Origin of the sequence: Gordonia sp. NPDC003585 (assembly GCF_040610755.1) — a bacterium.
Taxonomy (GTDB): Bacteria; Actinomycetota; Actinomycetes; order Mycobacteriales; family Mycobacteriaceae; genus Gordonia.
In genome coordinates this window covers 1-47,958 of the sequence record NZ_JBEXMX010000041.1, presented here as the reverse complement: position 1 = coordinate 47,958, position 47,958 = coordinate 1, and the positions used below count along the sequence as shown (strand labels likewise).

Sequence of the window (47,958 nt, the reverse complement as noted above, 5' to 3'; positions counted from 1 at the left end):
CATCCAAAAACACTTGGACACACAATGCCAAACAAAATTGGCATCAGACAATTCATCATCACACTATCGAGTTCTCAAAGAACACACACCCACCGGCACTACCCACATCGGGCGCTCACCTGCGAGCTTTGTTCGTTTTGGAGTAGTTGCCCCGTCTCCGGCGCAACTCTTCCAGCCTACCAGACCCTCTTGCCGGTCCGCAACTCTCGGTCTTGGTTCCGATCGGGAGTGTCTGGCAGTCCCGAGATGGTCGATCGAGGCGCGCGAAGCTACCCTGTTCGATTTCTCGGGGGCGGTCAGTGCAGAACCCGGTTTCCTCTCCCCGTCCGCTCCCTCTCGGGAGTCTGTCCGGGGCGGCGCCGTGGCGCGCTGACTTGAAGAAAGTTACTGGGCCGCGTTGTCAGGGTCAAATCGCCTGGTCACGGCGTGCGCCGGTTTCCATTCTCGCTGGTCACGGGGATTTCAACCACCGACCGAACGCAAACATTCCCGCTCGCACGCCGAATTCCATCGATGTGATCTACGCCGCAAACCGTCCTTTTGGACAGTACGCGCGCCTGGACGGCCAGTTATGCGCAGGTCAGCGCGCTTTTAGCGTCTATAGGGTGACCATTGCCCAGCATCTCGAATCGGTTCGTACGGTTTCTGTGCGTCATTGCCGGTCTGTGCCGGCAGGTTTTCGGCGGTGCGGCGATCTCGGCTGGCGGATCGGCCCGGTGTCGGTCGACATCGTTCATCCCTTCGATGGCGGGTCGATCTCGGATTCGGCCATGGTCGGCAGTCTCGTCGGCCTCGTCGACGCGGGTGTCATCGCAGGTCAAAGGCAGTTCGAGGACGCCGCCGTGCAGATGATCCGTTCGGCGGCGAGCACCGAGGCTGGGTCCTGGGCAGCGTTCTACGACAATTCGATCACCGAGCTCCGCGACGGTGGGTCACCGTTCGGTCCGGTTCATGCGCGCGCGCGGTCGCTGGTCGTCGGCGACAGTCTGCTCGAGGTCGGTTCCTGTTTTGGCTTCCTCGCACTCCAGTGCGCGGAGGACGGCTTCGAGGTCAGTGCCTGCGACATCTCCCCTGGCGCCGTCGAGCACTTGCGTGCGGCGGCTCGGCGCAGGCAAACGCCGCTTCGCGCGGTGGTCGGTGACGCCACCGACCTACCGTTCGACACCGATGCGGTCGACACCGTCACCCTCATCCACCTGCTCGAACACCTTGACGAGCAAGCAACGGTCCGGGCTCTGACGGAGGCTCTACGGGTAGCCCGACGCCGCGTCGTCGTCGCGGTGCCCTTCGAGGAACATCCCAGCGAACATTTCGGCCACCTGATCCAACTCACGCTCGACGACCTCGCAGCTTGGGCCGGCCAGGTTGAGCACGACGGGGTCGAGTTGTTCACCCACCTCGGTGGATGGATGGTCCTCACTCCCGTCGCAAGACGATCCGTGTGAAGTTGAGTCCGGAATCCGGGCCCAACTTCACACGGATGAGTGGACATTCCTCGGGCCACCCGACTGCGTTCAGATCAATCCACGCTTGCTCGCGATGTACACGGCGTCGGTGCGCTTGGAGACGCCGAGTTTGCGGATGATGTTGCGGATGTGGAACTTGACGGTCGACTCCGAGATGAAGAGTGTCTGCCCGATCTTCTTGTTGGACAACCCATCTGCCAGCAACCGCAGCACTTCGCGTTCGCGCTCGGTCAGTGCCTCCGGTCCCGCACCATCACCGGAGACGCTACGCAGCACGATGGCCGCGCTCCGCGGATCGAAGGCGCTGCCACCTCCGGAGACGGCCTGAATCGCCCGCACCAGCTCGGTGGTGTCGACGTCCTTCACGACGTACCCGCGCGCGCCCGCACGAACCGCGCGGACGACGAGATCGTCGTCGAGGAAGGTGGTCAGCACCAGTGTCGCGACGTCGGGATGTCGACCGGCGATCTCGGTGATCAGGCGCAACCCCTCGTATTCGGTTCCCGCGGTGAGCTTGAGATCCACCACCACCACATCGGGGCGGCACCGTTGCACCTCGGCAAGTGCCCCGTCGTAGGAGCCGGCCTCCCCGACCACCGAGATCGCCGACTCGCGGTCGAGCAGCGACCGAATCCCCTCTCGTAGCAGTGCGTGATCGTCCACGAGCATCGTTCGGATCGCCGTGGTGTCTGCCGGACTGTTCATCGGATGACCTCCTGCTCGGATGGCGTGGCCCTGCCACGACGTGACTCGACCGCCGGAATCGTGACGACGATGCGCACACCACCCAGTCGCGAACGACGAATCCGCAGTTCACCGCCCAACTCGTCCGCACGCGCGGCCATGTTCGCCAACCCGCGGTGGCGCCCGGCCAGGTCTCCCAGCGTCGCGGCGCGCAGAACCCGTCGTAGGTGACCGGGATCGCCGACCCCGTCGTCGTCGACGGCCAGCTGCACGGCGTCGTCGAGATAGGTCAGGTCGACGCGGGCCGTGTTCGCCTCGGAATGGACCGCGGTGTTGAACAGCGCCTCGCCCGCGATCCTGAGCACGGCGTGCTGGATGTCATCGGGCAGGTCACGAATCCGACCGGTCACCCGAACCTGTGTTTCGAGTTCCTTCGGAAGATGCATCGAACACAGTTCGTCGAGTACCTCGCCAAGACTCAGTCCCTCCACCGACGGGGCCTGGTTCAGCGCATAGATCACCGAACGCAGTTGTTCCACGGCATTTCGGGTGAGACGTCCGGCGACCTCCAGTCGGTCTGCGGTTTTCGGATCGGATTCCATCCGGCAGACCTCGATGTGCACCCCGGCCGAGAGCACCGACTGTGTCACCGAGTCGTGCAGTTCGCGAGCGATCCGCTCGCGCTCCTCGGTCACCAGCCGCTGACGCATCACGGCGGAGAGTTCGCGCTGCGTGCGCTGCAGCTCGGTGTTGCGTACCGCGAGGTCGGCGGCCTGCGCCGTCGCCTGGGCGAACGCCTGCTCGGCGCGCGCCAGCTGATGCCGGCTCTCCTCGAGCAGCGCCGCATTGAGCAGCGCGACGGCCGCCTGCCGCGCGAGAATGCGGAGCACCACCGGATCGGCGGAATCGACGACCTTGTGCTCGGGCGTCCACGCCGACAACCCGCCGACCACCCGGCCGTCGAGATGCAGCGGGACGTGCACGTGATGGTCGTCGACCATCGGCCGCTTCAGTCGAGTCATCTGGTTGCGCAAGATGTCGTTGAGCCGGTTGAGCACCTCGTCGGGCAGATGACTCGGCGTGCGTGCGACATGCACGCCCTCGAATGCGTAGATCGTGCCGTCGCGACCCATCATCAGGTGGCGCGGCCCGGTGCGGTCGAGTTCGCCGTCACACAGCGCGAACACCACCCACTCGGCGTCCAGATGCTCTTGTACTGCGCGCACCACCGACAACACGAGTGTCTCCGGCCCCTCACCGGTCTGGACGAGCGCGCGGGAGATGCGGTCGAGCGCCTCGACCACCCTGGTGAGTCGTTGCTCCACACCGCGGTACTGCGCGTAGTGCGATCCTTTGACCGAGTGCAGGCCCAGCAGGGATTCCAGGCGCGAGGCCTCCTCGTCGGGAGCTCCGTCGTCGGCGAGTCGACCCTGCACTGCCATCTCAGAGGGCCTCGCGATACATGCCCAATATCTCGTCGGGTGTGGGTTGACGCGGGTTGGTGGTCATACAGGCGTCGACCATCGCATTGGCGGTCAGCACCGGCAAGTGCTCGCCGAGCACGCCGACCGCCCGCAGGGTACGCGGAAGTCCCACCGAATATGACAGTCGCGCAACTGCATCCGCGAATCGCTCGGCGACCGCATGAGGCGACCCAGAATCGTCGACGCCGACAGCTCGAGCGAGGTCCACATAGGGCCGCGGATCGGCTTCGGCATTGAAGCGGATGACGTGCGGCAACAACACCGAGTTGATCGCGCCGTGCGGGGCGTCGCACAGGCCGCCCACCGGATGACTCATCGCGTGCGTGGCACCGAGGATCGCATTGGTGAACGCCATCCCGGCCTCGAGAGAGGCGTAGGCCATGTTGGTGCCCGCGACGGTGTCGGACGGGTCGCCGACGAATCGTTCGATGCTCCGCCACGCGGTCGCGATCGACGACAACGCCGCGCCGTCGGTGAGTCGACTGTGGGCAACCGAGGCGTAGGCCTCGATACAGTGGGTGATGGCGTCCATCCCCGATTGGGCTGCGACCTCCGGGGGCAGCGTCGCCAGGGTGCGTGGGTCGATCACCGCCACGTCGGGCACCAGCCCGCGCCCGATGATGGTCACCTTGGTCATGCGGTCGACATCGTTGACGATGCAGAACTGCGAGACGTCGGAGCCGCTGCCCGCCGTGGTTGGGGCGGCGATCAGCGGTGGAAGCGGCGATGTCGCCTTGTCGATGCCCTCGTATTGGAGGATGTGCCCGCCATTGGCCGCGAGAATCGCGACGCCTTTCGCGGCATCGATCACCGACCCGCCTCCGAGCGCCACGATGCCGTCGCAGCGCCGGAAATCGTAATGCTCGAGGGCGGCGCTGATCTCGGGCGCGCGCGGGTTGGGCGACACCTCGCTGAACGACGACACCGACAGGCCCTCGGAGCGCAGTGACGCAGCCAGCTCCGGATACCAGGGGGTGGCCACGATGCCGCGGTCGGACACGATCATCAAGCGCTGCACACCCAGGCCGCGGGCCGCCCCGGCGATCTCGGCGAGCGCTCCGGAACCCACGATGATCTCGGGTGTATGGAACTTGGCGACACGCAGGTCTGACCGCGTCAACTCCTCACCATCGACCTTCGCCTGCACGCACTCTCACCCGTTCGCTCCCGGTCCCCGCCGTATCCGCGATCCTACGCGGCGTGATCGGCGTCACGCGCCGTATGCATCGACAGAGACCTGCTCGAGTTCGGCGAGGTCGTGCACCACGTGGACGCGGTCGCAATAGGTCGCATACGCGGGCAGATCACAGGAACCGAGCCCCCAGGAATAGGCGGCCTCCGGAGTGATCCAGATCGTCTCGCGGGCACGACGCGAAATCTCCTCGAACGCCTCGAAATTGGGGTCGCGACCATTGTTGCGTCCGTCGCCGAGAACGATCACCGTCGTGCGGCGGGTGACGGCGCCCCCGTACTCCTCCAGGAACTTCCCGAGGGCCAGCCCGTAATCGGAGTCGGCGTCGGTGTCGAGGACGCCCCCCGCCTGCAGTCCTGACACCACCAGGGACAGGGCCTCCTCGGGCTGGTGTTCGGCGAACAGGTCGGTGATCTCCACCAGGTCGGCGACAAAGGCGAACGACCGCACATGCGCGACCATCGACTGCAGACCGTGCACGAGCTGCAACGTGAACCGGGCGGCGGTTCGGACCGACAGCGAGACATCGGCCAGGATCAGCAGACTGGGCCGATCCTCCACCTTGGCCACCGTGATCGGCCGGAACGGCACACCGTCGTAGCGCAGGTTGGCCCGCATCGTGCGAGCGGCGTCCACGGTCCCGCGGGCGGCCAGTTTCCGACGCGCCCGGGGTGCCCCGTGCAGACTGCGGATCAGACGCCGGATCGAATCCTCCAGACTGGCCCGCTCGTGTTCGTGGATGAGGTCGCGGACCTCCGCCTTGACCTCACGCTCCTCGATCTGATGGTCGGTGGCCATGAGCTGTTCGAGGTGGTCGCGGAGCTTTTCGGGCAGCCCGTCGAGCAGTCCGGCCAGCGCGCTGCGCAGCGCCGCGAGTTCCTCGGCGTCGGGCTGCGGTCCCGACGCCGCGTCCGGATCGTCGAGCCACGTCAGCAACGCCATCTCCTGCGCCACCGAGAGTTCGACGTCGAGTTGGGTTCGGTTGTCGGTGACCAGATCTCCGGGCCGGCCCGGGTTGGCCAGACGCGACACGGTCAGCTGGACCCGAGCGGCGGCCTCGGCGTTGGGCACCTCGTCGGAGGACAGCACGATCTCGTCGGTGAGCGAGGCCATGTCGAGCCGGTTGGCCTCCTGGTGAAGGTTGTACTGCTCGGCCAGGTCCTCCGGGTCGAAGTACTCCTTCAGATTCGACGGCGGTCCGTGGCTGTGGCCCTGCTGCGGTGTCTCGCTGATCTCATCGGACAGGCTGTACTCGGTGAGTTCGCCGGAGTCCGACAGGTCATCGTGGGTGTGCGAGTGGCCGTGTGCATCAGCGTTCTCGAGTACCGGACGCAACGCGAAGAAGCGGTCGAAGACATCGTGAAAGGTGGCCTCGTCCCGGCGGTCCTTGACCAGACACACCTCGAGGGCCGATCGCAGGAGTTCGCGGTCGGCGAGGATCTCCGCTGTCGCGGTTGCCGACATCGCATCCATCGCCTCCGACACCCCGATGCGGATGCCGTGCAGGCGCAGCAGACGGACGAAGCGGTGAATGGCGGCTTCCATGCGCTGGACTCCCGTCCCGCTCAGAAGGGCCGCTTGCGCGCACCGCCGCCGCGCGACTTGAACGAGCGATCACCCTGGCCCGGGCTGATGGTCCGGGTACCTGCGTCGCTCTTGGCTCCGGGCGAGCCGTAGTAGTCCGAACCATGCCGTCCGGGAACATCCTTGGCGGCGCGCTTGGCCTGTCCGCTGTGGTCGCTCTGGTCCTTGCCGTGATCGTGATCTCCATGGTCGTGGTCGCCGTGGTCGTGACTGTGCTCGCCATGAGAGTGACTGTGCCCGTGCCCATGTGAATGACCGTGGGAATGCAGGTGTTCGGGCACCTCGGCGTTGGGATCGACGAGCTTCGGCAGGGCGTCGATGGCACGGGCGAGATCCCGGTCGTACTTGACGACCACGTTCGCGGTCTGCGCCAGCACGTCCGCGGTGAGTTCGTCGGCCCCGAGTACTGCGAGGGTGCGCGCCCAGTCGATCGCCTCGGAAATGCTGGGCGCCTTGCGAAGATCGAGGTCGCGCAGACCGCGCACGATCTCGACCAGCTTGGCCGACAACGTGTCCGAGAGTCCGGTGTTCTTGGACTTGATGATCTCCAGTTCGCGCGCGGAATCCGGGTAGTCCAGCGACAGGTGCAGGCAGCGTCGCTTCAGGGCGGCCGACAGATCGCGAGTGTTGTTGGAGGTCAACACGATCATCGGTTGGTGGGTGGCGACAAAGGTTCCGATCTCGGGTACCGACACCTGATACTCGGCGAGGAGTTCGAGGAGAACTGCCTCGAGCGCCTCGTCGGCGCGGTCCACCTCGTCGACGAGCAGGACCACGGGATGGTCGGCGCGTACCGCCTCCAGCAGCGGCCGGGGCGCGAGGAAGCGTTCGGAGAAGAAGACGCTCTCCTCGGCGCCGATGCGGTCGACCGCTTCCGACAGCGTCGACGCGTCCGCCACGACCTGACTGATCTTCTCGCGTAAGACCTGGGTGTAGAGCAGCTGCTTTCCGTAGTCCCACTCGTACAGGGCCGTGGTCTCGTCCTGCCCCTCGTAGCACTGCAGACGCAGCAGTTCCCGACCGGTGACCTCAGCCAGTGTCTTGGCCAGCTGCGTCTTGCCGACGCCCGCGGGTCCTTCGAGCAGGATCGGCTTGCCGAGCTTGTGCTGCAGGAACACCGTGGTGGCCAACCGTTGATCCGCGAGATAGCCTGCCGCAGCGAACTTCTCGACAACGTCGGCCACGTCGACAAACTCTGCCGTGCCATCGCCGACTGCCTCATCTGGCGCTGGGCCGGAACCGGCGGACGAGTCGGAAACGATCTGCACGGACATCGGTGTCTCCTTGCGGGGGTTGGTGTTACGAAAGAATGGTGTGGCCGGCGCCTCGGGGGCAGGACGCCGGCCACGCCCAACTGCTGACCTACGTCAGCAGGTCATCGAGGTCGCCGTTGAACGCGTGGTCGACGACCGGTCGGACCGTCTCGAAGGTGCACTCCTTCGGGTTGCCCGGGGTGCAGGCGTCGCCGAGGACGTGATTGGTGATCGCATCGATCGACTCCGGCGCACCCGAGATCTCCTTGCGGTTCTCGTAGAACTTGGTGGGGCCCTGGCCCAATCGGTTCTTGATGTGCGAATCCTGGTTGACGTCGGTGAACTTCTCCGGGATGCCCACATCGCGCAGCAGCCGGATGGCGGCGTTGAGTGCCTGATCCGCAGCCTGCACCTTGGTCATGCCGTGGGTGTCGACGCCCATCGCCTCGGCCATGTCGGCGAACCGCTCGTAGCACACGGGCATGTTGAACGCCCACACACGCGGCAGTGCGATGGCGTTGTTCAGACCGTGGTGGGTGTCGTAGAACGCCGACACCGCGTGGCTGATCGAGTGGATGATGCCCAGGCCACCCGAGTTGAAGGCCTGTGCCGCAATGTATTGCGCGTACATCATGCCCTCGCGGCCGGACAGCTCGGTCGGGTTCCAGGTCGCCTCGCGCAGGTGCTGGGCAGTCATCTTGACCGCGTGCAGCGCGTTGCCCATCGACGGCGGGAAGTTCAGTCGTGACACGTACGGCTCGGAGGCGTGTGCGAGAACGTCGAATCCGCACTGGGCGGTGAAGGCCACCGGGCAGTCGTAGTACAGAACCGGGTCGTCGATCGCCAGAGTGGTCACCGAGGCATCGTCGAAGGCCACGTACTTGTGCGGCTTGTCGGGGTCGGTGGTGGTGTCGGTGATGACATACGCCCACGAGGTCTCCGAACCCGTTCCGGCAGTGGTGGATACGGCGATGTGCGGCGGATTCTTGGGGTTCTCGCTCTTGTTGAATCCCTCGAATTCGTTGATGTTGCGCCCATCGTGGGCCACCGAGATACGAGCGCCCTTGCAGGCGTCGTGCGCCGAGCCGCCGCCGATGGAGATGAACGAATCACACTTCTCCGAGTTGTACAGCGACACCGCGTCCATCACGTTGTAGTCCTTGGGATTGGACTCGACCTGATCGAACAGGACGACCTCGAGACCGTGGTATTTGCACGACTCGACGATCTTGTGGACGGTGTCGCTTCCCCGCAGACCCGTGGTCATGACGAGGGTTTTCTTGAAGCCCAGTTTGAGTGCCTCGGGCCCGATCATCTCGTGAGCGCCGGGGCCCATCATCGCCCGCGGGAACGGGTGAAACTCCTTGATGGGAAACGGTTTGAGTAATTCGTCAACCTGCATGATGCTGTCCTCCCGCGAGCTGGGGCGCACGCGTGTCGTCGCTGATCTAGTGGGGCATCGGCGACGTTACGCGCGTCACATCCGGGTCCGACACCTCCCGAGAAGCAAACCGTCCTTTACGCCTGCGACGCTCCTCCTGGGAGCAGGTCCACACCTGACCGTTCGGAGAGGTGTCAGGCTGGCCGAACGGTCAGCCGCCGGCGCGGGCGGCGCGCGCCGCCGAGAGACTGTGTGCGTTGAATCCCCAGGGCAATTCGAGCCGGTGGGCCGCGAGGAGTCCCTCGTCGGCGAGAACGTCGTCGATGGCACCGTCGGCGACGATCCGGCCGGCATCCACGATGACGGCTCGGTCGCAGAGTTGAGCAGCATAGGGCAGATCGTGGGTCACCACGAGCATCGTCTGATGCAGTCCGAGAAGTGTTTCCGCGAGTTGTCGCCGGGCCACCGGATCAAGATTGGCGGAAGGCTCGTCGAGCACGAGAATATCTGGGCGACAGGCCAATACCGTGGCGAGCGCCCCGCGGCGCCGCTGTCCCCCGGACAGATGGTGCGGACTGCGGCGCGCGTGCTCTCTCATCGACACCGCGTCGAGCGCCTGGTCGACCACGTCGGCGAGCTCGTCACCCTTCACACCGAAGTTGGCCGGCCCGAAGGCGACGTCCTCGATGAGCGTCGGCATGAAGAGTTGGTCGTCGGGGTCCTGGAACACCAGTCCCACTTGGCACCGGATCTCGCGAATCGTCTTGGCACTCACGGTGACACCGTTGATCACGACCGAGCCCAGGGTCGGCGACAGTACTCCGTTGAGCTGCAGCATCAGCGTGGTCTTGCCTGCACCGTTGGGTCCGAGCAGCGCGACTCGCTCACCCGGCGCAATCGTGAGGTCGACGCCGGCAAGTGCCACGCGTCCATCCGGATACGTGAAATGCAGGTTCGAGACCTCGATCGCGGGCCCGGTCATCGCAGGCTCCACGCCGCTGCTGCGACCATGACCGCCGCGGCCGCGGGCATGACCACTACGAGCCACTGTGCACGGGTGGCTCTCGTCGCTGTCGCCACACCCGGCATCTCCGGGATGACCCCGGTGAAGCCGCGCGACATCATCGCGAGATGAACCCGCTCGCCGCGCTCGTAGGACCGCAGGAACATCGACCCCACGCCCTTGGCGATCGCACCCGCCTGGTGGATCATCCGCGGCGAATCGCCTCGGGCCAGGCGCGCCACCTGCATGCGTCGAACCTCCGCCGACAGCACATCGATGTAACGCAACATCATCACGATCACCGGAGTGATGGTGGCAGGCACTCCGAGCCGACTCAGCGCAAGCGGTAATTCTCGGGCAGGCGTGGTGGCGGCGAAGGTCAGCGAGGCCGCCACGCCCAGAGTGCCTTTGATGACGATGCCCCACGCGGCGTACAAGCCGGCGAGCGACATCGACAGCCCGGCGATCTCGACTCGCTGTCCGCCCTCGGCAAAGGGCAACAGAACGGCGAGCACCACGAACGGCGCCTCGATCAGCATCCGCGGCGCGATCCACCGCACCGGCACGTCGGCCAGTCGCCACACCACGAACACAATGATCGCGAAACCCGCGTACGGCCAGAACATCTCACGCGGCGTCGCCACCACGGCGAACACGAAGACGACCAGGCAGACCAGCTTCACCTCCACCGGCGCCCGATGAACACACGATCGGCCCTCCCGGTAGAGCGGATGAGCGTGGCCCGCACCCACGTCAGATGCCCGATTCAGTTCGGCGTGGCCCGGGCGAGCGAAGCGACGGGGAATTGCGACCGGGCGAGCGAAGACGAATCAGCCAGAACAGGCCGCCGGCCACCGCCAGCGTGACAAGCACGCCGATGATCCCGGCGAGACCGTTGGAGTCACCGATTCCCTTGACCGAGTAGTCGGCCAGCGGCGAGGACGCCATCGCGTGATCGGTGGCGTGCTGCGCTATGCAGTTGCCCTTCAACTGTTCTACGCCGTCGACCATCACCGTCTCGCAACCACGCTGCGTTGCGGAGTCCAGGCCGTCCGGCGACGAACTCGCGAAGTACGAGATGACGCCCGCGACGAGCAGGGCGACCGCACCGAAACCGATGAGGAAGTAGCGCAACCGGATCTTGGGCCCGGTCGCAGACGGGGTCTGCTGACTGTTCGTGACACTCATGCCGCGACTCCAACCGGGTTCGTGACGTCGACCGGCCTGTGTCGCAACAGATAGACCAGGTCCGGCCGTGCCCGAGCCACTGCCACCACTGTTACCGCGGTGATGAGTCCCTCGCCGACACCGATCAGCACGTGTGTGCCCCACATGTAGGTGGCGACGGTGCCGAGCGAGGTGGTCGCAGCGCCGCCGATCGCATACTCGATGACGAATCCCGTTGCAGCACAGACGGTTCCACACAGCGCCGCAATGAAGGAGATCACCCCGAGCGGGCCGAGTGACCGCCCACGCCGCCCGGACAGCCGCAGGAGTCCGATAGCGACGAGATAGCCCACAAAGGTGGAGATCAACGCCATGTTGGTGATGTTGGCGCCCAGCGCGCTCACCCCACCGTCGGCGAACAGCAATGCCTGCACGACGAGGACGATCGCGACGCAGAGGGCTCCGGTGAAGGGGCCGACAAGGATCGCGGCCAGCGCTCCGCCGAGGAGGTGCCCGCTCACCCCCGGCAGGATCGGGAAATTGATCATCTGGACCGCGAAGATGAAGGCTGCCACCAGCCCGGCCATCGGAACGGTCTTCTCGTCCAGGTCGGTGCGGGCCCGCCATGCGCAGAGCGCCAGGCCGGCGATCGCTATCGCCCCGAACATCGCGGAGACCGGCGCGTTGATGATGCCATCGCTCATGTGCATGGCGACGGTGGTGGTTGTCGAGGACATGGAAAAACGGTAGGACCACCCACAACATCTGTCCACTTATTCAGATGATTGAGCAGACAGACTATCCGTTCGGGCAGGGCCCGCCCTGTCCTGCGGTGCGCCGAGCGCCCACTCGAGCGGTCACTCGTGACGGCATCCTTCAACGGTCACTCGTGACGGCATCCTTCAACGGTCACTCGTGACGGCATCCTTCAACGGTCACTCGTGACCGGCGCCCATCCAGTGCAGCAATTCGTGCACGGTCTCGTCGTCCAGCCGATAACTCACCGAGCGTCCCACCCGGGTCGAGGTCACCCAGCCCTGGTGCCGCAGAACCCGAAGCGCTTGCGACACCGCCGTTTCGGTCCGACCGACGGCCGTGGCGATGTCACCCACGAAGATGCCCGGCTGCCGGTGCAGCACGATCAGGATCTCGAGTCGGTGCGGATCGGAGAGGAGGTCGAATCGTCGGGTCCACTCGGTGACGTCGACCTCGTGCGGACGGTCGGCGGCATCAGCGTGCGCGTAAGAGTGGTCGGCGCCGTCCACCCGATTCAGCTCCCTGCTCGGTCGGTGTCGGTGACGCGCTCGATCTGGGCACCGAGTCCACGCAGGATCTCCACGAAGTGCGGATACCCACGATCGATGTGTTCGACGTCGTGCACCTCGGTGACGCCGTCTGCCACCAGGCCGGCCAGAACGAGCCCCGCGCCGGCCCGGATGTCCGAACACCAGACGGGGGCACTCGACAGCTGCTCGATGCCGCGGATCACCGCGTGATGCCCGTCGGTGCGTGCGTCGGCGCCGAGTCGGACCATCTCTTCGACGAAACGGAAACGGGCCTCGAAGACGTTCTCGGTGATCACCGACATCCCTTCGGCGATCGTGGCCAGCCCGATCGCCATCGGCTGAAGGTCGGTCGGAAAGCCCGGGAACGGAAGCGTGGACACGTTGACGGCGGTGGGACGCGCGTCGTGTCGGACGCGGAAGCCGTCGCTGGAGGTGTCCACCTGCGCGCCGGCGTCGACCAGCTTGTTCAGGACCAGCTGCAGATGCTCGGGCCGCACACCGTGCACGGAGACGTCGCCGCGGGTCATGGCCGCGGCGATGCCCCAGGTTGCGCCCACGATCCGATCGCCGACGACGCGGTGGGTGGTCGGATGCAGGCGGTCGACGCCGCGCACCACGAGGGTCGAGGTGCCCGCACCCTCGATCTGTGCCCCCATCTGCTGCAGCATCTCGCACAGGTCGACGATCTCCGGTTCGCGTGCTGCGTTGTCGATCGTGGTCTCGCCCTCGGCGAGGACGGCGGCCATCAGGATGTTCTCGGTGGCACCCACCGACGGGAACTCGAGCGCGATCGGAGCTCCGATCAGGGCATCGGCCTCGGCAACCACACACCCGTGCTCGATCGAACTGTGCGCACCCAACGCACGCAGTCCCGACTGATGCATGTCGAGCGGTCGCGATCCGATCGCGTCGCCACCGGGCAGCGCGACGACGGCCCGGTGACAGCGAGCCATCAGCGGTCCCAGCACGCACACCGAGGCGCGGAACTGTCGGACCGCGTCGAAGTCGGCGTGATACTTCGGCTCCGCGGGCGCGGTGATCGATACGGTGTCCCCATCCTGGGAAACCACGGCACCCAATCCGCGGAGTACGTCGGCCATCAACGGCACGTCGGCGATCTCCGGCGAATTGGTCAGCACCGTGGTGCCTTCGGCCAGCAGGGCGGCCGCCATCAGTTTGAGGACGCTGTTCTTGGCGCCACCCACCGACACCTCGCCCGCCAACCGGACTCCGCCGGTGACCAGAAAACGATCACTCACGCCTGCCACCTTATCGGCCGCGCATCGGGCCGCTACATTCGAGTGATGGCGGTGCATCTGACGCGGATCTACACGCGGACCGGCGATGACGGCTCGACCGGCCTCAGCGACTTCTCCCGAGTTCCCAAGACCGACCCTCGGGTGGTCGCCTACGCCGACTGCGACGAGGCGAATGCCGTCATCGGCATGGCCCTCGCCGTCGGCGGACCGATCGCCGACGACGTCCGAACCGTTCTCACCACAGTGCAGAACGACCTCTTCGACGCCGGCGCCGATCTGTCGACGCCTGTCGTCGACGACCCGAAGTACCCGCCGCTACGTATCGAGCAGTCCTACATCGACGCACTGGAATCCTGGTGCGATCAGTTCGGCACGGACCTCCCCGCCCTCAACTCGTTCATCCTGCCCGGCGGCACCCCGTTGAGCGCGTTGCTGCATCAGGCGCGGACCGTCACGCGCCGCGCCGAACGATCTGCCTGGGCGGCCGTGGCCGCGAACCCGGACGACACGTCCGTGTTGCCCGCCAAATACCTGAATCGGCTGTCGGATCTGCTGTTCATCCTCGCTCGGGTGGCGAACCGGTCACCTGGACCCGACGGCGAGATCCCGGGCGATGTGTGCTGGGTGCCCGGCGGGGATCGTGACCGGCCTGAGTGACCAGTCCCGCCCCGACGGGTGCATAGGCAACACGAAAAGTAGGGGAGGAGACTTCTTCCCCTCCTTTCGGTGGGACCGCCGCCGCGAAGCCTGCGCATACCTCCAGTTCAGGAGGCCGAAGGCAGTACTCTTCGGATCCCGGGCTCAACCTCAAACGGATCAATGGGCGGCCGACCAGGTGGTTGCCATGAGTGCGCAGCGGCGGCATTCTCGTCGGCGGCGCGAACCGGCGCCGCAAAACTAGGGGAAGAAGTTCTTCCCCTACCCTTGGAGTCCTCCCCCAGAAAATTCTCGCGGACGACTATGAACCCCGGGGAAGAAGTTCTTCCCCTAGATTTTGCGGGCACGACGCGGGCTCATTTCCGCAGGTCAGCGGGTTTGATTACCGAATCTTCGGATCAGGGAGCGATTGGGAATACTTCACGCACTACGACGACGCTGCGAGCGGTCGGACTGTCGCGACTCGAGCCAGGACTGGAACGCGGTGACCGCACCCAGCGTCATCGCCATCTCGTAGGTGTCGGTGCGCGGTTCGACGGCATCGGAGTCATACGGCGTCTCGCGTACCTGGAGAACAACGAGCCCGTCCATGATGTCGCATTCGGTCCCCATCGGCTCACGCCGGCCGACGATGTCGATGCCCTGCCGACAGAACGTCACCGAGGGACCCGGCCGAAGCGAACTGAGCCGGTAATAGCGCAGTGTCTCGTCGGTGTAGTGAATGGTGCCGTGCCGCCACCCCTCGTCGACACCGGCGGGCATCTCTCGTAGAAGCACCGGGGTCCCGGCACTCCGTAGCTGTCCGAGCCGGAAGGCCAGCAGCGCACACAGCGCCACTGCGACCACGAGCAGAACGGTCAGCAGCACGGCGAGAAGCGTCACCCCCGACACCTCCTTGCGACAACTACGCGTGTTCCCCACCGATCGAACGATCTCGACCGGACTGTCGATCGGGCTGTCGACAGCGTCACGCGAACGGGCTGATGTGCACCAGCATGCCATCCGAACAAACGAATCGGCCAGCCACCCGGGGTGTCCCGGAGTGACTGGCCGATCACATCAGTTTCAGCGCGCGCTGGCGCTCACTCTCGCTACTTCGAAAGGTGTTGTGCCGCAGTCAAACGCGCATGTGCGTGGTTGTACTCCGGGGAACCGGGCTCGGCAGACTCCAACGCCTGCCGCTCGGATGCCTCGTCGACGTCGTCGGCCCAGTCGGCCGCCTCCGCGAGAATCGTGACGGATTCGCCGGTGATGGACAGGAAGCCACCCTCCACCGAAGCCGCCTTCCGAGTGCCCGACTCTTCGACGATCACCACGAAGCCACCCGGAACCAGCTGACCGAGCAGCGGCTCGTGTCCGGCGAGGACACCGAGCTCACCCACGGTCGTCTGAGCGATGACAAAAGTCGCCTCGCCCGAGTACAGCTCCTGATCGGCGGAGACCACCTCCACGTGGAAGGACTTGTCAGCCATGTCGGTTCGCTACTTTCCGGCGATCTTGGCGGCGGCGGCCTCCACGTCGTCGAGTCCACCGCAGCTGTTGAACGCCTGCTCGGGCAGGTGGTCGAACTCGCCCTTGCACACGCGGTCGAATGCCTCGATGGTGTCGTTGAGCGGCACCACCGAACCCTTCTGTCCGGTGAACTTCTCGGCGACGAGGAAGTTCTGGCCGAGGAACTTCTGGATGCGCCGTGCACGCTGCACGGTGACCTTGTCCTCTTCGGAGAGCTCGTCCATACCGAGGATGGCGATGATGTCCTGCAGTTCCTTGTACTTCTGCAAGATGCGCTTGACCTCGTTGGCGACGCGGAAGTGCTCGTCACCGACGATCGAAGCCTCCAGGATGCGCGAGGTCGACGTCAGCGGGTCCACGGCGGGGTAGATACCCAGCTGCGAGATCGGACGCGAGAGCTCGGTGGTGGCATCGAGGTGCGCGAAGGTGGTGGCCGGCGCCGGGTCGGTGTAGTCGTCGGCGGGCACGTAGATGGCCTGCAGCGAGGTGATCGAACGACCCTTGGTCGAGGTGATCCGCTCCTGGAGCTCGCCCATCTCGTCGGCCAGAGTCGGCTGGTAACCCACCGCCGACGGCATACGACCGAGGAGGGTGGAGACCTCCGAACCGGCCTGGGTGAACCGGAAGATGTTGTCGATGAACAGCAGCACGTCCTGGTGCTTCTCATCGCGGAAGTACTCCGCCATGGTCAGCGCCGACAGGGCCACGCGCATACGCGTGCCCGGCGGCTCGTCCATTTGGCCGAACACCAAGGCGGTGTCCTGGAGAACGCCCATCTCCTCCATCTCGAGGTGGAGGTCGGTGCCCTCACGGGTGCGCTCGCCGACGCCGGCGAACACCGACGTACCGGAGAACTCACGCGCGATACGGGTGATCATCTCCTGGATGAGAACGGTCTTGCCCACGCCGGCGCCGCCGAACAGCCCGATCTTGCCGCCCTTCACGTACGGGGTCAGCAGGTCGATGACCTTGATGCCGGTCTCGAGGATCTCGGTCTTGCCCTCGAGCTCGTCGAAGGGCGGCGGCTTGCGGTGGATGCTCCACTGCTCACCGTCTCGGCCGAGACCCGGCTCGTCGAGGCAGTCGCCGAGAGCGTTGAACACGTGGCCCTTGACCACGTCACCGACCGGAACGACGATCGACTTGCCGGTGTCGGACACCGCAGCGCCGCGGACCAGGCCGTCGGTCGGCTGCATCGAGATGGTGCGCACCAGGTTGTCGCCGAGGTGCTGTGCGACCTCGAGCGTGAGGGTCTTGGCCACAGCTTCGAGGGTGACCTCGGCGTGCAGCGCGTTGAACAGGTCTGGGATCGAGCCGCGCGGGAACTCGACGTCGACCACCGGGCCGATGATGCGGACGACCCGCCCGTCGGTGGAGCCCGCCGACTTCGCGGAGGGGCTTTCTACTGCTGCGGTCATGATGCTTGGGTCACTTCCTCTTCGATCGAAGTATGGTGTCGGGCCGACAAGAACGGCGACGCATGGCTGTTATGCCAGCGCGCTCGAACCGCCGACGATCTCGCTGATTTCCTGGGTGATCTGTGCCTGGCGAAGCTGGTTGGCCTCGCGCGACAACGTTTTCGACAACTCTTCTGCGTTGTCGGTTGCCGCCTTCATCGCCGTACGACGCGCTGCGGATTCCGATGCCGACGAATCGAGCAACGCCGCATAGACGCGCGTAGCCACGTACCTCGGCAGCAGCGCATCCAGGAGGTGATCCGCGCCCGGCTCGAACGAGTAGTTCCGGGACTTCTCGGTCACCTCGACATCGCTGCCCTCGTCGTGCTCGGACACCACCAGCGGAGCCACACGGCGCACCTCGGGCGACTGGGTCAGCATCGAGACGAACCGGGTGTACACCAGGTGCAACTCGTCGACGCCTTCCAGGCTGCCGTCGCCGCCCGGGCGCTCGACCTGCTCGCCCGATCCGGCGAGGAACAGGTCGACGAGGAAGTTGCTCGCCTGCGCTGCGTCCGCGTACTCCGGGGCCTGGGAGAACCCGGTCCACGAATCGGCGACCTCCGAACCACGGAAGCTGAAGAACCCGACGCCCTTCTGCCCGGTCACGAACAGCACGGGCTCCTTGCCCTCGTCCTTCAACAAGGCGACGAGCTCGCGGGTCGCACGCAGCACGTTGGCGTTGTAGCCACCACACATACCGCGGTCGCTGGTCACGACCAGCACAGCCGCCCGCTTCGGGTTCTCGCGTTCGACGAGCAACGGGTGATCCAGCGAACCGGCGTTGCTGGCCAGCTCCGAGAGCACCGTGGTCATCTCTTTCGCGTACGGCTTGGCCGCGGCCACGCGGGCCTGTGCCTTGGTGATTCGCGACGTCGCGATCAGTTCCTGCGCCTTGGTGATCTTCTTGGTCGACTGCACCGACCGGATGCGCGAGCGCAGCTCACGAATACTGGCCATGCTCCCTCACCCCTTTCCTCTGTGCTGGGCTCATGGCCCGGCTGTCGAATGCGGTCACGATCACTTGCGGATCTTGATCTCTTCGTGCTCGACGTCCTCGGAGTCCATCGCAGATGCCTCGGCCTCGTTGACGACGCGCTGGCCGTCGTGGGTGAGGTAGCTGTTCTTGAACTTGTTGGTCTCGTCGACAAGGGCCTCGGCCTGATCGTCGGTGAGCACCTTGCCGCCGGCGATGGAGTCGTAGACGCCGGTCGCGTTGTGATGCAGGTGGCTCAGCAACTGGGTCTCGAAGTTGCGGACGTCGCTGACCGGCACCGAATCGTAGTGGCCTTCACCGCAGAGGTAGATCGACACGATCTCGTCCTCGACGGAGTACGGGCTGTACTGATCCTGCTTGAGCATCTCGACCCAGCGTGCACCGCGCTCGAGCTGCGCCTTCGACGCGTCGTCGAGGTCGGAGGCGAACGCGGAGAACGCCTCGAGCTCACGGAATTGGGCCAGCTCCAGACGCAGCGAGCCGGACACCTTCTTCAGACCCTTGGTCTGTGCGGCACCACCCACGCGCGACACCGAGGTGCCGACGTTGATGGCCGGGCGAACGCCCTTGTTGAAGAGGTCGGACTCGAGGAACACCTGGCCGTCGGTGATCGAGATGACGTTGGTCGGGATGAACGCCGACACGTCGTTGGCCTTGGTCTCGATGATCGGCAGTGCGGTCATCGAACCGCCGCCCATCTCATCGGACAGCTTGGCCGCACGCTCCAGCAGACGCGAGTGCAAGTAGAAGACGTCACCCGGGTATGCCTCGCGGCCCGGCGGGCGGCGCAGCAGCAGCGAGATCGCGCGGTAGGCCTCGGCCTGCTTGGTGAGGTCGTCGAACACGATCAGGACGTGCTTGCCCTGGTACATCCAGTGCTGTCCGATGGCCGAACCGGTGTAGGGCGCGAGCCACTTGAAACCGGCGGAATCAGACGCGGGAGCGGCGACGATGGTGGTGTACTCCATCGCTCCGGCCTCTTCGAGCGCGGTCTTGACGCCCGCGATGGTGGAACCCTTCTGACCGATGGCGACGTAGATGCAGCGGACCTGCTTGTTCTCGTCGCCCGACTCCCAGTTGGCCTTCTGGTTCAGGATCGCGTCGACGCAGACCGCGGTCTTGCCGGTCTTGCGGTCGCCGATGACGAGCTGACGCTGGCCGCGACCGATCGCGGTCATGGCGTCGATGGCCTTGATGCCGGTGGCCAGCGACTCCTCGACCGGCTGACGCTCGAGCACGGTGGCCGCCTGGAGTTCGAGAACGCGCTGCTCTTCGGCCTCGATGTCGCCGAGTCCGTCGATGGGCGCGCCGAGCGGGTCGACCACGCGGCCGAGGAACTTGTCGCCGACCGGGACGGAGAGCACCTCGCCGGTCCGGCTGACTTCCTGGCCCTCTTCGAGGTCCTCATAGTCACCGAGGATGACCGCACCGATCTCGTCCTCGTCGAGGTTGAGCGCCACGCCGAGGATGCCGCCGGGGAACTGCAGCAGCTCGTTGGCCATAGCGCTGGGCAGGCCGCTGACGTGCGCGATGCCGTCCGCGGTATCGGTGATGATGCCGACCTCGTCGCGCGACGCCTCGGCTTCGAACGACGAGACGTACTGCTCGATCGCTCCCTTAATCTCGTCTGGTGAGATCGTCAACTCCGCCATGGGTTCTCGTCTTTCCTTGTTCTGGTCCGGCTTGCGAGCCTGGGTGTGGTGGTCGTCGGGTGGTGGTTGGTGGCGCGTGAGCGCTTCGTTGTCTCGGCGCGTGAGCGCTTCGTTGTCTCGGCGCGTGAGCGCTTCGATGTCTCGGCTGTGTCAGCGCGGCAGCGTCTCGGTCGCCTTCGCGAGGCGAGTGGCGATGTCGGCGTCGATGATCTCCTCGCCAACCCCGATACGCAGGCCGCCGAGGATCTCTGGACGCACTTCGGTCTGCACCGAGATCGTCCGGCCGTAGATGCTGCCGAGCACCGTCCCGAGACGCTCGATCTGAGCATCGGACAGGGGTGCAGCGGACACGACGTGAGCCACCGACTCGCCGCGGCGGGCTGCCGCGAGTTCGGCGAGCTGCTCGACGGCGACCTCGACCGGCTGGCCGTGCAGCAGCGCGATGAGGTGCGACAGCAGGTACCAGGTGTGTTCGGTGACCTGTCCGCCGATCAGCTTCTCCAGCAAGCCATTTCGCTTGTCGGCTGGATGGGTGTGATCAGACAGCAGGGAGGCCAGCTGCGGATTGGCGTCCAGCAAGCGGCTCACGCGGAAGAGCTCGTCTTCGACCTGCTCGATCTGGCCTTCTTGCTCGGCCGCGGTGAGCACGATCAGAGCGTTCTGCCTGCGCAGCCCCGCGATGAAGTCAGTCGACGTCGACCACCGTTGTTTGGCCGCCGAGGCGACCACATCGACGACGATGGGTGCGACCTTTCCGCCGAACAGCGTCGACACCAGCTGCTCCTTGCCTGCGGGGTTGTCCTCGTCCTCGGTCAGCTTCTTGCGCAGCACCGGATTGGCGTTGAGCACGATGATGACCTGGGTCAATTCGGCGGCCGCCGCGGTGAGTGCAGGTCCGTCGAGATCCTTGCTCGCGGAATCGAACTCGTGGGAGACAACGCGCGCAGCCTCACGGCTGCCGGCCCGCATGTGACGCAGACCGATCAGTTCCGAGCTGTGTGGGACAGCCGTCTGCGTGCTCGATGCCATCGCCTCGAGCTCGGCGATCACCCGGTCGACACTCGCCGAGCGGTTGGACTCGTCGGACAGGTGCGAGCGCACCAGCTTGTCCGCGCCGTCGATGGCGGTGAGACCGAGATCGGTACGCAACTGGCGAACCAGGTTCGAACGAGTCAGCTCGACCTGAGACTTGCCGTGCTCGCTGATCCGCCGGACCTCGGAGTCGGCCTGGGCCTTGATGTCCTCCCGGATGCCCTCGGCGTCTTTCAGTGCGGACTCGTGGAGCTCCGCGGCCTCGGCCTTTGCCTCGGCCAGAGCGCGATCGTGAGCAGCCTGGGCGTCGGCGAGCCGGGCCTTCGCTTCCTCACTCTCGATCACCTGCCGGGCGATCGTTTCCTTCTGGTTGTGCACCGCGCGGCTCAGCGGCGGTCGCACATACTTCCAGAACAAGAAGACGATGACGGCGAACCCGATGAAGTTGCCAATGAGGATGTCCACCTAGTTCACCTTCTCCTTGTTGGTCGTATCGACCTCGGTGCCGAGAACTCGGCCGGCCAGCGTGGCCGACAACCGGTCGACATCCGCGTGCGCCGTGCTTGCGGCACGGTCACCCTCTGCCTTCAAGGACTCGGAGGTGGCAGCGAGAGCGGCGTCGGCCTCCTCGGTCGCGCGCCGCTTCGCCGCCGAAAGCTCCTCGTTGCCCGCTGCGCGGGCCTCGTCCCGGATGCCCGTGGCATCCCCACGGGCCTCCTTCATGGCCGCCCGGTAGTGGGTGTCCGCATCCTCGTAGCTCGCCGCAGCGCTCTTGGTGTCGTCCACGGTCTTCGCCACCCTCGCATCGCGCTCGTCGAGCACCTTGACGATCGGCGGGACCACCAGCGTGCGGATCACGATCAGCACGACGACGAAAATGAACAGACACACGAAGAACGTGCCGTTGGGGATCAAGAAGTTCGGCGGCTTCTCCCCTTCTTCGGCGGCTGCGGCGAGATACAGCATCATGTTTGCGTTTCCCCTATCGGAACAGCGTCAGGTCGATGTCGGGCGAAGCGCTTACTGCTCGGCCGAGATCGGGGTGGCGAACACGAACAGCGCCATGAACGCGAGGTTGATGAAGTAGGCGGCCTCGACCAGACCCACGGTGATGAAGAACGGGGTGAACAGACGACCCTGAGCTTCGGGCTGACGAGCGATACCCGCGATCAGCTGGGCGCCGGCCAGACCGTCACCGATACCGGCACCGATCGCGCCGCCGGCCATGATCAGACCGCCGCCGATCAGGGCGCCCATACCAATTGTTGGATCCATTTCTGAACTTTCCTTTCGGGTGGAACTGACAATCTCGGTTGTCAGGTCTTGGGTCCCGGTTGGCGGCGCCGCCCGGGGTCGAGCAGGGTAGATGGTCTAGTGATGGTCTTCGTCGAGCTCCATGGCCTGGCTGAAGTACAGGATCGTCAGCAGGGCGAAGATGAACGCCTGGATCAGACCCACGAACAGGTCGAAGGATTTCCACAGGGCGTTGGGCGCCCAGAGGATGTAGGCCGGGAACAGCGCGATCAGGGCGACCATGATGCCGCCGGCGAAGATGTTGCCGAAAAGACGGAGGGAGAGCGAGACGGGCTTGGCGATCTCTTCGATGATGTTGATCGCTGCCAGCGCGGGCACGTGGCCCTTGACCAGCTTGCCCAGGTGGCCGAAGACGCCGCGACGCCGCATGCCGGCCCCGTGGTACCAGACGAAGACGAACAGCGCCATCGCGTAGACGAAGTTCACGTCGCTGGCCGCGGGCTTGAGCAGTTCGTGCACCTCGCCGTTGGACGATGCGTACTGGACCGGCAGGATCGAGAGCCAGTTCGCGACGAGAATATAGGTGAACAGGGTGACCGCGAGGGGGAGGACGAAGCCGGCGATCTTCATGCCGATGGCGCTCTCGATCTGCCCGCGCATCTGCACGGTCACGACCTCGAAATAGAGCTGCACCGTGTTCGGCTTGCTGGATGTCACCTTCGCCTTGACGTAGAAGGCCATGGCGATCACGATCACCGCTGCGATCGCCGACGAGAGGATCGTGTCGGTGTTGAAGGTCATCCCACCGATCGTGACCGTCTCGTGCACGCCGACGTGGATGGCCGCCTCGGCCAAGTAGGTCGTATCCGTCATAGCTGCTTGCGCAGTCCTTTCATCACCGGAATCACCGCGTTGAGAACCAGGATCACCTGGCCGATCGCGAGCCCGAACATGACGCCCAGCCCATCGGGCCGGACCAGGAAAGCCGCCACGAGCGCGAGCACCGTGATGGCGCCGAGCCGGGCAGCGGAATTGAGTGCCAACGATTTCTTGTGCGGATCCGGTGCGGCCGCCACCGTCTCGACGACCTGGCGCACCATCGCCGCATTGACAAAGATCCCGACCATGCCGAGGACGAAGAACGCCCCGAACACCGGGTGGCCGAGGTAGGTCGCGAGACCGATGACGATGCCGCTCACCACGACCGCGATCGCACCGGGCCGGCGGAGGCCGGTCGGAGCCTGCGGATAAACGGGGGCCGAGTCAGGTGCAGAAGTCGTCATGCGCCTCTCCTCAGCTCTCTCACCTCGCGCCGGATGGGCACGAAGCACCGCGCGTGCGTTCGGCGACCAGGTCGCCGGGCGTAAGCTCACGTTCGGGTGTGACCCTACCAACATGGATCGGGCGTGCTCATCGCGGGGTATGCCGTCATGGGACATGCTGTCCGCCCGGTTGGGTGACGCCTGACCGAATGATCGGTCTCATCACCTACTACAGGGGATAGTACACGATTCTTTACTGTCCCCTTACCACCCCGGGCCTCGACATCGACCAACGCGATCGTAGAGCCGGGAACGAAGCGTCCCGGCCGCCAGCCAGGTGTGACGAGCGCAAGCAACCACGTTGGAAAGCTGGACTCCCCACCCCGATGAAGTAGACTGTGCCCACTTCATCGGCCTCCCGCGTACAGATTTCCAGCCCAACGGGCCCGGCCACCGGACTCTGCGGATCGGCGACTCACCCGCCACAAGAAGTAGGGGATGAAACTCCTTCCCCTACCCTTGGAGTCCTCCCCCAGAAAATTCTCGCGGACGACTACGAACCTCGGGGAAGGAACTCTTCCCCTGGTTTTGGTGGGACGACCGTGGCGGGACCGCCGAGTTCCCCAGGTCAGAGGAATGCTCACCGAACGCTTCGGGTCAACGAAAGGCGCGCGTCGCGGTCCGCAGCTCGGCATAGCGGCGATGCAGACGCGGCGCCATCGTCACCAGCATCGCAATCACGAGACCGCCCGCGAACACCGGTGCGACGACCGACAGCGGGAAAATGGTGCTCGCCGCGACCGAGAATGCGAGCACCCCGACCCACAAGTAGATGATCAACGCCACTCGGCGTTGCGAATGGCCCAACTCGAGCAGTCGGTGGTGCAGATGCATCTTGTCCGGCGTGTAGAAGCCGACCCCGGCGCGCGTTCGTCGGATGACCGCCATCAGCATGTCGAGCATCGGCACGAAGACCACGGCCGCCACCAGCAGCAACGGCGACAACAAGGTGAACACGTCCGCCGGGCCGTAGGCGTTCACTGCGATACGGCCAGACGCGCTCGTGGACGCCGCAGCCAGCATGAGACCAATCAGCATCGCCCCCGAATCCCCCATGAAGATCCGGGCGGGCGAGAAGTTGTGCGGCAAGAAGCCCAGGCATGCGCCGGCCAGAACGGCCGAGATCAGCGCGGGCGGGTAGTAACTGACGTCGCCGCCCTGATCACGCAGCAGCCCCAGCGAGAACATGCAGATGGCCGACGCCGCGATCAGCCCGAGCCCGGCCGCTAGTCCGTCGAGCCCGTCGATGAAGTTCACCGCGTTGATGGTCGCGACCGTGATGATCACTGTCAGCAGTCCCGACTGCAGCGGATCCAGCACGAGCGTGCCGATATCGCCGAACGGTACGGGCACCTGCAGCCAGCTGATCTTCATCAGGACCATCACCCCGGCCGCCGTCACCTGGCCGACGAACTTGGTCAAGGCATCCAGACCCCAGCGATCGTCGACCGCACCGACCAACACGATGACTGCTCCGGCGGCGATCACCGCACTCATGTCGGTCGTGTACGCGAACCCGCGGTTCAGCGCGGGCAGGTTGGCCGCCAGCGCGATCGCCGCGACCACCCCGGCGAACATGCCCAGACCACCGAGGCGCGGGGTCGGGATGACGTGCACATCCCGCACACGCGGTACCGCGACCGCGCCTGCGCGGATGGCGAACACTCGCACCGCCGAGGTCACGAGATAGGTGATCGCGGCCGCCGTCAGACCGACCAGCAAGAGCTCGCGAAATGGGACGCCGACGCCGCCGCCGGCCGCCCAGATCATCACGTGGGGGTCGGCGCCGGACGGGCTCAGCGGTGGCGGCACGCGCACAACGCTACCCGGCCGGCAGTTCGGAGATCCGGTCGCGGATACGCGCCTGCGCCGGGTCGTCGGCAGCGACGCTCAACGCCTCATCGATCCAGGTCGCGAGCATGCTCATGTCGGCGGCTCCCAGGCCGGCAGACGTGGCGCACGCCGTCCCGATCCGGAAGGCGGATCCGAGTGCCACCGGCTGCGTGTCGAATGGGAGGACCGCCTTGTCGACGACGATTCCGGCTGCCGCCAGCCGACGCTGCGCCTCGACGCCGGTGAGGCCGCGGGCCGATACGTCGACCACGGCGAGGTGGGTGTCGGTCCCGCCCGACACGATCCGCAGACCCCGACCGACCAACGCGTCGGCAAGCGCGGTCGCGTTGGCAACCGCGGTCCGTGCGTATGCGGCAAACTCGTCGGTGGCCGATTCCGCGAACGCGACGGCCTTGGCAGCGATCGAGTTCATCGCCGGCCCACCCTGAACAAACGGGTACACCGCCTTGTCCAGCACGTTTCGGTGACGCTCGGGCGCGACCACCAGACCTCCGCGCGGACCTCGGATCACCTTGTTCGTCGACACCGTGACGACGTCCGCGAACGGCACCGGCGACGGTGCGACTCCCGCGGCCACCAGACCGGCGAGGTGGGCGGCATCCACCCACAGCACGCATTCGGCCTCGTCGGCGATCTGACGCAGGATGGCGAAATCGATCAGCCGCGAGTAGGAGGCCGCCCCCGCGACGAGGATGCGGGGCCGGTGGACCAACGCGAGGTCGCGCACCTCGTCGTAGTCGATACATTCATCGCTCTTGCGCACCCCGTAGTGCAGCGGGGTGAACCATCGGCCGGAGAAGTTCGCCCGGGAACCATGCGTGAGGTGACCGCCCTGGTCGAGACGCAGCGCCAGCACGGGATCGCCGGGCTGGGCGAAGGCGGCGTACACCGCCAGGCTCGCCGCACTGCCCGACGCGGGTTGGACGTTGGCGTATTCGGCACCGAACAGGGTGCGGGCCCGCTCGATGGCCAGGCTTTCGACCTCGTCGACGACTTCGCAACCACCGTGATACCGCCCTCCCGGGTAGCCCTCGGCGTATTTCGCGTCGAACACCGAGCCCATGGCGGCCCGGACCGCCGGAGTGGGTTCGGTCTCGCTGGCGATCAGCTGTATCGACGTCGAACGGCGCTCCCGCTCGCGTGCGACGAGATCGTCGACGGCGGCGTCCCCGGTGACGCCGGTCATCGCTGCTCCAGCAGTGACTCCGGGTCAACGTCGAGCACGTCGGCAACGTCGGCCACCGATACCGCCCCCACCCGCAGAACCCGGGGGTTCGGCCCGCTGACATCGACGATGGTCGACGCCTGCGCGGCCGGTGAGGGTCCGCCGTCGAGGTAGACCGACACCTCTTCGCCGAGTTGGGTCCGGGCCTGCTCGGCCGTGGTGGCCGGCGGCTGACCGGACACATTCGCACTCGACACCGCCATCGGACCGACCTCGCGCAAGACCTCGATGGCCACCGGATGCAGTGGCATCCGCAGCATCACCGTGCCCGCCGTGTCGCCGAGATCCCACGCCAGCGACGGCGCCTGCTCGACGACCAGACTCAGCCCACCCGGCCAGAACGCCTCGACGAGGTCGCGGGCGGCCTGTGACACCGACAGCACCAGGCCGTCGATGGTGTGCCAGGAACCGACCAGGACCGGCACCGGCATGTCACGGCCACGGTGCTTGGCGGCCAACAACTGCGCCACCGCATCGGCATCGAAGGCATCGCAACCGAGTCCGTAAAGCGTGTCGGTCGGCATCACGACCAGCCGGCCCGCCTTGGCCGCCCCCACGGCGGCACGGATACCCGCGCTGCGACTCTCCGGATCGTTGCAGTCGAAAACAATGCTCACCCGTTCATCCTCGCATGCACGGGTTGCGCGACAACGCAGCCGACGCTTCGTCAGTCGATCACGGCGAGCCGATAGGGGGTGGTGGTCGACACCTTGATCAGCCCCGACCGTTCCAGGATCGGTCGTGAGTATTCAGTGGAGTCGGACTGGATCAGCGTCTTTCCTTGCTCGAGGGCTGCACCCGCTCGGGCCGCGGTGAGCGCCCGGTAGATGCCTCGATGCCGCCACTCGGGAACCACTGCACCGCCCCAGATTCCGGCGAAGTCGGTGCCGGAGACGGGTTCGAGCCGTCCCGACCCGACGATGTGCTGAGCCACGTTGTCCGACGTCACGTAGTCAATGTCGGCTTCGGCGACCCAGACCTGCCGGCCGGTCCCGTCGTGCAGGCGCGCCAACTCCTGCTGCACACTCGCTTCCGAGGGCTCGCCTCGTGCGCCGAACACGCTGTCGACCATCGCCCTGGTTGCTCGAACGTCTGCCGCCGAGGTGATGCGCCGGAGGGTGACACCCGAGGGTGCGGTGTCCTCGGCGAGCAGCAACTCGGGGCGCCCGATCATGATCGATTCCGTGCCCCCATCCCGGAATCCGTTGTGCAGCAGACTCTTGTACAACCCCGGCATGATGTCGTGGCCACGCGTCTTCCACTCCACCGAGGTCAGTCCGGGCACCGCCCGGAAGTAGTCGACGGCGGAGCACACGAGCGCGGCGAGCTCGTCGTGGGTCGTCGTGAAGGGTCGATAGGTCACCAACCCCCGACCGCCCGCGAGAGTGATCAGGTACAGCGGACCGCACCTCTCGACGTCGGTCGCCGACGACGCCTCGGCATCTCCTCTCAATTGTTCGTCGTAGGCCGCGAGGAAGGTGTCGATGTCTTCTGCGTGATTCGTTGTCATATGCCGCCAAGCGTAGTGACGTGTGGTCACGGGTCAACCGAATTCCCGCACCCCCCAAACTCGTTGACCGTGCGTCGAAAACCGTTGACCGTGCACGGAAAGCGCCGCCGGTTACCCCGCGGCGCGTGTCGCGGAGACGAACCGCGGCCGGCCGGCGAGGTCCTGGTGGGCGACGATCGAATCGAAGACTCCCGCATCGCCGAGTACCTCGACGACGCTGCCGGCAGTGGTGTCGTCGTGCTCGATGGCAACCCGGCCACCGGGCCGGAGCGCCCGCCCGATCACCTCGACCATGGGGATGATCACCGACATCCCGTCGGCCCCACCGAAGACGGCGCGAGCCGGATCATGGGCAACCTCGGCACTGACCTGGGCATCGGCCGGCACGTACGGCGGGTTGCTGACGATCACGTCACACGATCCATCCGGCAGCACGTCGTGCATCGCGACGGCATCGGTGACATCGGCCGCGCAGACGCGGACGCGTTCACCCAGACCCTGTTCGACGACGTTGCGCTGCAACCACTTCAACGCTTCGGTGTCCTCCTCTACCGCAGCGACCTCCGCTCGCGGCACCATCGTCGCGATGCCGAGTGCCAGGGCGCCACTCCCGCTGCAGAGGTCGGCAACTCCGACGGGGCGCGATCCGTCGACGGACGACGCCGCGTCGACCGCCCATTCAAGAATGAGTTCGGTCTCGGGCCGCGGAATGAACACCCCCGGCCCGACGGCAAGCTCGAGGGGACCGAAGCCGACCCGACCGATGATGTGCTGCAACGGTTCCCGCGTCGCACGTCGCGCGACCGCAGCCCGAAAGGCTGTGCGCTGCGCGTCGTCGATGCCGTCGACGAGCAGCAGTCGGCCGATCTCGATGCCGAGAACATCCGCCATCAGCCGGTCGGCGTCGACGCGTGCGGTGTCGATCCCGGCATCGGCCAACAACGTGGTGGCCGTGGCGATCTCGGCAGAGACCGCGGTCACTGCGCCTCGAGTCTCGCCTGACGGTCGGCCGCGACAAGTGCGTCGAGCAGCGCATCCATGTCGCCGCCCAGCACAGCGTCGAGATTGTTGGCCTTGTAGCCGATGCGGTGGTCGGTGATGCGGTTCTCCGGGAAGTTGTAGGTTCGGATGCGCTCGGAGCGGTCGACCGTGCGGATCTGCGCCGCTCGATCCTGGGCCGCGGCGGCCTGCGCCTGTTCCTCGGCCGCCGACTGCAGCCGCGCGGCGAGAACCTGCAATGCGCGAGCCTTGTTCTGCAACTGGGAGCGCTCGTTCTGGCACGTCACCACGATTCCCGTGGGCAGGTGGGTGATTCGAACCGCCGAGTCCGTGGTGTTGACGCCCTGACCACCCTTGCCGGACGACCGGTAGACGTCGATGCGCAGTTCGGTCTCGTCGATGACGACGTCTTCGACCTCTTCGGGCTCGGGATAGATGAGCACCCCGGCCGCGGACGTGTGAATCCGGCCTTGCGACTCGGTCACCGGCACGCGCTGCACCCGATGAACTCCGCCCTCGAACTTCAGACGCGACCAGACGCCGTCGCGGACCGCTTCCTTGGACTTGATGGACAGCGTCGCTTCCTTGTAGCCCCCGAGGTCGGACTCGGTGACGCCGAGTACCTGCGCCTTCCATCCGTTGCGTTCGCAGTACTTGAGGTACATCCGGGCGAGGTCCGCGGCGAACAGCGCCGACTCTTCGCCACCGGCTCCCGACTTGATCTCGAGAACGACGTCGTCGGCGTCGTGCGGATCGCGGGGAGCGAGCAGATCGGTGAGCGTCGCATCCAGCTCGGCCACGGTGGCCTCGAGTGCCGGGATCTCCTCGGCGAAGGCCGGGTCGTCGGCGGCCAGCTCACGGGCCGCGTCGAGATCGTCGCGGGCGGCCTGCAGTTTGGCATGCGTTGCCATCACCGGCGCGAGCTCGGCGAACCGCTTGCCGACGCGGCGCGCGGCGCCGGGGTCGTCGTGCAGGGACGGATCGGACAGCTGACGTTCGAGACCCGCGTGCTCGGCGAGGATGTCATCGATCGCCGACGGACTCTGCGTACTCACTGCTCACTCACCTCTGCCGATACTCACCCGAACAACCCCGTACCCCGACGATCCCCCTTCAGACGCCAACGACGCCCTACCCGGATGGACCGGGTGGGCGTCGTCACGGGAGTTACTGCGACACCGGACTACTTGGCTTCTGCGTTCTTGGTGCGCTTGCCGTAGCGCTTCTCGAACTTCGCGACACGGCCGCCGGTGTCGAGGATCTTCTGCTTGCCGGTGTAGAACGGATGGCACTGCGAGCAGACCTCGACGTTGATACGTCCGTTGGCAGCGGTGCTGCGGGTCTCGAAGGTGTTGCCGCAGCCGCAGACGACGGTGGTCGTCGCGTACTCGGGGTGAATGCCCTGCTTCATGGTGGTTGTCCCTTTCTGTGGTCGCCGGGTCACCGTCGCACTTCGACGGTGTGAACCGGAACCGGACTCGACCGACCAGTATGCCACGCGCAATCGCTTCCGAAGAAATCGCGCTTGTACCGGGGTCACTCGCGTCAACAGGGACGACGTTGGTTTCATTCCCGGGATTCGACCACGCATTAGGTAGGGCTTATCTTGGTAAGCCTTAGCTAAGTTATAGTTCTCCCCGACGTCGCTTCATCGTCGCAGCGACGTCACCTGCCCTCCCCTGATCACCACGATCACTGCCGAGAACAGAGGATGAATGCGGTCTGAAATCCCCTCACAGCATCTGCTGTGGGATTCCAAGCGACGAAAAGAGCAGCTGCGGGGTCGGCTTCATCGCCCGCAAGGACGGCGTCCAGCGACACGAGGTGATCGAGAAGGCGGCCGAGGCGTTGTGCTCGGTACCGCACCGCGGCGGCATGTCCTCCGAGGGCGTCGGCGACGGCGGTGGCGTGTCCATGGACCTCTCGCTGCGCTTCTTCCGGAAGGTGACCGGTCGACGAAAGCTCGCCCTCGGCCAGTTCTGTGTGGGCAACTTCTTCCTGCCCGACACCGCCGCCGGTGCCACCAAGGCGACGGCCCTCATCGAGCGGACCATGACCGATCGCGGCTTCACCGTGCTCACCGTGCGCGACGTGCCCGTGGACAACGGCGTCCTGCGGCCCGCGGCGGTGGCCCATCAGCTGCCGATCCGCCAGTGGGTGTTCGCCGCACCGGACCCGTGTCCCGAACCCGCCGACCTCGACCAACTCGTCCAGCAGGCGCTGTTGCACATCGAGTCCATCGGCTACACCCATCCCGCCTTGGCCGGGTTGTATCCGCTGTCCCTCTCGGCGCGGACCCAGGTACTCAAGGGACGCCTCTCCTCCCCAGAGGTGATCGGCTACTTCACCGACCTCCTCGACCCCGACCATGCGGTGCACACGCTGTACTTCCACACACGCTTCTCGACCAACACCGACCCGCATCCCACGATGGCCCAGCCGTTTCGCTACCTCGCGCACAACGGTGAGCTCAACACCGACAAGAAGAATCGCATCGCCCAGGTGACGGCCGCCGCAGCGCAGCGACGCACCATCGTGCGACCACCCGGCCAGTCCGACAGCTCACGCCTCGACCAGACCGTCGCCGCACGGGTAACCGAAGACCAGGTCGATCTCGTCACCGCGGTCGTGTCGATGATGCCGCCGGCCTGGGAGAACGACAGCTCGCTCTCTCCGCAGGTGCGCGCCATGTTCGAGTTCTTCTCCCTCTACGAGGAGAAGAACGACGGCCCGGCGGCCGTGGTGTTCGGCGACGGTTCGGTGATCGGCGCCCGCCTCGATCGACTTGGCCTGCGGCCCCTGCGCACGCTGGAGACCTCCGAGTATCTGTGCGCGTTCTCCGAGGCCGGTCAGATCTCGGTGCCGCCGGAGTCGGTGATCTCGCGCGGCCGGGTGTCCGCCGGCGGGATGATCTACTACGACCACCGCGACCATCGCACCTACACCACCGACGAGGCGTACGAAAAGCTCGCCGCAGCAAAGGATTACCCAGCACTGCTGGCGGCCGCCAAGGTCGATCTCGCCGCGCTCGACGTGGCCGTCGCCGCCACCGACGGTCACGACGAGGAACTGACCGACCATCAGCGATTCGCCGCGCACTACCTGGATCAGGAGAGCTTCCGCTACTTCATGGATCCGATGCTCGACACCGGCGCCGAGCGCGTGTCGGCGATGGGTTTCGGCAATGCAATCAACGCATTCACCAACATCGAGGCCAACGTCGCCCGCTTCTTCTCACAGCGATTCGCCCAGGTCACCAATCCACCCCTGGACAGCATTCGCGAGGCCGACGGCATGTCGCTGCGCATTGCCCTCGGTACCCGTCCGCGGCTGGGCAAGCGCTCCGGGAAGTCTCGCCAGATCGTGCTCGGCACACCGATTCTGACGGCGACCGATCTCGCGACCCTGTACGGACAGAACGAGGCACCGATCGAACGGTTCGACGCGACGTACGCGTTGCGAGCCGGAGACGACGACGCTCACACCGCCCTCGTGCAGGCGGTCGACGGGCTCGGCGACGAGGTGGTCTCCTTCGCCAAGCAGCAGGGCGGCATTGCCGTCCTCAGTGACCGGAGTATCGGCCGCGACCGTGCTGCTCTACCGATGATCTTCCTGGTGTCGGCCATCAACCAACGGCTGATCTCCGAGGGACTGCGCCTGCGCGTCTCCCTGGTCGTCGACAGCGGCCAGATCGAGTCATCGCACCATCTCGCGGCGGTGCTCGGCTTCGGTGCGGCTGCGGTGCACCCGCATTCGGTCGCGCGACGTGCCCGGGAGCTCGCGCCGGACGAACCGGACGCAGCGTTCGCGCGGTGGGCCAAGGCCGCCGAGAAGTCACTCATGAAGACGATGGGCCGCGTCGGTCTGTGCACCGCGGAGAGCTACATCGGCGGCGAATTCTTCGAACCGAACTTCCTCGACACCGCCGACGACAACCTGCGCCGGTGGTTCCCGAACCTGCCCTCGCCGGTCGGCGGGGTCGGCCTTGCTCCGATCGCCGAGGCGCTCGGAGCGGCGCATCGCTCGGCGATGAGCGACGAACCACCGCGCACCGACAAGGATCTGCCACTCCTCGGGCTGTTCAAGGAGCGCGCCGACGGCGCCGGACATTCGTTCGGTACCACCGCCGTCCGCAAGTACGAGGAACTCACGGCCGAGAAGATCAGCTTCGCCACCGCAGGAAGGGAGTCGGAGGCGGCGCGCACGGTGGGCGCCGGGGACGCGGTGCGACTGCTCACCGTGGGCAAACTCGGCGACGCCTTCGGGCTCGACGCGGGTGCGTACGTCGACAGCAGCTTCGACCGCTTGTCCGACCACGACATCGACACCTTCGAGATCACCGCGGCGTACCGCTCGTTCTCCACCGAACTCGCCTCGACACGCACGCAGCGGCCCAGCGCCCTGCGCGACGTCCTCGCACTCCAAGCCAACGACCACCGCGCCGGAGACAACCATGCCGGAGACAACCGGGTGCGCCCATCGCACTCACCGAAGTTCAACCCGCACATGAGATCACGGCAACGTTCGCGTCTGGGGCGATGAGCCACGGCGCGCTGGTCGCGCCCGCACACGAAGCCGTCGCACACGGTACCAACATGGTGGGCGGCCTCTCCAACAGTGGCGAGGGTGGCGAACATCTGTCCCGGTACAACACCATTCGCGCCTCGCGCATCAAGCAGTTCGCCTCGGGACGGTTCGGCATCTGGGCCGGCTACCTGGCCGACCCGATGCTCACCGAGCTGGAGATCAAGATCGGCCAGGGCGCCAAACCGGGTGAGGGAGGTCAACTTCCGGCACCCAAGGTCACGGTCGAGATCGCCGCGGCGCGTGGCGGCACCCCCGGCGTCGAACTCGTCTCACCGCCCCCGCACCACGACACCTATTCGATCGAGGACCTCGCGCAGCTCATCCACGACTGCAAGGCAGCGCGCGTGCGAGTCATCGTCAAACTCGTCTCGTCGGAGGGCATCGGCACCATCGCCGTCGGTGTGGCCAAGGCAGGTGCCGACGTGATCAACGTGGCCGGCAACACCGGCGGCACCGGCGCGGCATCCGTGTCGAGCCTTCGCTACGCCGGCCGGGCCGCCGAGATCGGTCTCGCCGAAGTCCATCAGGCCCTGTGCGCCAACGGACTTCGACAGAAGGTCGTGTTGCGGACCTCCGGCGCGCACCAGACCGGGCAGGATGTGGTCACCTCGGCGCTACTCGGTGCCGACAGTTTCGAGTTCGGCACCGCCGCCCTGATGATGGTGGGCTGCGTGATGGCGAAGAACTGCAACATCAAGTGTCCGGCCGGACTCACCACCAATCCCGAGGTCTTCGAGGGAGATCCGCGGTCGATGGCTCAGTACCTGCTCAACATCGCCCACGAGGTACGCGAGATCCTGGCGTCGATCGGCGTGCCCTCGCTGCGCGCCGCCCGCGGTCGCACGGATCTGCTGCACCTGGCACAGGACGCGCACCTGGTCGGCACCCTGCGCCTGTCCGCACTGCTGGCTCGCGTCGACATGCCCGAGATCGTCGATCCTGTTTATCTCGAACGGGACTACGCCATCGACGACGCCCTTGTCGAACAGGTCCACGCGCACCTCATCGACGCGGGAGCCGACACCGTCACCACCGACCCCGTGTGCCTGGGCAATCGGAACAAGAGTGTCGGCGCGCAGCTGGCCATCGACATCGAACGACTGGTCAACTACCGCATCGACGCCCAAACGGCTTCCGTGCTGCCCGCAGTCCACTCCGACGATCGAGGACGGCGCTACCTGGCGCCCGACTCGGTGCAGGTCACGACCACCGGATCCGCCGGTCTCTCCTACGCGGCCTTCTGCAACGACGGCATGCGGATGACGCATATCGGCACTTGCAACGACGGTGTCGGCAAGTCGATGTCGGGCGGCGTCGTCGTCGTCCGCTCCCCCGGCGGCGGGTCACCTGCGGTCGGCGGCAACGTCCTGGTCGGCAACTTCGCACTGTTCGGCGCCACCGGCGGACGCTTGTTCGTCGAAGGCGAGGCAGGCGACCGGTTCGCCGTCCGCAACTCGGGTACCACCGCGGTGGTCGAGGGACTCGGCGAATTCGGTTGCGAGTACATGACCAACGGTGCGGTACTGAATCTGGGCGGCTACGGCAAGGGCCTGGCGAACGGGATGAGTGGCGGATTCCTCTACCAGTACGACCCCGCCTGCGAACTCGAGAGCCGGATCAGTTCGGACTCGGTCGTCATCGGTGCCATCACCGGTGTCGACGACCCGCTGGCGCCCATCCATCACCTCGCCGTGCACACCATGCTGCAGATGCATGCGGAGGCAACGGGATCGGCGTTGGCCACCCGTCTGCTGGAGAACTGGGAGACCGAACGCCACTACATCTCCTACGCGATGCCCCGCGCGCTGCTCTCCTACCAGGACAGCGACGTGCTGATGGCCACCCTCTCCCACCGCGAGTTGCTCGACGAGTTGTCGTCGGCGATCGCGGCCGATCAGGTACGCAAACTGAAGATCAGCATGCGGACCCAGCGTCCGGTCGCCGGCGGCGCGCTCCCGGAGTACGGCCAGACCGACAACGACGACATGTACCGACTCCTCAACGCGTTCACCGTCTTCGAACTCGCCCGCGAGTTGGCCGCCGGCCGCCTCGCGCGCGGTCGCAGCACCGTGGCCACCGGTACCGAGGCCACCGAACAGGTCATCGCCCGCGCTGCGCGCAACCTGGTGCTCACCGAGGACTTCGATCTCATCGGCCGGGTCGCGAAGTACGCCCGCACCATCCTGTCCGGGTACGACGCCGAGCAGGTCGCGGCGCTGATCGCCGCCAAGCGCGTCGACGACCACAAGCAGGCACTTGCGCTGCGCAACGTGCGGTCGATGGACGCACCAGCAACCTATGGGTGGATTCTGCTGCAGGACAGCAAGAATCGCGAGAAGCTCGCCGGACTGCCGAGCTTCGACGAGTTGTTCGCCACCCAGGCGATGCCCGACATCGCCGACCTGCTGCGTATCGCGGCACCAGAGTTCGGTTCCTCCTCCACAGAAACCAAGGCCGGGTGACATGCAACTCCCCTACATCCCCACCGACGTCCCGTTCACCGGCGAGCAGAAGGCGTGGCTCGCCGGATTCCTCGCCGGGCTCAACACCCGCATGGCGATGCCCACCGGTGCCGTCGTGGCCGGAGGAGTCGCGACCGCGGCGGCGACCGACGAGCAGTCGGGCCCGGTCGGCCTGCAGATCCTCTACGGGACGCAGACCGGAAACGCAGAGTGGGTGGCCGATACCGCCCAAACCCTGGCGACGACACACGGATTCGACCCCCAGGTGTCCGACATGGCCGACATGGACATGACGACCCTCGCTGCCGTTCGGCGACTCCTGGTGGTGGTCTCGACCTACGGTGAGGGCGACATGCCCGACGATGCCGAGGACTTCTGGCAGGCTCTGGCCGCACCCGACGCGCCGCGCCTCGACGGCCTCTACTACGGCGTGGTCGCGCTCGGTGACTCCATCTACGACGGATTCTGTCAGGCGGGCAAGAACATCGACGCCCGTCTCGCCGAGCTCGGCGCCACCCGGGTGATCGACCGGGTGGACTGCGACATCGACTTCCAGAAGCCGGCCGACGAGTGGCTGGCGAACGCGCTGCCCGCACTCAGCGCCATCGAAACCGATGGTGCACAGGCACACTCGGTGACCACCGCGGAGTCCGTCGCCGGAGTCGAGCCCGCAGCAGCGCCGGCGTCAGATGCGCCCGCCAAGGCCAAGTCCGCAAAGTCCGACTGGGGTCGCAAGAACCCGTATCCCGCCAAGATCCTCGCCAACACCGTGCTGTCCGGACCGACGTCGGACAAAGAGGTCCGGCATGTGGTGATCTCGTTGGGCGACAGCGGCATCGAGTACGAGCCCGGCGACGGCATCAGTATCGCACCGCTCAACGACCCGATCCTCGTCGACAAGGTACTCGCGCGTCTCGGCGCGACCGGCGACGAGATGATCACCGACCGCAAGAGCCAGTACTCGCTGCGGGAGGCGTTGAGCAACCGCTTCGAGATTGCGGCTCCGTCCAAGTACCTCGTCGACTACATCGCCTCGCGCACCGAGGATCCCGAGCTGACCCACCTGTCGGCCACCGGAGACCATGAGGCACTCGACGCGTGGCTGTGGGGTCGTGACGTCCTCGACCTCCTCGAAATCGACTCCACGATCACCATCACACCCGAGGAACTTATCGCCGAACTTCGGCCGTTGGCTCCGCGCGTCTACTCGATCTCGTCGAGCCCACTCGCGCACGCGGGCACCGTGCACATCACCATGGCGACCGTTCGCTACCGCTCCGGTGAAAGACTGCGTGGCGGAGTGTGTTCGACCTACCTGGCCGACCACCGCGACGTCGGCGACACCGTTCCGGTGTTCATCCAGCCCAACAAGTCGTTCCGGCCGCCCGCCGACGACGCCCGTGCCATCATGGTCGGCCCGGGCACCGGTATCGCGCCGTTCCGATCCTTCCTGCACGAGCGGCAGAGCCGGGGCGCGCAGGGCGAGAACTGGCTGTTCTTCGGAGATCAGCATCGTGACAGCGATTTCATCTACGCGGACGAGATCAACCAGTTCGTCACCGACGGCGTTCTCAACCGTCTCGATCTCGCGTTCTCCCGGGACCAGGACCACAAGATCTACGTACAGGACCGGATGCGTGAGCAGGGCGCTGAGCTGTTCGCGTGGCTGCAGGACGGTGCGCATCTGTACGTGTGCGGCGACGCGACCCGGATGGCCCGCGACGTCGAGGACGCGCTCCACCAGATCGTGGCCGAACACGGTTCCCTCGACGAAGAGGGTGCCCAGGACTACGTGGATCAACTCAAGAAGGACAAGCGCTACCTGCGCGACGTCTACTAGACCGCACCACCAGCGACAACGGCAGTTAGGAATGGCAACGATGCCCCACTCCCCCGACGCTCATGACAAGAGCAATCCGACCTGCGGGGCCGATCGCGGTTGTTGCTGTCCGCGTGGACAGCGCACCACGAGCGATCTCGACACCCTGCTGGCGACACCGGGATTCGCGGGCTCGTTGCTGAACTCCGAGGTTGCCACGGTGACACGTCAATTGCCGGCACTCGACAAGGTCGTCGGCGTCACCGTCGCCGGACCGGTGATCATGAACGACGTCGGTATCCACGACGCGCCCGTCAGTATGGGTGGCCCCATCCGGACCGATCCGTCGCGGATCACGTTGCGTCTCAACGCTGCTCGTCTCGGTTCGGCGCTGGTCACCGATCCGGCTGCGCATGTGCCGCCCACCCTGCGACTGTTCGACACCGACGGAAACACCGCACACGCCACCTACCTGACCGAGCACTCCGATCGTCTCGCCTTCGAGTCGCTGTCCCTGGCCGGCGCGCCCGACGGCGACCTGGCCTCCGAAGGCGACCTTGCGGCCGACGTCTCGGGGGCGAGCACGCCGAGCGACGTACCCGCGCCGCAAGCCGACCAGATAGCGCAGTTCGACTCGATACTCGACGACGGAGGGGTGCAACGCCTGTTTTCGCTACCGGCGTTTCGCGAGAATCGCTACACGCGCGTCGAATCGCGGCGTGTCATCGCCGCCCTCGAACACGCCGCCCTGCTGGGTATGCCGATGACGCTGGCAACCGCGGCGCCGGGATGCATCCAGATGCGCCATGACCAGCTGGACGGCGCGCGAGAGCATCGCGGTCAGATGGTCCTCGCCTCTGGCGGCTGCCGAGCGATGATCAACTTCAATCTGGCCACCGAGTGCTGGATCACCTGGTCCCAAGGCGCCTGGGGCGAAACGGGCTCCATCGAGATCTACGACCGGCACGCGCACTGCGCCCTGGTGGCGACGCAGACCGGCACCGTCTCCGCAGCGACCTTCGAGGCCTGGGATCACCTGCTCGGCGACTTGGTCACTTAGACTTGTCACCCCGATCACACCTGGTGGGTACAAGGTCATCAGATCCCGCTGGTGGCCTGCGGCGACCTGACCGGCGGGGCGATACTTGCTTGCATGACGGCGGTCCTGAGCTTCTTTGCTGATCAGCCCTTGCTGTTCACCGCGCTCGTCGTCGGGTTGGGTGTGGCGCTCGGGCGAATCCGCTACCGCGGCGTCGGATTGGGTCCGGCCGCAGTGCTATTCACCGCCATGGTGATCACGGCGTGGGGTACGGCGCTGGATGTGGACATCTCGATCCCGGAGATCTTGGGCAACCTCGGTCTGGTGCTGTTCGCGTTCACCACCGGGCTGATGGCCGGTCCGACGTTCTTCGCGACGTTGCGGACGGCCTGGCATCTGGTCGTCACCGTGACGCTGGTGGTGATCGCTGCCGCCGCGACAGCACAGGGCCTGGGGACGACGTTCGGGCTCTCGCCCACCGCGATCGCGGGTACGTTCGCCGGGGCGGTCACCAATACTCCGGCGCTCGCGGCCACCGGCGGATCACCTCAGGCGACCGTCGGCTACGCGACCACGTATCTGCTCGGTGTGGTGACGATGCTGGTGATGGTGGGGCTCGCGCTGGCGAAGGGACGAGAAGACCCCGATTCCCAGGCAGATGTCGTCGACGTCACGGTCCGTGTCGACCGGCCCGACATCGCCGTCGCCGACCTCCGCAAGCGCCACGGCCATCGGATCACCTTCTCGCGCGTCGCCCACGACTCCACCACCCCGCCGGAGCACGTGCACGACGACAGCATCCTGCACCACGGGGACCTGGTCACCGCCGTCGGGCCTGCCGACGAGGTCGAAAAGGTCGCCGACGAACTCGGACACCGGTCGTCGCACGACCTCACCGCAGACCGCAGCGCGCTGGACTTCCGGCGGATCACGATCTCGGCGCCCCGCCTGGCCGGACGACGCGTGCGGGATCTGGAACTCGACAGACACGACGGTTCCATCACCCGGGTACGACGCGGCGACGAGGATCTGATCGCGAACGTCGACACCGTGCTGCAGCTCGGTGACCGGGTGCGGGTGGTCGCGCCACCCGAACGGATGGCCGACATCGCTCGAGAACTGGGCGATTCGAGCCGCGGAATGACCGAATTGAATGCTGCCGCACTCGGTCTCGGGATCGCGGCCGGTATCGGGCTGGGCGTGATCTCGATCCCCGTGCCATTCGTCGGGTCGCTGTCGCTCGGCGCGGCCGCGGGCACCCTCATCGTCGGACTCGTGTTGGGCCGCCTCGGGCGGATCGGGCCGGTCGCCACATCGATGCCGCTCACCTCGGCTCAGGTGGTGTCCGAGATCGGGCTGCTGCTGTTCCTCGCCTACGCCGGTGAACGGGCCGGCTCACTCATTCTCACCGCACTGACCGGTGGCGAGATCGTCGACATGCTGGTCACGGGCATCGTGACCGCGGCCGTGCTGGGCATCGGCATGTTTGCCGCATGCCGCTGGGTGCTGCGGGTCGGCAGGTTGCGCATGGCAGGTGTGCTGGCCGGATCACAAACCAACCCGGCCCATCTCGCCTTCGCCAACGCCCGCGGTGGCGGCGACCCGCGCATCGCACTCGGCTATGCGCTCGTATACCCAGCGGCCATGGTGGTGAAGATCATCGCGGCTCAGGTGATCTGCATTCTCTGAGCTGCCCTCAAGCAGCGGGTAGGAGCGTTCACACCTGCGCCGCGGATGGGTCTCACTCGTCGCGCATCGCTCCGGGTGCGTTGGTCTGGACCTGCATCAGGAACTCGATGTTGGTCTTCGACTTCTTGAGCTGGCTGAGCAGCAAATCGATCGCCTGCTGCGAATCGAGGCCCGAGAGCACGCGCCGCAGCTTGTGCATGATCGAGAACTCCTCGGGCGACATCATCAGCTCGTCCTTGCGGGTGCTCGACTGATTGACGTCGACCGCGGGGAACACACGGCGGTCGGCAATCTTGCGGTCGAGTTTGAGCTCGGCGTTGCCGGTGCCCTTGAACTCCTCGAAGATCACCGTGTCACCCGTCGAACCGGTCTCCACCAGCGCGGAGGCGATGATCGTCAGCGAGCCGCCGTTCTCGATGTTGCGCGCCGCGCCGAGGAAACGCTTCGGCGGGTAGAGCGCAGTCGAATCGACACCACCGGACAGGATTCGGCCCGACGCCGGAGACGCGTTGTTGTAGGCACGACCGAGGCGGGTGATCGAATCGAGCAGGACCACCACGTCCTTGCCGCTCTCCACCAGACGCTTCGCCCGCTCGATGGCCAGCTCGGCGACAGAGGTGTGATCTGACGGCGGACGATCGAAGGTCGAGGCGATGACCTCACCCTTGACCGACCGCTGCATGTCGGTGACCTCTTCCGGACGCTCGTCGACGAGCACCACCATCAGGTGGCATTCCGGGTTGTTGATGGTGATCGCGTTCGCGATGTCCTGCAGGATCGTCGTCTTACCCGCCTTGGGCGGCGACACGATCAGGGCGCGCTGCCCCTTGCCGATCGGCATGATCAGATCGATCACGCGCGTGTCGAGACGCTCGGGCGTCGTCTCCAGGCGCAGTCGCTGGTTCGGGTACAGCGGCGTCAGTTTGCCGAACTCGGGACGCTTCTTGGCCGCCTCGACGTCACCGCCGTTGACGGTGTCGAGACGCACAAGCGGATTGAACTTCTGGCGCTGGTTGGGCTGTTCACCCTCACGCGGCACCTTCACGGCTCCGGTGATGGCGTCGCCGCGGCGCAGGCCGTTCTTGCGGACGAGGTTCATCGACACGTAGACGTCGTTGGGCCCGGCGAGATACCCGGACGTGCGGACGAACGCGTAATTGTCGAGGACATCGAGGATGCCCGCGACCGGCTGCACCACGTCGTCGTCGGAGACCTGGGGTTCGCCGCCGCCCGACGCGTCGTTGCGGTCACGTCCGCGCCGGCGCTCACGGAACCGACGACCGCGGCGACCGCGGCCCGATCCGTCGTCGTCGTCCCGGTTCTGGTTGTTGTCCCGGTTCTGGTTGTTGTTGCCACCCTGGCTGTTACCGCCCTGGTTGGCATTCTGACTGTTGCCGCCCTGGTTGGCGTTCTGGTTGTTGCCGCCCTGGTTGCGGTTGCGGTTCCGGTTGCGCTGGTCGTTTCCGTCGCCACCGTCGGAGTTCCGGACCTCGTTGTTCCGGCCTTCGCCCTTCGCGGGCGCCTCAGTGTTTTCGGTCTGGGCCGAATCCTGCTGGGCCGAATCCTTCTGGGCCGAATCCTTCTGGGCCGACTCCTTCTGGGCCGAATCGGCCCCGGCCGCAGCCTCGGTCGTCGCGTCGGGCGCTTCAGCGCGCCGGCGCCGTGTGCGCTGCGGTGCGCCGTTGCCCGACGCCGAATCACCGAGTGTCATCTGCTCGGGCTCGGACTTCTTCTCGGGTGCGCTGCGTTCGCCGGCCGGGGCCGACGCCTTGGCAGGGGCCTTCGCGTCCGACGCACCGGCCTGACGCTCCTTGATGGCGGCGATCAGGTCGCCCTTACGCATTCCCGACGTGCCCTTGATGCCGAGTTCACCGGCGACGGTCCGCAGTTCGCTGAGCACCATGCCCGAGAGCCCGGTGCGCTGGGTCGAACGTGCCTTCGTCTTGGTGGCACCTGCGCCACCGGTCGCCGCATCGTCGGCGGAATCGCGGTCGACGGGTGCGGTGATCAGGTCCGTATCAGTCACGGATGTCCTTTCGTTCCTTTCGCGGCTGTATCAGCTGCGCAAGGTCTTGATCTCCCTGCTTGTCACCTCAGGGATGGCCGCCCGCGGTGGGCGGTGAAAACTCTGTTGAGGAGAAATCTGTGTGGGTCCGCTGCGAGCTTGCTCGGGGACTACCGGTGTTTCGACGACCGCCTGAACTGGAATCGGAGGACCCCGACCAAGGGAGGCCGGATAACTTCGATCAGTGATCGGTGGGAAACACGGCAGAGCGCGCCTGAGCGGCTAGACCAGACTATGGTAACTCCGATCGCATGATACCGGCAACACGCCGATGAGGCGAGACCAGGTCTGTCAGGACACAGTGACCTCGACGCCTCCGGCGACCTCCACCGTACGCGGAGTGAAGCCGGACGCTGCGGCGAGTTCACGAATCTCCCCAGGAACCGGCCGCATGCTGAGCACCAGCACGCTGGGTCCGGCGCCCGAGACGGTCGCCGCGAACCCGTGTGCGCGCAGTTTCGCGACGAGTTCGGCCGTCGGGGCCATTGCTGCTGCGCGGTACGGCTGGTGGAGGCGGTCGTCGGAAGCAGCCATCAGGCAGGTGGGGTCCGCCGTCAGCGCCACCACCGCCAGTGCCGAACGGCTGAGGTTGAAGATGGCGTCGGCGCGCGGGACGGTGTCGGGGAGCAGCCCCCGGGTGAACGACGTCGACGACTCCGTGTCGGGAACGAAGACCGTGGCCCCGATGTCGGGGTGCACCTGCAGTCGACGCGCCTGATAGCGGGGCGCATCGGCGGTGTCCGCAGTCCACGTCACCACCGCCGACCCGTACACACTGGCGGCGGCGTTGTCCGGGTGCCCCTCGAACTCGCTCGACAACTGCACCAGTTCATCCGCCGACAGACCGTCGCCGATCCCCGACGCAGAGATGAGGCCCGACGCGGCGGCCAACCCCGACACCGCCGCGGCCGCCGACGAACCAAGTCCGCGCGAATGAGGAATGTCGTTGCGGCAGTGGAGTTTCAAGCCGGGGGCGGAGATTCCCGCATACTCCAGTCCACGGGTCAGGGCGCGCGCCACCAGATGGCTGCCGTCCCGGGGCACGTCGCCGGCACCCTCCCCGTCGACCTCCACCTCGATGTCACCACCGGGTACGGTCACCACCGTCACCTCGTCGTAGACACCCAAAGCGATTCCCAGACAATCGAACCCGGGACCCAGATTCGCACTCGACGCCGGTACGCGGACCTGGATCGACAGGCCCTCGGGTAGTCGGCCACCAGAGGTGGCGGTCTCGGCGGCGTCGGTGGTCACGGTCGACTCAGGCCACGCCGAGGGCATGCGCCACCGCCACCGGATCCACCGGAATCGCTTCCACTTCAGGCATCCCCGACAACGCGGTATCGGGATCCTTGAGCCCGTTCCCGGTGACGGTGCAGACCACCGTGGACCCTGCCGACACCCAGCCGTCGGCGCGCGCCGCCAGCAGGCCGGCGACACTCGCCGCCGACGCCGGTTCTACGAACACACCTTCTTTGCCGGCCACGAGACGATAAGCCTCCAAAAGCTTTTCGTCGGTGGCAGCCCGGAACTGGCCGTTCGAGTCATCCTTCGCGGCGACCGCCTGATTCCAACTGGCGGGCGACCCGATGCGAATCGCGGTCGCGATGGTCTCCGGGTTCTTCACCGGCGCACCGTTCACGAGCGGCGCGGCGCCGGCCGCCTGCACACCGAGCATGCGCGGCAGGCGATCGCTGATGCCGTCGGCGTGATACTCGGTGTAGCCCTTCCAATATGCGGTGATGTTCCCGGCGTTGCCGACGGGCAGCGCGTGCACGTCGGGAGCGCGGCCGAGGACGTCCACGATCTCGAAGGCCGCCGTCTTCTGTCCTTCGATGCGAGCGGGATTCACCGAGTTGACCAGTTCGATCTCGGTGAACTCGGCGGTCGCCTTACGGGCCATCTCCAGACAGTCGTCGAAGTTGCCCTGAACTTGAATGATCTTGGCGCCGTGCATGACTGCCTGAGCCAACTTGCCCATGGCGATCTTGCCCTCCGGGATGAGGACCGCGCACGTGATCCCGGCGCGGGTCGCATACGCCGCTGCCGACGCCGAGGTGTTCCCGGTGGAGGCGCAGAGCACTGCGGTCTTACCGTTGTTGACCGCGTTGCTGACCGCCATCGTCATACCGCGATCCTTGAACGACCCGGTCGGGTTGAGGCCCTCGACCTTGAGGTAGACCTCGCAGTCGGTCAGCGCCGAGAGGTGCGGTGCACTGATCAGCGGGGTCCCACCCTCGAGTAGCGTGACGACCTTCCAGTCATCGGCCACCGGCAGTCGGGACCGATAGGCCTCGATCAGACCCGGCCACGCGGTGTGCACGGGCGTCGCTTCAGTCATCGGTTCCTTCCAATCGCAGAACACTCGACACCTTGATCACGGCGTCCATGTCTTCCAGCGCCGCAACGCATTCCGATTGCGCCCGGTCGGGCGCCCGGTGCGTCACGACGATCAGGCGGGCGTTGTCGCCGGCCCCCTCCTGCCGCACCGCGGCAATGCTGACCGACCGCTTGCTGAACTCACCCGCCACTTGGGCGAGCACACCCGGACGATCGGCGACCTGCATCGATACGTAGTACCGGGTGGGCACGTCGTCGATCGAGGCGATGGGCAGCGACGCATAGGTGGATTCGAGCGGACCACGCCCGCCGTGCACCTTGTTGCGAGCGGCCATCACCATGTCACCGAGCACCGCCGACGCGGTCGGAGCGCCACCGGCACCCTGGCCGTAGAACATCAGCCGTCCGGCGTTCTCCGCCTCGACCACCACGGCGTTGAAGGCGCCGTTCACCGACGCCAGCGGATGTGTGAGCGGGATGAGTGCGGGATAGACGCGGGCCGACACCCGCTCCGAGCCGTCGGCGTCGTGAATCCGCTCGCAGATGGACAGGAGTTTGACGGTGCAGTCGAACTTCTTGGCGGCCACCAGATCATCGGAGGTCACCGACGAGATGCCCTCGCGGTACACGTCGGCGGCGGTCACCCGTGTGTGGAACGCGATCGAGGCCAAGATGGCTGCCTTGGCCGCCGCGTCGAATCCCTCGACGTCGGCGGTCGGGTCGGCCTCGGCATAGCCGAGGCGGCCGGCCTCGGCCAGCGTGGCGTGGTAGTCGGCGCCGGTCTCGTCCATCGCCGACAGGATGAAGTTGGTGGTGCCGTTGACGATTCCGGCCACCCGCTCGACCGTGTCACCGGCCAGCGACTGCATCAGGGGACGCACCACCGGGATGGCGCCGGCCACGGCGGCCTCGAAGTAGAGATCGACCTTGGCCTGCGCCGCCGCCGTCGCCAGCTCGCCCGTGTACTCGGCGAGCAGCGCCTTGTTGGCGGTGACGACCGACTTCCCGGCCTCGAGCGCAGCCCGGATCAGGCCGCGGGCCGGGTCGATCCCGCCCATCAGCTCGACGACGATGTCGACATCGTCGCGTGCGACCAGCGATTCCGGGTCGTCGGTCAGGAGTTCCTGCGCGATCTTGCGGGGCCGGCTCAGGTCGCGGACCGCAACACCGCGCAGGCGGACCGGCGCTCCGACGCGTGACTGGAGGTCGGCGGCGTTGTCTGTGATGATGCGTACCACCTCGGCGCCGACATTTCCCATGCCGAGAACCGCGATCCCGATGGATCGGTCTGATTCGAGCGAGTCCGGCTCGAGCTTGTCGTCTGCCATCACTGGCTCACCTCCAGGCTGAAGAAGTCGTCAATGTTCTCGCGCCGCAACAGCAGTCGGTCGGCGCCGTTCGCAATCGCCACGACCGGCGGGCGCATCGTCATGTTGTATCGGCTCGACATCGAATAGCAGTAGGCGCCAGTGGCTGCCACCGCGATGAGGTCTCCGGGCGCCAGATCATCCGGCAGCCAACAATCCTTGATGACGATGTCGCCACTCTCACAATGCTTCCCGACGACGCGGCTGACCACCGCGCGCGCCGACGAGACCCGCGAGACCAGACGGACGTCGTATTCGGCCTGGTAGAGCACGGTTCGGATGTTGTCGCTCATCCCGCCGTCGACGGACACGTAGCGCCGAACCGCACCGCCGCCGAGCGCCACATCCTTGATGGTGCCCACCCGGTACAGCGTCACCGTTCCCGGTCCGGCGATCGCCCGGCCGGGTTCCACGGCAATGGTCGGCATCGGCAGACCTACGGCAGCCGACTCACGACGCACAATGGCCGCCAGCGTCTCGGCAACCGCACCGATCGGCAGCGGATCCTCTTCGGGGAGATACGAGATACCCAGTCCCCCACCGAGATCGACGATGGACATCTGCGACGTCTTGTCGACGCCGAATTCGGCGACGACGTCGTGCAAAAGACCCAGCACGCGGTGCGCGGCGAGTTCGAAACCGTCCATGTCGAAGATCTGCGAACCGATGTGACTGTGCAGACCGACGAGCCTCAGGTTGTCGGTGGCGAACACCCGCCGCACCGCGTCCATCGCTACCCCACCGGCGAGCGCGAAGCCGAACTTCTGGTCTTCGTGTGCGGTCGAGATGAATTCGTGTGTGTGCGCCTCGACACCCACCGTCACGCGGACAAGGACATCGGCGACCAGGCCACGTTCGCCGGCCAGCGCGTCGAGCCGATCGATCTCCACGAAGGAGTCGAGGACGACATGGCCGACGCCGGCATCGAGTGCCGCGGCGAGTTCGGCGACACTCTTGTTGTTGCCGTGCATGGCGATTCGCTCGGGCGGGAATCCGGCGCGCAGCGCGATGGCGAGTTCACCGCCGGAGCAGACGTCCAGCGACAACCCTTCCTCATGCACCCAGCGGGCGATCTCGGTACACAGGAATGCCTTGGATGCGTAGTGAACTCGACCGTAGGGCCCGAACGCCGACACCATGTCGGCACACCGCGACCGGAAATCGGCTTCGTCGATCGCGAAGAGCGGCGTCCCGTACTCCTCGGCGAGCGCAGAGACCGCGACACCCGCGATCTCCAGTTCGCCCGCGTCGTTGCGGAGTGCATTGCGCGGCCACACATTTGCGGGGATCTCGGCGAGCTGCGACGGATCGCTGGGCCGCTGCGCGAGATGTGGCGCGGCGAGCAGTTCGGCGTGCCGGG

Annotated in this window: 39 protein-coding genes and 1 pseudogene; 6 read left to right on the top strand and 34 right to left on the bottom strand. The window is 66.2% G+C overall.

Annotation, left to right across the window (positions count from 1 at the left end; all coding sequences use genetic code 11):
* The first annotated feature begins 605 nt into the window (after positions 1-605).
* On the top strand, positions 606-1,445 hold the full coding sequence (gene mftM, locus ABZW74_RS13275; RefSeq protein ID WP_240860257.1) for a mycofactocin oligosaccharide methyltransferase MftM: 840 nt from the start codon (positions 606-608) through the stop codon (positions 1,443-1,445).
* A gap of 69 nt (positions 1,446-1,514) precedes the next feature.
* Here mftM and ABZW74_RS13270 read toward each other — a convergent pair whose 3' ends face one another.
* From ABZW74_RS13270 to murA, 12 genes are all read right to left on the bottom strand, one after another.
* The gene (locus ABZW74_RS13270; RefSeq protein ID WP_240860259.1) at positions 1,515-2,171 is read right to left on the bottom strand and encodes a response regulator transcription factor; all 657 of its coding nucleotides are present in this window, start codon (positions 2,169-2,171) and stop codon (positions 1,515-1,517) included.
* Positions 2,168-3,592: a histidine kinase gene (locus tag ABZW74_RS13265; RefSeq protein WP_240860260.1), complete on the bottom strand. Its 1,425-nt coding sequence runs from the start codon at positions 3,590-3,592 to the stop codon at positions 2,168-2,170. The genes ABZW74_RS13270 and ABZW74_RS13265 overlap by 4 nt, the downstream gene beginning before the upstream one ends.
* A gap of 1 nt (position 3,593) precedes the next feature.
* Entirely contained in the window at positions 3,594-4,781 is a 1,188-nt protein-coding gene (locus ABZW74_RS13260; RefSeq protein WP_355276742.1) for an iron-containing alcohol dehydrogenase, read from the bottom strand.
* 63 nt (positions 4,782-4,844) lie between these two features.
* Positions 4,845-6,371: a VWA domain-containing protein gene (locus ABZW74_RS13255; protein ID WP_240860262.1), complete on the bottom strand. Its 1,527-nt coding sequence runs from the start codon at positions 6,369-6,371 to the stop codon at positions 4,845-4,847.
* Positions 6,372-6,391: 20 nt separating this feature from the next.
* Entirely contained in the window at positions 6,392-7,684 is a 1,293-nt protein-coding gene (locus ABZW74_RS13250; protein ID WP_240860263.1) for a MoxR family ATPase, read from the bottom strand.
* A gap of 88 nt (positions 7,685-7,772) precedes the next feature.
* A complete protein-coding gene (gene mdo / locus ABZW74_RS13245) occupies positions 7,773-9,065 on the bottom strand; it encodes an NDMA-dependent methanol dehydrogenase (protein ID WP_240860264.1) in 1,293 nt (430 codons plus the stop codon).
* Between the two features lie 190 nt (positions 9,066-9,255).
* Positions 9,256-10,026: an ABC transporter ATP-binding protein gene (locus tag ABZW74_RS13240; protein WP_240860265.1), complete on the bottom strand. Its 771-nt coding sequence runs from the start codon at positions 10,024-10,026 to the stop codon at positions 9,256-9,258.
* Complete coding sequence (gene cbiQ, locus ABZW74_RS13235; RefSeq protein ID WP_240860266.1) at positions 10,023-10,799, bottom strand: cobalt ECF transporter T component CbiQ; 777 nt, start codon at positions 10,797-10,799, stop codon at positions 10,023-10,025. The genes ABZW74_RS13240 and cbiQ overlap by 4 nt, the downstream gene beginning before the upstream one ends.
* Position 10,800: 1 nt before the next feature.
* Complete coding sequence (locus ABZW74_RS13230) at positions 10,801-11,235, bottom strand: PDGLE domain-containing protein (protein WP_355276738.1); 435 nt, start codon at positions 11,233-11,235, stop codon at positions 10,801-10,803.
* The gene (locus tag ABZW74_RS13225; protein ID WP_355276736.1) at positions 11,232-11,951 is read right to left on the bottom strand and encodes an energy-coupling factor ABC transporter permease; all 720 of its coding nucleotides are present in this window, start codon (positions 11,949-11,951) and stop codon (positions 11,232-11,234) included. Before ABZW74_RS13225 ends, ABZW74_RS13230 begins: the two co-directional genes overlap by 4 nt.
* 198 nt (positions 11,952-12,149) lie before the next feature.
* Positions 12,150-12,479: a metalloregulator ArsR/SmtB family transcription factor gene (locus ABZW74_RS13220; RefSeq protein WP_240860272.1), complete on the bottom strand. Its 330-nt coding sequence runs from the start codon at positions 12,477-12,479 to the stop codon at positions 12,150-12,152.
* Between the two features lie 5 nt (positions 12,480-12,484).
* Positions 12,485-13,759, bottom strand: a complete 1,275-nt coding sequence (murA, locus tag ABZW74_RS13215) for a UDP-N-acetylglucosamine 1-carboxyvinyltransferase (protein ID WP_355276734.1) — start codon at positions 13,757-13,759, stop codon at positions 12,485-12,487.
* A 45-nt stretch (positions 13,760-13,804) separates the two neighbouring features.
* On the opposite strand from murA, the gene ABZW74_RS13210 reads away from it, so the two are divergent.
* Positions 13,805-14,416: a cob(I)yrinic acid a,c-diamide adenosyltransferase gene (locus tag ABZW74_RS13210; protein ID WP_240860278.1), complete on the top strand. Its 612-nt coding sequence runs from the start codon at positions 13,805-13,807 to the stop codon at positions 14,414-14,416.
* A gap of 420 nt (positions 14,417-14,836) precedes the next feature.
* Here ABZW74_RS13210 and ABZW74_RS13205 read toward each other — a convergent pair whose 3' ends face one another.
* The 17 genes from ABZW74_RS13205 to rpmE form a co-directional block, all read right to left on the bottom strand.
* On the bottom strand, positions 14,837-15,298 hold the full coding sequence (locus ABZW74_RS13205) for a DUF2550 domain-containing protein (protein ID WP_355276732.1): 462 nt from the start codon (positions 15,296-15,298) through the stop codon (positions 14,837-14,839).
* 209 nt (positions 15,299-15,507) lie between these two features.
* The gene (locus tag ABZW74_RS13200; protein WP_240860282.1) at positions 15,508-15,888 is read right to left on the bottom strand and encodes a F0F1 ATP synthase subunit epsilon; all 381 of its coding nucleotides are present in this window, start codon (positions 15,886-15,888) and stop codon (positions 15,508-15,510) included.
* A 9-nt stretch (positions 15,889-15,897) separates the two neighbouring features.
* Entirely contained in the window at positions 15,898-17,346 is a 1,449-nt protein-coding gene (gene atpD, locus ABZW74_RS13195) for a F0F1 ATP synthase subunit beta (RefSeq protein ID WP_240860284.1), read from the bottom strand.
* A 69-nt stretch (positions 17,347-17,415) separates the two neighbouring features.
* A complete protein-coding gene (locus ABZW74_RS13190; RefSeq protein ID WP_240860285.1) occupies positions 17,416-18,345 on the bottom strand; it encodes a F0F1 ATP synthase subunit gamma in 930 nt (309 codons plus the stop codon).
* Between the two features lie 60 nt (positions 18,346-18,405).
* Positions 18,406-20,034 (bottom strand): F0F1 ATP synthase subunit alpha, encoded by a 1,629-nt coding sequence (gene atpA / locus ABZW74_RS13185; protein ID WP_240860286.1) that lies wholly within the window; start codon positions 20,032-20,034, stop codon positions 18,406-18,408.
* A gap of 150 nt (positions 20,035-20,184) precedes the next feature.
* Positions 20,185-21,531 (bottom strand): F0F1 ATP synthase subunit B/delta, encoded by a 1,347-nt coding sequence (locus ABZW74_RS13180; RefSeq protein WP_355276728.1) that lies wholly within the window; start codon positions 21,529-21,531, stop codon positions 20,185-20,187.
* Positions 21,532-22,035 carry a F0F1 ATP synthase subunit B gene (locus ABZW74_RS13175; protein ID WP_240860288.1) on the bottom strand — a complete coding sequence of 168 codons (504 nt, stop codon included), beginning with the start codon at positions 22,033-22,035 and terminating at the stop codon, positions 21,532-21,534.
* 51 nt (positions 22,036-22,086) lie between these two features.
* A complete protein-coding gene (locus ABZW74_RS13170; RefSeq protein WP_240860289.1) occupies positions 22,087-22,341 on the bottom strand; it encodes a F0F1 ATP synthase subunit C in 255 nt (84 codons plus the stop codon).
* Positions 22,342-22,437: 96 nt separating this feature from the next.
* On the bottom strand, positions 22,438-23,193 hold the full coding sequence (gene atpB / locus ABZW74_RS13165) for a F0F1 ATP synthase subunit A (protein ID WP_240860290.1): 756 nt from the start codon (positions 23,191-23,193) through the stop codon (positions 22,438-22,440).
* The gene (locus tag ABZW74_RS13160) at positions 23,190-23,603 is read right to left on the bottom strand and encodes a hypothetical protein (protein ID WP_240860291.1); all 414 of its coding nucleotides are present in this window, start codon (positions 23,601-23,603) and stop codon (positions 23,190-23,192) included. The genes atpB and ABZW74_RS13160 overlap by 4 nt, the downstream gene beginning before the upstream one ends.
* 636 nt (positions 23,604-24,239) lie before the next feature.
* Positions 24,240-25,412, bottom strand: coding sequence for an undecaprenyl/decaprenyl-phosphate alpha-N-acetylglucosaminyl 1-phosphate transferase (locus ABZW74_RS13155; protein WP_240860360.1), 1,173 nt, complete (start codon positions 25,410-25,412; stop codon positions 24,240-24,242).
* 52 nt (positions 25,413-25,464) lie between these two features.
* A complete protein-coding gene (gene glyA, locus ABZW74_RS13150; RefSeq protein WP_240860294.1) occupies positions 25,465-26,682 on the bottom strand; it encodes a serine hydroxymethyltransferase in 1,218 nt (405 codons plus the stop codon).
* Entirely contained in the window at positions 26,679-27,338 is a 660-nt protein-coding gene (locus ABZW74_RS13145) for an L-threonylcarbamoyladenylate synthase (RefSeq protein WP_240860296.1), read from the bottom strand. Before ABZW74_RS13145 ends, glyA begins: the two co-directional genes overlap by 4 nt.
* 50 nt (positions 27,339-27,388) lie before the next feature.
* Positions 27,389-28,231: a hypothetical protein gene (locus ABZW74_RS13140; protein ID WP_240860298.1), complete on the bottom strand. Its 843-nt coding sequence runs from the start codon at positions 28,229-28,231 to the stop codon at positions 27,389-27,391.
* A 111-nt stretch (positions 28,232-28,342) separates the two neighbouring features.
* Complete coding sequence (prmC, locus tag ABZW74_RS13135; RefSeq protein ID WP_355276724.1) at positions 28,343-29,212, bottom strand: peptide chain release factor N(5)-glutamine methyltransferase; 870 nt, start codon at positions 29,210-29,212, stop codon at positions 28,343-28,345.
* On the bottom strand, positions 29,209-30,285 hold the full coding sequence (prfA, locus tag ABZW74_RS13130; protein WP_240860303.1) for a peptide chain release factor 1: 1,077 nt from the start codon (positions 30,283-30,285) through the stop codon (positions 29,209-29,211). The genes prmC and prfA overlap by 4 nt, the downstream gene beginning before the upstream one ends.
* Positions 30,286-30,413: 128 nt before the next feature.
* Positions 30,414-30,641, bottom strand: coding sequence for a 50S ribosomal protein L31 (rpmE, locus tag ABZW74_RS13125; protein WP_240860304.1), 228 nt, complete (start codon positions 30,639-30,641; stop codon positions 30,414-30,416).
* A 311-nt stretch (positions 30,642-30,952) separates the two neighbouring features.
* Between rpmE and ABZW74_RS13120 the strand changes: the two are divergent.
* The 4 genes and pseudogenes from ABZW74_RS13120 to ABZW74_RS13105 all read left to right on the top strand — a co-directional run bounded on the left by ABZW74_RS13120 (position 30,953) and on the right by ABZW74_RS13105 (position 40,826).
* Positions 30,953-36,279: pseudogene (locus ABZW74_RS13120) on the top strand (glutamate synthase-related protein).
* Between the two features lies 1 nt (position 36,280).
* Positions 36,281-38,119 carry a sulfite reductase subunit alpha gene (locus ABZW74_RS13115; protein WP_240860309.1) on the top strand — a complete coding sequence of 613 codons (1,839 nt, stop codon included), beginning with the start codon at positions 36,281-36,283 and terminating at the stop codon, positions 38,117-38,119.
* 40 nt (positions 38,120-38,159) lie between these two features.
* Positions 38,160-39,158 (top strand): heme transporter, encoded by a 999-nt coding sequence (locus ABZW74_RS13110; RefSeq protein WP_240860310.1) that lies wholly within the window; start codon positions 38,160-38,162, stop codon positions 39,156-39,158.
* Between the two features lie 93 nt (positions 39,159-39,251).
* A complete protein-coding gene (locus ABZW74_RS13105) occupies positions 39,252-40,826 on the top strand; it encodes a TrkA C-terminal domain-containing protein (protein ID WP_355276721.1) in 1,575 nt (524 codons plus the stop codon).
* 52 nt (positions 40,827-40,878) lie between these two features.
* On the opposite strand, the gene rho is transcribed toward ABZW74_RS13105, so the two are convergent.
* From rho to lysA, 5 genes are all read right to left on the bottom strand, one after another.
* The gene (gene rho, locus ABZW74_RS13100) at positions 40,879-42,852 is read right to left on the bottom strand and encodes a transcription termination factor Rho (RefSeq protein ID WP_355276719.1); all 1,974 of its coding nucleotides are present in this window, start codon (positions 42,850-42,852) and stop codon (positions 40,879-40,881) included.
* A gap of 330 nt (positions 42,853-43,182) precedes the next feature.
* A complete protein-coding gene (thrB, locus tag ABZW74_RS13095; RefSeq protein ID WP_240860316.1) occupies positions 43,183-44,172 on the bottom strand; it encodes a homoserine kinase in 990 nt (329 codons plus the stop codon).
* Complete coding sequence (gene thrC / locus ABZW74_RS13090; RefSeq protein WP_240860317.1) at positions 44,153-45,232, bottom strand: threonine synthase; 1,080 nt, start codon at positions 45,230-45,232, stop codon at positions 44,153-44,155. The genes thrB and thrC overlap by 20 nt, the downstream gene beginning before the upstream one ends.
* A complete protein-coding gene (locus ABZW74_RS13085) occupies positions 45,225-46,559 on the bottom strand; it encodes a homoserine dehydrogenase (protein ID WP_240860318.1) in 1,335 nt (444 codons plus the stop codon). Before ABZW74_RS13085 ends, thrC begins: the two co-directional genes overlap by 8 nt.
* The coding region (gene lysA, locus ABZW74_RS13080) for a diaminopimelate decarboxylase (RefSeq protein WP_355276715.1) at positions 46,559-47,958 on the bottom strand (1,400 nt) is incomplete at its 5' end. The genes ABZW74_RS13085 and lysA, both read right to left, overlap by 1 nt.

Excerpts from the sequence above, each read along its gene's own strand:
- ABZW74_RS13270 (WP_240860259.1), bottom strand. The coding sequence starts at position 2,171 with ATGAACAGTCCGGCAGACACCACGGCGATCCGAACGATGCTCGTGGAC.
- ABZW74_RS13265 (WP_240860260.1), bottom strand. The coding sequence starts at position 3,592 with ATGGCAGTGCAGGGTCGACTCGCCGACGACGGAGCTCCCGACGAGGAG.
- ABZW74_RS13255 (WP_240860262.1), bottom strand. The coding sequence starts at position 6,371 with ATGGAAGCCGCCATTCACCGCTTCGTCCGTCTGCTGCGCCTGCACGGC.
- ABZW74_RS13250 (WP_240860263.1), bottom strand. The coding sequence starts at position 7,684 with ATGTCCGTGCAGATCGTTTCCGACTCGTCCGCCGGTTCCGGCCCAGCG.
- mdo (WP_240860264.1), bottom strand. The coding sequence starts at position 9,065 with ATGCAGGTTGACGAATTACTCAAACCGTTTCCCATCAAGGAGTTTCAC.
- ABZW74_RS13240 (WP_240860265.1), bottom strand. The coding sequence starts at position 10,026 with ATGACCGGGCCCGCGATCGAGGTCTCGAACCTGCATTTCACGTATCCG.
- ABZW74_RS13230 (WP_355276738.1), bottom strand. The coding sequence starts at position 11,235 with ATGAGTGTCACGAACAGTCAGCAGACCCCGTCTGCGACCGGGCCCAAG.
- ABZW74_RS13225 (WP_355276736.1), bottom strand. The coding sequence starts at position 11,951 with ATGTCCTCGACAACCACCACCGTCGCCATGCACATGAGCGATGGCATC.
- ABZW74_RS13210 (WP_240860278.1), top strand. The coding sequence starts at position 13,805 with ATGGCGGTGCATCTGACGCGGATCTACACGCGGACCGGCGATGACGGC.
- ABZW74_RS13200 (WP_240860282.1), bottom strand. The coding sequence starts at position 15,888 with ATGGCTGACAAGTCCTTCCACGTGGAGGTGGTCTCCGCCGATCAGGAG.
- atpD (WP_240860284.1), bottom strand. The coding sequence starts at position 17,346 with ATGACCGCAGCAGTAGAAAGCCCCTCCGCGAAGTCGGCGGGCTCCACC.
- ABZW74_RS13190 (WP_240860285.1), bottom strand. The coding sequence starts at position 18,345 with ATGGCCAGTATTCGTGAGCTGCGCTCGCGCATCCGGTCGGTGCAGTCG.
- atpA (WP_240860286.1), bottom strand. The coding sequence starts at position 20,034 with ATGGCGGAGTTGACGATCTCACCAGACGAGATTAAGGGAGCGATCGAG.
- ABZW74_RS13175 (WP_240860288.1), bottom strand. The coding sequence starts at position 22,035 with ATGATGCTGTATCTCGCCGCAGCCGCCGAAGAAGGGGAGAAGCCGCCG.
- ABZW74_RS13170 (WP_240860289.1), bottom strand. The coding sequence starts at position 22,341 with ATGGATCCAACAATTGGTATGGGCGCCCTGATCGGCGGCGGTCTGATC.
- atpB (WP_240860290.1), bottom strand. The coding sequence starts at position 23,193 with ATGACGGATACGACCTACTTGGCCGAGGCGGCCATCCACGTCGGCGTG.
- ABZW74_RS13160 (WP_240860291.1), bottom strand. The coding sequence starts at position 23,603 with ATGACGACTTCTGCACCTGACTCGGCCCCCGTTTATCCGCAGGCTCCG.
- ABZW74_RS13155 (WP_240860360.1), bottom strand. The coding sequence starts at position 25,412 with ATGATCTGGGCGGCCGGCGGCGGCGTCGGCGTCCCATTTCGCGAGCTC.
- glyA (WP_240860294.1), bottom strand. The coding sequence starts at position 26,682 with ATGACCGGCGTCACCGGGGACGCCGCCGTCGACGATCTCGTCGCACGC.
- ABZW74_RS13140 (WP_240860298.1), bottom strand. The coding sequence starts at position 28,231 with ATGACAACGAATCACGCAGAAGACATCGACACCTTCCTCGCGGCCTAC.
- rpmE (WP_240860304.1), bottom strand. The coding sequence starts at position 30,641 with ATGAAGCAGGGCATTCACCCCGAGTACGCGACGACCACCGTCGTCTGC.
- ABZW74_RS13115 (WP_240860309.1), top strand. The coding sequence starts at position 36,281 with ATGCAACTCCCCTACATCCCCACCGACGTCCCGTTCACCGGCGAGCAG.
- ABZW74_RS13110 (WP_240860310.1), top strand. The coding sequence starts at position 38,160 with ATGCCCCACTCCCCCGACGCTCATGACAAGAGCAATCCGACCTGCGGG.
- ABZW74_RS13105 (WP_355276721.1), top strand. The coding sequence starts at position 39,252 with ATGACGGCGGTCCTGAGCTTCTTTGCTGATCAGCCCTTGCTGTTCACC.
- thrB (WP_240860316.1), bottom strand. The coding sequence starts at position 44,172 with ATGCCCTCGGCGTGGCCTGAGTCGACCGTGACCACCGACGCCGCCGAG.
- thrC (WP_240860317.1), bottom strand. The coding sequence starts at position 45,232 with ATGACTGAAGCGACGCCCGTGCACACCGCGTGGCCGGGTCTGATCGAG.
- ABZW74_RS13085 (WP_240860318.1), bottom strand. The coding sequence starts at position 46,559 with ATGGCAGACGACAAGCTCGAGCCGGACTCGCTCGAATCAGACCGATCC.